The organism is Neisseria sp. P0019.S002, assembly GCF_051957155.1.
Lineage (GTDB): Bacteria > Pseudomonadota > Gammaproteobacteria > Burkholderiales > Neisseriaceae > Neisseria > Neisseria perflava.
This window is the reverse complement of record NZ_JBQCWS010000005.1, coordinates 56,624-112,833: the sequence shown is the minus strand read 5'-3', so window position 1 is coordinate 112,833 and position 56,210 is coordinate 56,624. Positions and strand designations below refer to the sequence as shown.

Sequence of the window (56,210 nt, the reverse complement as noted above, 5' to 3'; positions counted from 1 at the left end):
CGGCTTTGTTTGGGCAGTGGCAATAAAACTTGGGCTAATGGGGCTTTCATTGGGTGAAGGGATAAACGGATAAGGTCCATCCTGTCGGATAGGGATATAAAAGATAAAGGGAATAAAGATATGTACTCAAAGGTATTTGATGGAAAATGGGATAGGGCAACTGTGCAGAGGGGCTACTCCTTGATACAGCTGTTGGTGGTGATGCTGTTGGTTTCGATATTGGCGACGTAGGATATTAGGCCGTCTGAAAGATACTTAAGATCGGTTTTCAGACGGCCTTGTTGTTTGATATTGGCGTACTTTTTTAAATACAGATAAAATCCCTACTAATTATTTATAACGATATTTTTAGGATACACAGTGCTTGCTTTGGATTATTGTCATCAAAAGGCTGCAGAAAGCCATTCCAGTTTTTTATCCGGCTTTCGTTTTTTATCAGTAGAAAAACGGAATGCAATTACTGTTTTATATACTTTTTGTCGCGAACTAGACGATGTAGTTGATAGCTGTACCGATCCAAATGTAGCTCAGATAACGTTGAACTGGTGGCGCAGTGATTTGGAGAAAGTGTTTAATAATGAGATGCCTGAGCATCCCGTTCATCAGGCTTTAAAAGATATTCGGGAAAATTTTGACTTGCCGAAGAATGAATTTGAGGCCTTGATTGATGGCATGCAGATGGATTTGGAGCAGGCTCGTTATGGTAGTTTTGATGAATTAAAGCTGTATTGTCACCGTGTTGCCGGAGTTGTGGGGCGTCTTATTGCGCGGATTTTAGGTTTTTCCAATCCGAAAACTTTGGAATATGCGGACAAAATGGGCTTGGCTTTGCAGTTGACGAACATTATTCGCGATGTGGGCGAAGATGCGCGGCAGGGAAGAATTTATCTGCCGATAGAGGAAATGCAGAAGTTTGATGTGCCTGCCAACGTAATTATGCAGTGCAAACCGACAGATAATTTTGCAAAATTGATGCAGTTTCAAGTGAATAGGGCGCGTGAAACTTATCGTGAAGCGATGCTGCTTTTGCCGGCTGAGGATAAGAAATCGCAAAAAGTCGGCCTGATTATGGCGGCTATTTATTATGCGTTGTTGAATGAAATTGACCGTGATGGTGCGCAAAATGTGTTGACTTATAAAATTGCGATTCCTTCTCCCCGTAAAAAACGTATTGCTTTGAAAACTTGGCTGTTTGGATTTAAACCATGAATACTAAGCGTCCAAAAATTGCTGTGATTGGTGCCGGTTGGGCGGGTTTGTCTGCGGCGGTTTCTCTGATTCATCGAGCTGATATTTCTTTGTTTGAGGCCGGGAGACAGGCTGGCGGTAGGGCGCGTGCCTTCGCCGGGAAAGATGATGGATTCAGCTTTTTGGATAATGGGCAGCATATCTTGTTGGGCGCGTATCATGGTGTTCAAACTTTGATGCAACATATTGGCGTTCAACCTGAATCAGCCTTTTTACGCCAGCCTTTGCGATGGTACATCCATGAAGGATTACAATTTCAGACGGCCACTCTGCCTGCGCCTTGGCATTTGCTTGTCGCTATCCTGCGTGCTAAAAATCTTTCTTTTTCATTGAAAATCAAATTGCTGTCGGATATGGCGGCATTGCAACGGTGGGCAGCTCATCATAAAACCGATTTGACGGTTGCAAAGTGGTTGAGAATACGAAATGTTCCCCGCAGTCTGCTTGGCCAATTTTGGCAACCTTTGGTTTGGGGTGCTTTAAATACGCCGTTAGAACAGGCATCGTTGCGCATTTTATGCAATGTATTGAATGATGGTGTGTGGTCTGAAAAGGAAAACAGCGATTATCTTTTGCCTAAGCAGGATTTAGGGCGGATCGTAGCCGAACCGGCTTTGGCGTTCCTACTCACGCATGGTGCAAAGATACATCTTGAAACTCGTGTTTCACATTTAAACCATCATATCGATGGCCGAATTGAAATCAATGGCGAAGTATTTGATGCGGTTGTTTTGGCTGTTGCCCCATATCATGTTGACGCGCTTTTGCCTGAAGATACGCCTGACTATATTCAGACGGCCTATCAATCGTTGAGTTACCATGCGATTACCACGGTTTATTTGCGTTATGCCCAAGCAGTCAAACTGCCTGCACCTTTAACCGGGTTTTCTGATGGTACGGCGCAATGGGTGTTGCATCGGGGGGCGTTGGGTTTGCCGGATAATGAAGTCGCGGTTATCATCAGCGTTTCCGATTGTGCCGAGGCTTGGAAGGATAAAGATTTGGCCGAGAAAATTCATGCGGACATTAAGCGAGTTTGTCCGGATTTGGATAATCCTGAAGCCGTACGCATTATTACGGAAAAACGCGCGACTACGGCGGCAACGGTTGATTTTGTACAACCTGATTTCTCATGGTTGCACCATCGCCGTATTTATCCGGCTGGCGATTATCTCCATCCGCGCTATCCGGCAACATTGGAGGCTGCGGTTCAGTCGGGCTTTGCTGCGGCTGAAAAGCTTATGCTGGATTTGAAGGCTGAATAAACTGAGGCCGTCTGAATGTTCAGACGGCCTTTTTGACTTTACAAAACTTACCAAGCCGATACAATATCCGAAACCATAAAGTTCAAGGAAAAGTCATGACGACATTAGCGAACAAAACCATCTTGATTACCGGCGCATCCCAAGGCTTGGGCGAGCAGGTTGCCAAAGCCTATGCGGCTGCCGGAGCGACTGTCATTTTGGTGGCGCGTCATCAAAAGCGTTTGGAAAAAGTATATGATGCCATTGTGGCTGCGGGCAGCCCTGAGCCGTTTGCCATCTGCTTTGATTTGATGAGCGCGGAGGAGAAAGAGTTTAAGCAATTTGCGGAAACTATTGATGAAGCAACCGGCGGAAAATTGGATGGCGTGGTGCATTGTGCCAGCTATTTCTATGCCTTGTCGCCATTGGATTTTCAAACCGTATCGGAATGGGTCAACCAATACCGTATCAATACCGTTGCACCTATGGGCTTGACCCGTGTGCTGTTCCCATTGTTGAAGCAATCCGAAGACGCTTCTGTGATTTTTGTCGGCGAAAGCCACGGCGAAAAACCGCAAGCCTATTGGGGCGGTTTTGGTGCTTCCAAAGCTGCGCTCAATTATTTGTGTAAAGTGGCGGCAGACGAGTGGGAACGTTTTGACAACCTGCGTGCCAATGTTTTGGTGCCGGGTGCCATCAATTCGCCGCAACGTATCAAATCTCATCCGGGCGAATCGAAAAGCGAACGTAAAAACTACGAAGATGTCCTGCCGCAATTTATTTGGTGGGCAAGTCAAGAGAGCAGGGGGCGGACAGGCGAAATCGTCTATCTGTAAATCTACCTGCTCAGAGTGGTTTAAGAATGTAAGGCCGTCTGAAATCTATATATTCAGACGGCCTTTAACTTATTGAGTTTTATATCTAAATAATATGGAAGTTTAATGTTTGACGTGTTAACAGGCAAACATCAGGCTGGCACAAAATTAGATATAATAATCTAAGTTATAGTTATATTGGATAAATATGACGGAATTTGACTTTATCAGACAATATTTGCAGCGACAAAAATCGGAAGGTTTGATTTTTGGCATAGGAGACGATGCCGCTATTATTCGCCCAAGTAACGGATTTGATTTATGTTTTAGCGCTGATATGTTGGTCAAAGGCAGACATTTTTTTGAAGATGTTTTGCCCGAAGATTTGGCATGGAAAATGCTTGCAGTAAATTTATCCGATATGGCCGCCATGGGTGCCAAGCCGCGTTGGGTGTTGCTCAGTGCTGCGCTGCCTGAATTGAATCAAGACTGGCTCAAACGCTTTTGCGATAGCTTTTTTGCTTTGGCCACGCGTTTTGATACGGTGTTGATTGGTGGCGATACCACTAAAGGCGATTTGGTCTTTAATGTAACGATAGTAGGTGAAGTTCCGACAGGGCATGCCCTGCGGCGTGATGCGGCTGAAGTCGGCGACGATATTTGGGTATCGGGTCGGTTGGGTTTGGCTGCCGCTGCTTTGAACAAACATCTGGGGCATTATCAATTGCCGTCTGAAATCATGGCGGTTTGCGATGAGAAATTGCTCCGTCCGGAGCCGCGCGTTTCATTGGGTCAGGCATTGTTGCCGTTTGCCCATGCTGCGCAAGATGTTTCAGACGGCCTGGCTCAAGATGTGGGGCATATTTTAAAAGCCTCTGCTGTCGGTGCAGAAATATTTGCCGATTGTGTGCCGTCGTTGCCTGAATTGAAAAACGTTTTGTCGTGCGAGCAATGGTTGTCGGCAGTATTGGCCGGCGGCGATGATTACGAACTGATTTTTACTGCTGCTCCAGAAGACAGGGAACGCGTTTGTCAAGCAGCGGAACAAAGTGGCGTACCGGTCGCCCGAATTGGTAAAATTACTGACTCAGGCCGTCTGAATATTTTGGATGCCGAAGGCGGCGTATTGGAACTGACTTCTTTAGGATTTGATCATTTTGGCTGAACGTAAACCTACTTTTTCTTGGCTGTTGCACAAACCATTGTGTTTTTTAGGATTCGGTTTCGGCAGCGGCTTGTCGTCGGTTGCGCCGGGTACGGCCGGAACGCTGGCAGCATTACCTCTGGCTTTTGTATTGTGCTTGTTGGGCATAGACGGCTGGATATTGCTTTTATTGTGTATCGCCTTGTTTTTCTGGGGTATCCGCATTTGCGGTTATACCGAGAGGGAACTGGGCATTCAGGATTACGGCGGTATCGTTTGGGATGAAATTGTCGCGATGCTGCTGGTGCTGTCGCTGATTCCGTTTAAATGGAGCTGGTGGCTGGCCGCTTTTGTTATTTTCCGCTTTTTTGATGCGTTGAAACCATGGCCGATCAAATGGTTTGACCGGCGGATTCATGGAGGTTTAGGCATTATGCTTGATGATTTGATTGCGGCTGTGATGACCTTGATGGTCTTGGGCCTGTTTTATTGGATCGCGTGATGCGTTTTAAGTGTTTCGACCCTTTGCAAAAATAGGGCGGGCACGCCGGAATTATCCGGATTGAAATAAAATAAATACCATACGGGGTAAACAATTATGAATGAAATCGAGATTAACGTGGAGCCGCGTTATATGGCCGGTCAGAGCGACGTCTATCGCGACCGCTATGCCTTCAATTATCTGATTACCATCTGCAACCGCAGTGATGAAATCATTACTTTGCGTCAGCGTTTTTGGGAAATCACCGACGGACACGGTGAGACAGAGCAGGTCGGACATGCCGGCTTGATTGAAGAGCAACCTGTTTTGTACCCGGGCGAAGCCTATGAGTACAACAGCGGTTCGCAAATCAGCACGCCTTGGGGCAGTATCGAAGGCGCGTATGAGTTTGAAGACAGCATCGGCAAACGTTTCGTTATCGGGGTGCCGAAGCTTGAATTCAAAGCAGGCTTTACTTTGCAATAGGCCGTCTGAAAAATGAAAAACCGGAACATGGGAAATGTTCCGGTTTTTCATTTTTCAGACAGCCTTATCAGTCTTTGCAAGGCTGCACCAATACCCACGGCGCTACAACGACCGCCCACATTTCCTGCTTATCCGCTAAAAATGTGCGCGCCATATCATCGCTGACGGCACCGAATTTGCCTTGTTCCATCCATTGTTTCAATGGCGCGGCTTCATCTTCGGCAACATGGTGGGCGACGGCAATCAAATCCAAATCAGGTGCCACATAGACGGCGGCACCGCGTGCGAAGTGGGGTTGCAGCTCTTCCCATGAAATACGGGCGGTTTCGGTATTGAGTTTTTCGTTTAAGAGTGGAATAGACATAGGATAATCATCAAATAAAAAATGGATTGTAACCGATATTCGGCCTTTTACCCGATGCCGTCTGAAAACGAAAGAAATTTACAGGGTTAACGTTATACAGTATCATTTTAATGTTTTAATTTTCTTTCAGACGGCCTGTTGTCCGTATTTGGGCAAGGGCGGTTTTAGGCTTATGAATTCTGTATTGTTGACCGGATTGCTGCAAAGGCTGCTGATTGCGCTTGCCGCATTGGCAGCGTTGTGGGCTGTATATTTTTGGGCGGTATCGCCATGAGTATCGTGGTGGAAAATCTGACGGTCAGCTATCAGCGCAGGCCGGTGGTGCACCATGTGGATATGGTGTTTGAAGATGGCAAGATGTGGACGATTTTCGGGCCGAACGGCGCGGGCAAATCGACTTTGCTCAAAGCCATTATGGGCTTGCAGAAGACGGACACGGGCAGCGTGCGCTATGAAAATATGGCGCGCAAGGACATTGCCTATCTGCCGCAGCAGTCGGATATTGACCGCAGCCAGCCGATGACGGTGTTTGAACTGGCGGCGATGGGGCTGTGGTATGAAATCGGCTTTTTCGGGCGTGTGAACGCGGCGCAGAAAAAGCGTGTGATGGCGGCTTTGGAACGCGTGGAAATGCAGGATTTTGCCACGCGCCAAATTGCGCATTTGTCCAATGGCCAGTTCCAACGCGTATTGTTTGCGCGGATGCTGGTGCAGGATGCCAAATTTTTGCTGCTGGACGAACCGTTTAACGCAGTGGATGCGCGGACGACTTATGCGCTGTTGGAAGTTTTGCGCCAATGCCATCAGGACGGTCAGGCGGTGATTGCCGTGTTGCATGATTACGAGCAGGTGAGGGCATATTTTGCCAACACGTTGCTTTTGGCGCGTGAAAAAGTGACTGCCGGTGCGACTGAAAATGTGTTGACCGATGAATTTTTGGCACAGGCAAACCGAATGATGCAGAAACAGGAAGCGGCCGATTGGTGCGCGGTTTAATGGATAAGGCCGTCTGAAAGTTAGTATTTTTCAGACGGCCTAAGGCTTTCAGAGATTAATAAAAAAGCGATAAAACATGGATTTATATGATTTGGTCGTCGCGCCGTTCGCCGAATTTGACTTTATGCGCTATGCCCTGGCATCGATTTTCTGCCTGGCATTGAGCGCGGCGCCTGTCGGTGTGTTTTTGGTGATGCGCCGCATGAGTTTGGTGGGCGATGCCTTGAGCCATGCGGTTTTGCCCGGTGCGGCCATTGGCTATATGTTTGCCGGCTTGAGTTTGCCTGCAATGAGCGTCGGCGGTTTTGCAGCCGGTTTGCTGATGGCTTTGTTGGCCGGTTTGGTCAGCCGGTTTACTTCATTGAAAGAAGACGCAAACTTTGCCGCATTTTATTTGAGCAGCCTCGCCATCGGCGTGGTTTTGGTCAGCAAAAACGGCAGCAGCGTCGATTTGCTGCATTTGTTGTTTGGCTCGGTGTTGGCGGTGGATATTCCGGCTTTGCAGCTGATTGCCGTTTCTGCGAGTGTCACTATTTTGCTGATGGCGGTCATGTTCCGCCCGCTGGTGTTGGAAAGCATAGACCCTTTGTTCCTCAAGGCTGTCGGCGGTAAGGGCGGTTTTTGGCATGTGCTGTTTTTGGTGTTGGTCGTGATGAATCTGGTTGCCGGTTTTCAGGCATTGGGTACGCTGATGTCGGTAGGCTTGATGATGTTGCCGGCGATTACTGCCAGACTGTGGGCGAAAAGCATGGGTTGGCTGATGATTTTGTCTGTCGCATTGGCTTTGCTTTGCGGCTTGGCAGGACTGTTGTTTTCCTACCATATCGAAATCCCGTCCGGCCCTGCGATTATTTTATGCTGCGGCACGCTTTACCTGATTTCCGTCGTGTTTGGTTGGGAAGGTGGCATTTTGGCAAAATGGCTGCGCAGCAAGAAACACCGCACGGCATGATTTTTCAGACGGCCGCTTGAATAAACAGGCGGTCTGTTTTATGATGATGTTAATGTTACGTTATATCACTGGAGAGAATATGAAACATTGGAAACTCGGCATCGTTGCCGCATTATTGACCGGTGCCGCTTATGCCGCTCCGCTGCCTGTTGTCACCAGCTTCAGCATTTTGGGCGACGTGGCCAAACAGATTGGTGGCGACCGTGTGGCCGTTCAAAGCTTGGTGGGCGCAAACCAAGACAGCCATGCCTACCACATGACCAGTGGAGACATCAAGAAAATCCGCAGTGCCAAATTGGTATTGCTTAACGGTTTGGGCTTGGAAGCCGCCGATGTACAGCGTGCAGTCAAACAGAGTAAAGTTCCTTTCGCCGAAGCGACCAAAGGCATTCAGGCTTTGAAAGCAGAAGAGGGCGGCCATCATCATGACCACGATCACGAAGGCCATCATCACGATCACGGCGAGTTTGACCCGCACGTTTGGACCGACCCCGTCCTGATGGGTACTTATGCGCAAAACGTTGCCAATGCGCTGATTCAAGCTGACCCTGAGGGCAAAACCTACTATCAGCAACGTTTGGGCAACTATCAAATGCAGCTGAAAAAACTGCACAGCGATGCGCAGGCTGCCTTTAATGCCGTACCTGCCGCCAAGCGTAAAGTCTTGACCGGACACGATGCGTTCTCTTACATGGGCAAACGCTACAATATTGAATTTATCGCCCCTCAAGGCGTGAGCAGCGAAGCCGAGCCGTCTGCCAAACAAGTGGCTTCCATCATCCGCCAAATCAAACGCGAGGGTATTAAAGCCGTCTTTACTGAAAACATCAAAGACACGCGCATGATTGACCGTATTGCCAAAGAAACCGGCGTCAATGTCAGCGGACGTTTGTATTCCGATGCATTGGGTGGCGCACCGGCCAACAGCTACATCGGCATGTACCGCTACAATGTCAAAATTATGACCGATGCCATGAAAAAATAAAGCGGCTTAAGGATAAAGGCCGTCTGAAACCTTAAAAACAAGGTTTCAGACGGCCTTTTATATGCTTATTTTTAAAATAAACCGTCAAATTTAAAATATAAAAATAAAATTTGTGCTATTAGAAGTTTAATTATCAAAAATTCATGCTAATTTGCTTGGCAAGTACGCACCATCCGTGCGAATTGCTTATCGGCTGTCTGCCGGCCACTCACGGCTTGACTTCACCCTGTTACAATTCGGCATCTTCACGTTTCTTAATATTACATCATGAGCAACCATTCGTCTTGGTCATCCAAAATCGGCTTTGTGCTTGCTGCGGCAGGCTCGGCCATCGGTTTGGGTGCAATTTGGAAATTCCCTTATACAGCCGGTACCAACGGCGGCGCCGTATTCTTCCTTTTGTTTTTGATTTTCACCATTTTGGTGGCTTTGCCGGTTCAACTGGCCGAGTTTTACATCGGCCGTACGGGCGGTAAAAACGCCATTGATTCCTTTAAAGTATTACGTCCGGGTTCGCAGTGGCCGTGGGTTGGCCGCATGGGTGTGGCCGCGTGTTTTATTTTGCTGTCGTTTTACAGCGTGGTCGGCGGCTGGGTATTGAACTACGTTGTACACAGCTTTACTGGCGAAATTCATGTTGGCGCAGACTTTAAGGCTCTGTTTGAAAATACGATTTCTTCGCCGTTTGGCTCGCTGTTTTACCAAGGTTTGTTCATGCTGATTACCATTTGGGTGGTCAAAGGCGGCGTTTCAGACGGCATTGAAAAGGCAAACCGCGTGTTGATGCCGGGTTTGTTTATCCTCTTTATCGCGCTGGCTTTCCGTTCGCTGACCTTGCCCGGCGCAATGGAGGGCGTGGCATTCTTGTTAAAACCGGATTGGTCGTATTTGAAACCGGGTACGATGCTGACTGCTTTGGGGCAGGCGTTTTTTGCTTTGAGTATCGGCGTGTCCGCGATGATTACCTATGCCTCGTATTTGGGTAAGGATCAGGATATGTTCCGTTCCGGCCATATGATTATGTGGATGAACCTGTTTGTGTCGCTGCTGGCCGGATTGGTGATTTTCCCTGCGGTATTTGCTTTCGGTTTTGAACCCGGTCAGGGCCCAGGTTTGATTTTTGTCGTATTGCCTGCGGTATTCATGAAAATGCCGATGGGTACATATTTGTTTGCCGTGTTTATGCTGTTGGTTGTCTTTGCGACGCTGACTTCCGCGTTTTCCATGCTGGAAACCGTGATCGCGGCAACCATCCGTCAAGACGAGAAAAAGCGCAGCAGCCACGCTTGGGTAACCGGCATTGCGATTTTCATAGTCGGTATCCCTTCGGCGCTGTCATTTGGCGTTTGGGGCGAGTTTAAAATTTTCGGCAAAACCATTTTTGATTTGTGGGACTTCATTATTTCCGCCGTCATCATGCCGATTGGCGCATTGAGCGTTGCTGTGTTTACGTCATGGGTTCAGGACAAACAGTCTGTTTTACGTGATGCGGGCATGGGTAGCACCATTCCGAAACAGTTGCTTTACCTGTGGCTGGGTGCGCTTCGCTATCTTGCTCCGATTGCGATTATTGTCGTGTTCATCAACTCTTTGGGTTTGATTTAATCTGATAGTGAGCAAACAGTCTGGCGTTGCATTGCTTCGCCGGACTGTTTGTTTAAAAACATCCTTAAAAATATTAAGGCCGTCTGAAAATTTTTCAGACGGCCTTTTTATATACGCGCGAGGCTGATTAGAACTTCGCTTGTAGTCTCAACCATGCAGTACGGCCGGGTTCGTTCACGCGCATGGTTTGAGTACCGGCAGACGGGTCGCCACCACGGCTGACGAATTCAGCATAGGTTTTGTTGAACACGTTGTCCACGCCGCCTTGCAATGTGGCGTATTTGCTGAGTTTCCAACCGGCATTGAGCGAGAGTACGCCAAAGCCTGAAGAAGCGCCGATGTCTTGGCCGATGATATTGCCTTGGCCTTTGCTGTAACGGTTTTGTTTGGCTACAACGCGCCATAATGCTCCTGCGCTGAATTTGCCGTTGTCAAAGGCGAGGGTGTTGTTCCACTCGAGCGGTGGCGTTTGTGCCAAAGGTTTGCCGTCGGTACGGTTTTTGCCGTGGGTGTAGGCGAGGCTGGTGCCGACTTCCCAGTTAGGCGCAAATGTCCATTTGACTTCGGCTTCGCCGCCAAAGCGTGAAGCGTTGATGTTGCGTACGTTGAAATCCATGCCTTGGCGCTCCATCATGATGAAGTCTTTGATGTTGCTGCCGAATACAGATACAGATGCGTGGAGGTTAGGACGTTTCCAGATTACACCAGCATCGATTTGGCGATTTTGCTCTGCTCGGATGGCTTTGTTTTCGGAGCGCAGGCGTTCCCAATAGTCAGGTGCGCGTTCGGCAATACCGAAGCCGGCATAGTATTTTAGGCCGTTGTCCGTATTTCTTTCCCAGCGCAGGAAGCCTGAGTTCAAATTGAATTTTTGATGTTTCAAAACGGGGTCGGTCACGCGCGCGGTATCGTAATGCGCTTTGACTTGGTCATGGCGCAAACCTGCTACCCAGCGTTGATTGTCGGTTTGTTGCCAAGAGGCTTCGGTGAAAATACCCCATTGTTTGAAACTTTGGTTGGGCATATAAGGCTTGTGGCTGTAGCCGTCGCCGCCACGCTCATGACGCGCGACGTGGACGTCGTCCAGATAATCCAAACCGGTTTGCAGGTTGAGCTTGTCCCAGTCGAAAGTGGCTTTCAGACGGCCTGTATCAGTATTGCGTTTAGGGTTGTTAGCATTTTTAATCTGCTTGCCGGCAGGATTGTAGATGGTACGCAGGCTGTATGTGTCCATCACGTGGTCGATTTCGCTTTTACCGTAGCGCAGTTCCAACTCGCTGAACCATGGTGTGAGGTTGCGTTGGGTAAAACGGATATTCCACGCATCACGGTCGAATTTGCTGCCGTCCATCATGCGGTCGGCGTAGGCAACCTTGGCTCTGCTGCGTTCGTATGTGCCGGCAATGGTGGTGTTTTCTGTCGGGGTAACACCCAGTTGCAACATTTGGCTGTCGCGTTTGAAGTTGGAGTGAATGCGGTTGCCGTCGCCGTCTTTGTAATCGTCGGCTTCGTTATGGGAGATATTGGTACGGACGTAGCCGTATTTGCCGCCGAACTCGGCCTCCAGCGAGCCGTCAAGGCGGTCATTGCTGCCTGCTGTCAGGGTGGCGTTAATGTTGTAAGGTTTTTCAGTGAAATCAGGATCTTTACGGATAAATTGCACTGAGCCGCTGACCAAGCCCATGCCTTGGGTAACGGTTTGCGGGCCTTTGGTAACCACGACTTTGTCAAATGAATTTGGGTGAATATAGGCAGTCGGCGGATCCATGCGCATACCGCAACCGCCATAAATAAACTGGTCGTCGGCATTGACGGAGAGGCGCGAACCGCCCAAACCGCGAAATAACGGATCGCCCGAGCTGCCGCCTTTGCGGATGATGCTCATGTTGGGCACGGATTGTAAAAGGTCTGCCCCGTCTCCGGCAGGGAGGGGTTGCAAAGCAGCTTTGGGGTTGAAAGTAACGCGATTGGCTTTTTCTTGTTGTGTGCCGGTGACGGTGACAGGGGAAAGGGTAACCGTTTCTTCAGGTGTAGGATCGGTATCTGCCCATGCTTGGGATACGGCTAAGGCAATGGGTAAGATAAGTAATGGTGGGTATTTCATGTGGTTTCTCTCTGTTATTAGGAATTATGTTTATTAATACCTAAGTATTATACATAAAGTCTAGTTAAATAGAAGCAGTGGGATTTTAATCTAAATCAATATTTTCAGATTTTGGGCGCATAGGTTGTTTATTAAGATTGGTCATACCAAAATATTGATTTGAAGGCATTGGTGAGGTTACTTGATAAAAATGAATGTGTTTGAATTAAACTGCTTGCAATGGGGAGAATGGCATTTCTTGACGAAAAAATAGGGGATTGATTAGAATGGGCGGCCAATTGGTCAATCCAATTTATGGCCGTTTGAATACAACTGTCCTTCAATCATCAGGAATACAACATGACGAAATTGGTTCGTCCGCAAAAAATCAGCGATCAGGTTTTAGCCGTTTTGGAAGAACGTATCGCTACCGGCATCTATGAAGAAGGCAGTAAATTGCCTCCCGAACGTACGCTTGCGGAAGAATTTGGCGTATCGCGTCCGTCGGTCAGGGTGGCATTGAATATCTTGATTGCCAAGCAGGTTTTGGAAGCGCGGCAGGGTGATGGTTATTATGTTTCCGTCAAGCCGCAGCAGGATTTTTTGCAAAGCTGGCAGGAGTTGCTCGGCAAACATACCAATTGGGAAACAGACGTTTTCGATTTCAGCTGCCACGTTGAGGGCTGTATGGCGGCACTGGCCGCCGAAAGACGGACTGACGCCGATTTGAAACGCATTGACTTCTGGCGGCAGAAGTTTGAGACGGCCTGTGAAAGCGGAAATTTGGAGCATCAAGCCGAAGCAGACGTCAGCTTCCATCAAACCATTGCCGATGCCGCACACAATATCCTGTTCAGCCACCTTTCCAGCAGCCTGCTCAAAATGCTTTATCAGCAAACACGCAGCGGCATTATCTATATCCATCAAACCGAAGACCCGCGCCCGACCCTGATTGCCCAGCACCGCGCTATTTTTGAAGCCATTGCCCAGGCCAAACCGGCCGAGGCGGCGGAAGCAGCCAAGTTGCACTTGAATTATGTCGCCCGCCGCATTTTGCAGGACAGGGAATATCAAAGTCGCAGCGAGCATGCGGATGTATTGGCACAAAACGATTTGAAACGAGTAGATTGGTAGCGTTTAAAAATAATCAGGCCGTCTGAATTTTTCAGACGGCCTGATTTTGCAAATAAGACCTTTTAGTGCCACAATCTTCCTCATTCTGTCTGAGAACAAAGGAAGCACCATGTACCGTCATGTCGAGTATTATCCCGGCGACCCGATTTTGAGTTTGGTTGAAACCTTCAAACGCGACGAGCGTCCTGAAAAAGTCAATTTGAGCATCGGCATTTATTTTGATGACGAAGGCAAAATGCCGGTTTTGGAATCTGTCCGCCGGGCAGAAGCAGAGCGTGCGGCCGTACCGCGTCCCTCTCCTTATCTGCCGATGGAAGGTTTGGACACTTACCGAAGCGCGGTTCAGCGTTTGTTGTTTGGCAAGGATAATCCGGCATTGGCAGAAGGGCGTGTTGCGACCGTACAGACTTTAGGCGGCTCAGGGGCGTTGAAAGTCGGTGCCGACTTTCTGCACCGTTGGTTCCCCGATGCAAAAGCCTATGTCAGCGATCCGACTTGGGACAACCATAAAGGCATTTTTGAAGGGGCAGGTTTTGAAGTGGGGACGTATCCTTATTACAACCCTGAAACCGTCGGCGTGAAATTTGAAGAAATGACTGCGTTTTTCAAAACATTGCCGGAAAACAGCGTCTTGATTTTGCATCCATGCTGTCAAAACCCGACCGGCGTAGATATGTCGAAAGCGCAATGGGATGAAGTGTTGGATATTATCAAAACGCACAAGCTGATTCCGTTTATGGATATTGCCTATCAAGGTTTCGGCGAGGATTTGGACAACGATGCCTATGCAATCCGTAAAGCCGTCGAAATGGGCCTGCCTTTGTTTGTCAGCAACTCTTTCTCGAAAAACCTGTCGCTGTACGGCGAGCGCGTCGGCGGTTTGAGCGTAGTGTGTCCTAATAAGGAAGAAGCAGAGCTGGTGTTCGGACAGTTGAAATTTACTGTCCGCCGCATTTATTCCAGCCCTGCCGCGCATGGTGCATACATCGCTTCTGATGTGATGAACAGCGAGGAGCTGCGCGCTTTGTGGGAAAACGAGGTTTACGCCATGCGCAACCGCATCCGTGCCATGCGTCAGAAACTTTATGATGTTTTGACGGCCAAAATCCCTAATCGTGATTTCAGCTATTTCATCAAACAGCGCGGCATGTTCAGCTATACAGGCCTGACCGTAGAGCAGGTACACCGCCTGCGTGATGAGTTTGCCGTTTACCTGCTGGATTCGGGCAGGATGTGTGTGGCAGGATTGAATGCATCGAATATCGATTATGTGGCCGAAGCATTTGCCAAAGTGTTGCAATAGCCGTTCAATCTGAAATTGAATGTAGTTTTATTTGAAGTAAATCAAAAGGCCGTCTGAAAAATTTTCATCTTTCAGACGGCCTATTTATAATTGGCGCACCCAACAGGGATCGAACCTGTGACCTCCAGCTTCGGAAACTGACACTCTTCCAACTGAGCTATGGGTGCGAAAGCCGTAAGGTTAACGCATATTGGCTTTATTGGCAAAGTTTATCTTGAAAGTGTCTGAAAGTGGCATTGGCGGTCACTTTTTTGCATAGCTGGAATAATCAATTAACTACAAAGGCTTAGCAGAATTTAGATGGCCTTTTGAGGATTTTTGCGTATCTTTTTCTCAAGATGGATTGGAAAGCTTTTGCGAATTCAGTATAATCCAGCAAAATATTGTTAACTGCGTTTAACACATAAACTATAACTTACAGCACAACCTAACCTAACGGCGAGGCCTACCAAATGAAACAACTCCGCGACCACAAAGCCCAAGGCTCTGCATTGTTCACCCTTGTGAGCGGTATCGTTATTGTCATTGCAGTGATTTACTTCCTGATCAAACTGGCGGGAAGCGGTTCATTCGGCGATGTTGCCGAAACAACCGAAGCTGCGACTCAAACCCGTATCCAGCCAGTCGGCCAACTGAAATTGGGCGATGGTATTCCAGTCGGCGAGCGTCAAGGCGATCAGATTTTCAACAAAATCTGTATTCAATGTCACGCGGCAGACAGCATCGTTCCTAACGCGCCTAAATTTGAAAACAAAGGCGATTGGGCGCCTCGCATTGCACAAGGTTTCGATACCTTGTTCCAACACGCTCTGAATGGTTTCAACGCAATGCCTGCCAAAGGCGGTGCGGCTGATTTGACCGATCAAGAATTGAAACGCGCCATTACTTATATGGCCAACAAAGCCGGCGGTACTTTCCCTGATCCTGATGCCGCAGCTCCTGCCGATGCAGCCGCTTCCGGTGAAGCCGCTTCAGCTCCGGCAGCTGAAGGTGCAGCTCCTGCAGAAGCCCCTAAAGCAGATGCGGCCAAAGCAGATGACAAAGGTGCGGCAGCTCCAGCAGCCGGCGGTGCAGACGGCAAAAAAGTTTACGAAGCCAACTGCCAAGCATGTCACGGCGGCGCAGTTCCAGGTGTTCCTCATGTAGGTAAAAAAGAAGACTGGGCTCCTCGTATCAAACAAGGTAAAGACACCCTGCACAAACACGCACTCGAAGGCTTTAACGCAATGCCTGCCAAAGGCGGTAACGGTAGCCTGAGCGATGATGAAGTGAAAGCTGCAGTTGATTACATGGCTAATCAGTCTGGTGCTAAATTCTAAGATTTGATTTTGAATCTCGAATAGAAGGCGCATTCTGCAAAAGGATGCGCTTTTTTCGTGCAGGAAATCCGGATCTTGCTATAATACTGAAGTAGTAAATTATTCTCATGATCAAGGGTCGTCTGAAAGATTCAGACGGCCTTCGAATACAATCAAGATTCTTTTAAAGAAGTTCAACCATATTCACATACGACAAAACAATCACGGAGTTATCTCATGGCAAAAAAATATTTCGGTACTGACGGTGTGCGCGGTGAAGTCGGTCAATTCCCTATCAATCCTGATTTTGTTTTGAAATTGGGTTATGCGGCAGGTCAGGTTTTGGTACAGCATGAAGGCGAAATTAAACCGACCGTATTAATCGGTAAAGACACGCGTATTTCAGGTTATATGCTGGAAGCTGCGCTGATTGCCGGTTTTACCGCCGCCGGTGTCAATGTTATTCAAACCGGCCCTCTGCCGACTCCGGGTGTAGCGTATTTGACCCGTGCTTTGCGTTTGTCTGCCGGTGTGATGATTTCTGCTTCCCATAACGTTTATTCTGACAACGGCATTAAATTCTTTGCTGAAGGCGGTGTGAAGTTGAGCGATGAAATCGAGTTGGAAATCGAAGCTAAAATCGATGAGGAAATGAAAACCCAGCCGTCCAGCCGTCTTGGCCGCGCGCGCCGGATTAATGGTGCGGATGACCGCTATATCGAGTTCTGTAAATCCACTTTCCCAAGTCATTTGGATTTGCGCGGTCTGAAATTGGTGGTCGATACCGCCAATGGTGCAGGCTATGCAGTTGCGCCTAAAGTATTCCACGAATTGGGTGCGCAAGTGGTTAGTATCGGTGATGAGCCAAACGGCTACAACATCAATGAGAAATGCGGTGCGACCCATCCGAAAGCTTTGCAAGCGGCTGTGTTGCAAAATGAAGCCGATTACGGCATTGCCTTGGATGGCGATGGCGACCGTTTGATGATGGTTGACCGCAATGGCAAAGTGTATGACGGCGACAGTCTGATTTATGTGATTGCCAAAGCACGCGCACACGAAGGCGTGGAAATCGGCGGCGTGGTGGGTACAGTGATGACCAATATGGCGATGGAAGTTGCTTTAAAAGAGCAGGGTGTTGATTTCTGCCGCGCCAAAGTGGGCGACCGCTATGTGTTGGAACAGCTTCATCAACGCGGTTGGCTGATTGGCGGCGAAGCCAGCGGCCATATTTTGTGTATGGACAAACACAATACCGGCGACGGCATCATTTCCGCGCTGCAAGTTTTGGCGGCACTGCAAACCTTGAATCAAGACCTTGCCACCGTTTGCGCCGATTGGCAGCCGTATCCGCAAACCATGATTAACGTCCGTATCAAAAAAGGCCAAAACTGGCAGGATGCTTCCAAAGAGGCTTTGGCTGAAGTGGAAAAAGAACTCGAAGGTAAAGGCCGCGTGGTCTTGCGTGCATCCGGTACCGAGCCTGTCGTGCGCGTGATGGTGGAAGCCAAGCAGGCGGACTGGGCGAAAAAAGGCGCAGAAAAAATTGCCGCGGCCATTCAAGGTCAAAAGTAACAGTGTGTTTGATTTTGAATTGAACTAAATAAAAGGCCGTCTGTTGTTCAGACGGCCTTTGTGTTTCAGTTGAAAGCTTAGTTGCTCAAGACATCAACGCCTTTAGGAGGAGTGAACTTGAACATACCGCTGGAAAGGTTAGGCTTGGTGTTCAAACCACTGAAGCTGATGCTGGTTTGGTTGCCGAAGCTGTCTTTCAGCTGCATGGCGGCGAGGTTGTCGCCTTTGAAGCCGATGCGGATGTATTGGTAGCCGGCGTTGTTTTTCTTAGGCGTAGCCAAAACGTAGTCGATACCGTTGGCAGAACCGTCTTCTTTCAGCGTGTAGCTGCTGTCCAATGCCGTTTTGTTGGAGAGGATGGCGGCAGGGCTGTCGCCGATGGTTTGGTCTTGTGAGGACTTGGTTACTTGCGCCAAATCTACGTCATAGAGCCAAATGGTTTTGCCGTCGCCGACGATGGTTTGTTTGTAGGGTTTGGTGTATTCCCATTTGAACAAGCCCGGGCGCAGGATTTTGAATGTACCGTGTGTAGTTTGTGTTTTCTTTTTGCTGTGAACGGTTTGGCTGAAGTTGCCGCTGATACCGTCGGCGTCATTATTGAATTTTTTCAGGGCGTCCACTGCGCCGGCTTGTGCAAAGCCGATGGCTGAAGAAAGCAGAGCGGCAGCGGTCAGGGTGAACAGTCGGGTAGTTTTCATGTTTTGGTTCCTTGTTCGGAGAGATGGGTTCAGTATAGACGTTATGGTGTAACAGGCAAGGGGTTGAATGGGGGGTTTAATTTGTGTAAATATGAAAAATCCAAGCAAGTATCTGAAATAATTTCATTTCTTTAGACGGCCTGTATTTGGTTTTGACGTTTTTTTAATGAAACGCATAAGGGCTTGGTGTGGTATTTAATGTCATTTTACGGAAAGCTTGAAATTATAGTCTTTCTGTTTGCTTTTTAAAACGGTTATAATATTTGTCTTTTTAAAACAATGGTTTTGTATGTATCTGAATCCTTATCCTTTATTGGAACAGGCTTTGCTGTCGGACAATCTGGATGAAAAGGGAAAGTTGACGCAGGCCTTGTTTGCGCAGTTGGGCGAGGCGGAAGGTTTGACGGCTGAAGAGTCGAAACCTGTGGATTGCCGTTTTGCCGGACATCCGTCCCGTCCGCGTTTGGTTGCGCCTTCGGAGGTCACGCCGCGCAAGATGAATACGGTCGAAGGCTATGCGGCCATGTTGCATGCGATTGCGCACATTGAATTTAATGCGATTAATCTGGCTTTGGATGCGGCGTATCGTTTCCGCAATATGCCGTTTCAGTTTGTGCGCGATTGGGTAAGGGTGGCGAAAGAAGAAGTGTTTCACTTCGGCTTGATGCGTGGCCGTCTGAACAGCTTGGGCTACGATTACGGCGATTTTGAAGCGCACGGGCATTTGTGGGACATGGCGTATAAAACCGCTTACGATCCCTTGTTGCGCATGGCTTTGGTGCCGCGGGTGTTGGAAGCGCGCGGTTTGGATGTCACGCCGGGTATTCGTGCAAAAGTGGCACAGCGTAGCGATGTGGAAACCTGCGATGTGTTGGATATTATTTATCGCGATGAAGTGGGGCATGTCGCCATCGGCAATCATTGGTATCAGCATCTTTGCCGTGAGCGCGGTTTAGAACCGGTTGCCCTGTTCCGCAGCCTGATTGCGCGTTACGATATGTTTATCTTCCGCGGCTACGTCAATATCGAAGCACGGGAACGTGCAGGATTCAGCCGTTTCGAGCTGGATATGTTGGAAGATTTTGAGAAAAGTTTGAAACAGGATAAAAAGGCCGTCTGAAACGGTAAAACCATCATGGCACATCATCACGATCATTCGCACGCGCATACGCATACCGCCAATAAGCAAGTATTGCGCATTTCATTTTTCGTCATTGCCGGATTTATGCTGGTTGAAGCGGTCGGCGGCTGGCTGACCAACTCTTTGGCCCTGCTTTCCGATGCGGGGCATATGTTCAGCGATGCGTTTTCGTTGGGCGTGGCATTGTGGGCATTCAAACTTGGCGAGAAACAGACCACGCTGCAAAAGACATTCGGTTACAAGCGTTTTGAAATTTTGACGGCGATGTTTAACGGATTGTCGTTGGTGTTGATTGCGGCGATGATTTTTTATGAAGCAGTCAAACGATTGTTCTATCCGCCGGAAATTTTGACGGGCGGCATGTTGGTGGTCAGTATCATCGGTTTGCTGGTCAACATCGGTGTCGCCGTTTATATGTTGAAAAATGGCGATACCGAAGAAAACGTTAATATGCGCGGTGCGTATCTGCATGTAATCAGCGATTTGTTCGGCTCGATAGGGGCGATTGTCGCAGCGGTACTGATGATGGCGTATGGCTGGCAATGGGCGGATACGGTTGCCAGCGTATTGGTGGCGGCGTTGGTAGGGCGCAGTGGCTGGATGTTGTTTAAACAGACTTTGCACATTTTGATGGAAGGTGCGCCGGAAAACATCCATACCGATGAGTTGCTCAGCGTTATCCGCAATATGGAAGGCGTAAAATCCGTTCACGACTTGCATGTTTGGACGATTACCAGCAATATCCACGTTTTGTCCTGCCATATTGTTGTAGATGGCAGCATGACGGTTGCAGAGTCCGAACAAATCGCCTACCGTATCGAACATGAATTGGCACATCACAACATCGGGCATTGTACGATTCAGATTGAAAGCGAACAGCATCCGCATAAAGATGAAGTTTTGTGTTCGCAGGAAATGCACGAACATCATCACCATTAACCATATTCAGGCCGTCTGAAACTTGTTGGATTGTTCAGACGGCCTTCTAAAATCATCAAAGGAACACTTATGACCCAAGCCGTATTATTCGACCTTGACGGCACGCTTGCCGATACCGCACTTGATTTGGGTGGCGCGCTCAACACGGTATTGCGCCGACACGGTTTGCCTGAAAAAAGCATGGATGAAATCCGTCCGCAGGCCAGCCACGGTGCGAGTGGTTTGCTTAAACTCGGTGCAGGCATTACGCCCGAGCATCCGGACTATATGCAATGGCGCAAAGAATTTTTGGACGAATACAGCCGCTGCTATGCTGACCAAACCATCTTGTTCGACGGCGTAAACGAAATGCTGGAAGCCTTAGTTCGACGCGGTATCCAATGGGGCATTATCACCAACAAGCCTATGCGTTTTACTGATATCCTCGTTCCTAAGCTCGGGTTTACCGTGCATCCTGCCGTGATTGTCAGCGGCGATACTTGCGATGAACCCAAGCCCAGCGTGAAGCCTATGTTTTATGCGTGTGAACAGATTGGTGTTGAGGCGCAGCGATGCTTTTATGTCGGCGATGCCGAGCGCGATATGCAGGCAGGCAAAAATGCAGACATGACAACCGTGCTTGCCGATTGGGGCTATATTTCTACCGAAGACCAAACCGAAAACTGGTTCGCCGATTTCCGTATTGCCACACCTTTGGATTTGTTGGCAATCTTGCGTTAAAACCCTGTAATAATCCGTTTTCAGACGGCCTGAAACGGCGTAAAATTACACAAATTTGTATTTTTTCAACCGTTTTACTACTTGTAAAGAGAAAAATCATGTTCTTCAAGCATATCGAAGCAGCTCCTGCTGATCCGATTTTAGGTTTGGGCGAAGCGTTTAAAGCCGAAACCCGTCCCGAAAAAGTCAATCTCGGTATCGGCGTGTACAAAGACGCATCCGGCGCAACGCCTATTGTCAAAGCCGTCAAAGAGGCTGAAAAACGCCTGTTGGAAAGCGAGACAACTAAAAATTACCTGACCATCGACGGCGTTGCCGATTACAACGAGCAAACCCAAATCCTGTTATTTGGTAAAGACCACGAAATCATTGCCAGCCGTCGCGCCAAAACAGCGCAAAGCCTTGGCGGTACAGGTGCATTGCGCATTGCGGCCGAATTTGTCAAACGCCAGTTGAACGCGCAAACCATCTGGATTTCCAATCCGACTTGGCCTAACCACAACGCCATCGCCAAAGCGGTCGGTATCCAAGACAAACCGTATCGTTACTATGATGCCGCCAAACACGGTTTGGATTGGGATGGCATGATTGAAGACTTGAGCCAAGCGCAAAAAGGCGACATCGTCCTGCTGCACGGCTGCTGCCACAACCCTACCGGCATCGACCCTACGCCCGAACAATGGGAAACTTTGGCAAAACTTTCTGCCGAAAAAGGCTGGTTGCCACTGTTTGACTTTGCCTACCAAGGCTTCGGCAATGGCTTGGAAGAAGATGCCTACGGCTTGCGCGTGTTCTTGAAACACAATACAGAATTGCTGATTGCCAGTTCTTATTCCAAAAACTTCGGTATGTACAACGAGCGCGTCGGCGCGTTCACTTTGGTGGCCGAAGATGAAGAAACTGCAGCCCGCGCCCACAGCCAAGTCAAAACCATCATCCGTACCTTGTATTCCAACCCAGCTTCACACGGTGCGAACACCATTGCGCTGGTGTTGAAAAATGATGATTTGAAAGCACAATGGATTGCCGAACTTGATGAAATGCGCGGCCGCATCAAAGCCATGCGCCAAAAATTTGTTGAGTTGCTCAAGGCCAAAGGTGCAACCCAAGACTTTGATTTCATTATCGAACAAAACGGTATGTTCTCTTTCAGCGGCTTGACTCCCGAACAAGTTGACCGTTTGAAAAACGAGTTTGCCATTTATGCCGTCCGTTCCGGCCGCATTAATGTTGCAGGCATTACCGATGACAATATCGACTACCTGTGCGAAAGTATTGTGAAAGTCTTGTAATTGTCGAATTAAAGGCAAAGGCCGTCTGAATCATTCAGACGGCCTTTATTTTTGACTGTGGAAACTTATCCGGCAACTATGTTCATTCCCCAATAAATCATGGCATAGCGCAGCAGTTTGCCTGCAATCAGAATGATGGCGCAATGCAAAGCATTAAGCCTGAGCCAGCCTGTGGCAAGGGGGAGGGCATCGCCGATAATCGGCAACCATGCAAATAATAGCGGCCAAATTCCCCATCTTTGTATACGCGCCAATACTTTTTCAGACGGCCTTTTCTTGGCAGGAAACATTCTGCCCATGTAATACGAAACCATACTGCCCAAGCCATTCGCCAAACCGGCACACAAACATGCGCCGAGGGCATGTTGCGGATATTGGTACACAAATGCGGCGTATGCCGCCTCGGATGTACCCGGAAGTAGTGTGGCTGAAGTGAAGGCAGAAGCAATCAGGGCAAGGTAAGCGTAAAGAGGTGGCATGTTTTGAGTTACATCAAGTGATATTGTAAAAAAGAAATAATAGGCTTAGTAAGAGGATTATGCCTTTATTTTTTAATCTAATAAAAGATAAATCCAATATTATTGAAATTTTTAAAATTAAACGTCTGAAGGATAATGTAGTCGGCTGTTAGAAAATAGTTTTCAAAGTGACGGATTATCAGTATGATACGGGCGGCTGTTAATGGGTGTTAAGTTTAATGAACTGATTTAAGCTCATTTTTCCAGCAAATCTTAACAAAACGAAAGGCAAATCATGTCTGCGCATTCACAACAAAATCATACTCCTGCGCTGGTTGTCCTAACCACACTCTTTTTCATGATGGGTTTCATTACCTGCATGAATGATATTTTGATTCCGCATTTGAAAGATATTTTCGACCTAACTTATGTTCAGGCGATGCTGATTCAATTCTGTTTCTTTACCGCTTATGCGATTATGTCGATCCCGATGGGCTATTTGGTCGGCAAAATCGGCTATAAAAACGGCGTGATTAGCGGCTTCGTATTGACTGCCATCGGCTGTCTACTCTTTTATCCTGCTGCTGGCAGTCATTCTTATGCAACTTTTTTGGGTGCATTGTTTATTTTGGCTTCAGGTGTAACACTGTTGCAAGTGGCGGGTAACCCTTATGTGACTTTGCTGTCCAAACCGGGTAAAGAATCTGCAACACTGACTTTGGTTCAGGCATTTAACTCTTTGGGTACGACCATTGCTCCGCAAATCGGCGCATTCCTGATTTTGGCTGATGCGACACAAACTGTCAGCAAAGCCGAGCAAATTTCTTCTGTTCAAATTCCATATTTAGGTTTGGCCGGTCTGCTGATTATTTTGGCTGTATTCGTCAAAATGATTCGTCTGCCTGACGCAAACAAAATTGCTGAAGAAGAGAGCGAACACAACCATGATGGCAAACACAGCGTATGGCAATACCGTCATTTGGTTTTTGGTGCGGCCGGTATTTTCTGTTATGTCGGTGCGGAAGTATCCATCGGTTCTTTATTGGTCAGCGTGTTGGGCTATCTGAAAGGTTTGGACCACGCATCTGCCGCGAAATATTTGTCGTTCTACTGGGGCGGCGCGATGGTCGGCCGTTTCTTAGGCTCTGCCATCATGGCGAAAATTGCGCCTAACCGCTATTTGGCATTTAACGCTACTGCTGCTGTTGCCTTGTTGGGCGTTGCTATGTTGGCAGGTAAAGCCAGTGCGGATATTGCGATGTGGGCATTGTTGGCTATCGGCTTCTTCAACTCCATCATGTTCCCAACCATTTTCTCTTTGGCAACCAAAGGTCTGGGTCGATTTACCAGCAGCGCTTCCGGCGTATTGTGTACTGCGATTGTCGGCGGTGCGGTTGTGCCTGTGGTACAAGGTTGGGCTGCAGATACTACGGCCTGATGATTTCTTTCGTTGTATCGGCGATTTGTTATGTATACATCGTCTTCTTTGCTATAAAAGGCTATAAAGCTGACGAATAATCCATCATGATAAAAGGCCGTCTGAAACCTTATGGGATTTCAGACGGCCTTTTTACTTTGTGGCATAATGATTTAAATGACAGGAGGAAAAAATGGCCAAAATCATTTTGCTGCATGGCTTGCATATGCATTCGTGGGTCATGAGACCGCTGGCGTATTTGCTGGAACAAGAAGGTTTTGAAGTTGCTCTGTTCGATTATTACAGTGTTTTGCATTCGATGAACCGACATGTTGAAGATTTAGCGCGATGGATTGATGAGAACCATGCTGATGAAACGCTGCACTTTGTCGGCCATAGTTTGGGCGGGTTGGTCTTACGCAATTTTGCAGCGGCATATCCGGATAAAGTCAGCGGCCGTATCGTTACCATGGGTACGCCGCATCAAGGCAGCCGTGCCGCGCAACGTGTGTTCAATATGGGTTTGCAAAAGCCGGTATTGGGCGGCTCGTATAAAGGCGCATTGGACGGCGGTATGCCTGAATTGCCAGAATGCGTTGAGTTGGGCAGTATTGCCGGCAATAAACCGTATGGGCTGGGCCGTGTTTTAGGTTTGCATGGCGAACATGATGGTACGGTTTTGGTCAGCGAAACGCATTGTCCGAATATGCGCGATCATGTCGTTTTACCTGTCAGCCATAGCGGTATGCTGTTCAACCGTAAAACGGTCGAACAAGTAGTGGCATTTTTACATGATGGACGTTTTAAAAAGCAATAAAATTTCATTTATTTTAATTAAAAAATATTTTATTTTAAATAATTCGTTTATTTTAAAGAAAATGGCAAGGATTTGTGAGCGTTGTTTTCGTAAAATAATCAACAGGCCGTCTGAAACCGGTTTTTCAGACGGCCTGTTATGCTAAAATCTGTTAAATACTTATTAAAAAGGCAAAGAACAATGTTTGCTTTCAAATCCTTACTTAATATGCCGCGCTTTGAGGCCATCGCTGTGGCCTTGGCTTTGGTGGCGGCAATGGGTTATACGATTATTTCGCTTGAATGGCTGCCGCATATGTCGATTGTGACGGCGATCGTGGTCTTGCTTTTGTACGGTTTGATGCGTGGCTTGAAATATCAAGACATGCAAAACGGTATGATCGGCGCGGTCGGGCAGGGCATGGGCGCGATTTATCTGTTTTTCTTTATCGGCCTGATGGTCAGCGCGCTGATGATGAGTGGTGCGATTCCGACGCTGATGTATTACGGTTTCGGATTGATTTCGCCGACTTATTTTTATTTCTCGGCGTTTGCGCTTTGCTCGATCATCGGTATTTCCATCGGCAGTAGTTTGACGACTTGTGCGACTGTCGGCGTGGCATTTATGGGTATGGCTGCTGCGTTTCATGCCGATATGGCGATGACGGCAGGTGCGATTGTGTCGGGTGCGTTCTTTGGCGATAAAATGTCGCCACTTTCCGATACGACCGGTATTTCCGCTTCGATTGTCGGCATTGATTTGTTCGAACACATCAAAAATATGATGTACACCACTGTGCCTGCGTGGTTGATCAGTGCGGCATTGATGTTGTGGCTCTTGCCCAATGTTGCCGCGCATGACATGAATAGCGTCGAGGCTTTCCGCGCGCAATTGGAAGCAACCGGTTTGGTGCATGCCTACTCGCTGATTCCGTTTGCTTTATTGGTTGTCCTCGCCCTGATGCGCGTCAATGCCATTGTGGCCATGTTGTTTACCGTTGTGGTGGCGCTGATTGTGACTTACTTCCACAGTACGCCTGATTTGAAACAGCTGGGCGCGTGGTTTTACAGCGGATACAAACTCGAAGGCGAAGCATTTAAAGACATTGCCCGTTTGATTTCTCGCGGCGGCTTGGAAAGCATGTTCTTTACGCAAACTATTGTGATACTCGGCATGAGCTTGGGCGGCCTGTTGTTTAGCATCGGTGTGATTCCGTCTTTGTTGGAGGCCATTCGTGCGTTCCTGACCAATGCCGGACGCGCTACTTTCAGCGTGGCCATGACATCGGTTGGTGTTAACTTCCTGATTGGCGAGCAATATTTGAGTATTCTGCTTTCCGGCGAAACCTTTAAGCCGGTTTATGACAAGCTTGGTCTGCATTCGCGCAACCTTGCCCGTACGCTTGAAGATGCGGGTACTGTCATCAACCCGTTGGTGCCTTGGAGCGTCTGCGGCGTATTTATCAGCCATGCCTTGGGTGTGCCCGTTTGGGAATATCTGCCTTACGCCTTCTTCTGCTACTTGAGCTTGGCTCTGACGCTGGTGTTTGGCTGGACAGGACTGACTTTGAGTAAGAAGTAAACAGCATTTAAAATAGCAATGCTTTTATAAAACAAGGCCGTCTGAAAACAACTTCAGACGGCCTTGTTTACTTAAAGTAGCCGTATCAACATGATTTCACTATAATTGCTGCGCCAATAAAAAAATAATCCAAACAATGAACAAACAAATCCGCCAAGAAATTTTCGAGCGTTTCCGCGCTGCCAATCCGCATCCGACTACCGAGTTGAATTTCAGCTCGCCGTTTGAGCTGCTTATTGCTGTTTTATTGTCTGCACAAGCGACTGATGTCGGTGTGAACAAAGCGACTGCCAAGCTCTTTCCCGTTGCCAATACACCGCAAGCCATATTGGATTTGGGGCTGGACGGCGTGATGGAATACACCAAAACCATAGGCCTCTACAAAACCAAATCCAAACACATCATGCAGACTTGCCGTATTTTGCTGGAAAAATACAATGGCGAAGTGCCTGCCGACCGCGAGGCTTTGGAATCTTTGCCCGGTGTTGGCCGGAAAACCGCCAATGTGGTGTTGAATACTGCATTCGGGCAACCTGTTATGGCGGTCGATACCCATATTTTCCGTGTGGCCAACCGCACCAAAATCGCGCCGGGCAAGGATGTGCGTGAGGTTGAAGACAAGCTGATGCGCTTTATTCCCAAAGAATTTTTGATGGATGCCCATCATTGGTTGATTTTGCACGGCCGCTATACATGTAAGGCTTTGAAACCGCAATGCAGCAAATGTTTGATTAACGATTTGTGCGAATATCCGGCAAAAATGTAAATAAAAAAACATAAAAAAGGCCGTCTGAATTTCAGACGGCCTTTGATTTGGCTACGATTAGTCGGCAACTGCCATCAGGCTGGCGTTACCACCGGCAGCGGTAGTATTGATACTGCAAGAGATTTCTTCAAATACTTGCAGGATATCCAGACCTTGTTCAGAAGGCAGGATGCGGATGAGCGCACCGTCGCGGCCGGCCAACTCTTGTTTGCGCTCGCTGCTCAAAGGCTCGATAGCGGCAACATGGCTGATGCCTGCGTTTTCGGGTTTGCTGTTGACTTGCAACAAACCGTCCAAATCGGCTGAGTAGGAAGCCAGTGGGCTGTTTGGCTCAACAACGGTTTGGATGCCTGCGGCTGCCAGCTCGGTCAGGGCAGAGAAGGCTTGCAGCAGATTGCCGCCATGTACCCAAACACGTTCTGGAGAGCGCCAGCTCAATGAGTTGCGTTCGCCGGTCGGGCCGACCAATACGGTTTCGGCTTTGCGCAGGGTACGGACGCGTGCGTGACCCAAAGCTGCGGCTGCGGCTTTTTTCTCTTCTGCGTTAAACGGCAGTTTGTGAACCAGGGTTTCCAAACGTTTGAGCGCGTCTTCGTCTGCTTGGCCGATTCGGCTGAGGGTTGGGGCAACCCATTCAGGAGTACGAACCAGGCGTTGCAGATAGAATGAACCGCCTGCTTTTGGACCGGTACCGGACAAGCCGTGACCGCCGAAAGGTTGTACGCCGACAACAGCACCAACGATGTTGCGGTTAACGTAGATGTTACCAGCTTCGATGCGGTCGCGGATATGGTCAACAGTGCCTTCGATACGGCTGTGTACACCGCTGGTCAGAGCATAGCCTTTGGCGTTGATTTGGTCGATGAGTTGATCCAATTCGCTGGCGCGGTAGCGGACAACGTGCAGTACAGGACCGAACACTTCGCGTTGCAACTCGTTCAGGTTATTCAATTCAAACAGGATTGGACGAACGAAGGTAGAGTTGTTGTCATCAACGTCGGCGGCAGTTTTGATTTCGTGGTAAGCCTTTGCTACGCCTTTCATTTTGTTGATGTGGGCCAACAGGTTTTGTTGGGCTTCAGCATCGATGACAGGGCCAATGTCTGTGGTCAGTTGGGTCGGTTTGCCGACAACCAATTCGTCCATTGCACCTTTGATGATGTTGACCATTTTATCGGCAACATCTTCTTGAACACACAAGATACGCAGGGCGGAACAACGTTGGCCCGCGCTGTCGAAGGCAGAATTCAATACGTCGAGGCAGACTTGTTCCGGCAGGGCGGTAGAGTCCACGATCATCGCGTTTTGACCACCGGTCTCGGCAATCAGGACAGGGCTGTCGTCGCGTTTGGACAGGGCTTTGTTGATCAGGCGCGCTACTTCGGTAGAACCGGTAAAGATCACGCCGCCGATGCGGGCATCGCCGGTCAGGGCAGAGCCGACATCGCCTGCGCCGAGTACGAGTTGCAGTGCAGAAGTCGGAATACCGGCTTGATGCATCAGGGAAACGGCGTAAGTAGCAATCAGGCTGGTTTGTTCGGCAGGTTTGGCGATAACGGTGTTACCGGCTGCCAATGCAGAAACCACTTCGCCGGTAAAGATGGCCAATGGGAAGTTCCATGGGCTGATGGCAACGATTGCGCCGACAGCTTTGGCATCTTTAGGCAGGGTGTTCTCAGCTTCGTTGGCATAGTAGCGGCAGAAGTCAACGGCTTCGCGTACTTCGGCAACGGCGTTGTTCAAGGTTTTACCGGCTTCACGGACGGCCAGCATCATCAATGCAGGCGTGTGTTGTTCCAACAAATCGGCAAAACGGCGCAGGCAGTCGGCGCGTTCTGAAGCAGGTTTGGCGCTCCACTCCGGCAGGGCGGCAACGGCTGCACCAATAGCTTCTTGAGCCAATGCCGCATCGGCAAAGCTGACAGTGCCGACAACATCGTTGTGGTCTGCAGGATTGCGGACAGGTTGAGCTTCGCCTACATTACGCGCTTCGCCATTGACGATGGAAGCAGCGTGGAAGTCTTCGGAAGAAGCTTGGTTGAGTTTTTCTTGCAGGTTTTGCAATACGTTTTCGTTGCTGAAATCGACGCCTTGGGAGTTCAGACGGCCTTTGCCATACAAATCGCGCGGCAAAGGCAATGCCGGATGCAGGTGGATGCCTTGTTCGGCGATGGTGTCGAACGGGCTCTTAATCAGGCGGTCGATGCTGATGTTTTCGTCAACGATTTGGTTCACGAAAGAAGAGTTCGCACCGTTTTCCAACAGACGGCGTACCAAGTAGGCAAGCAGGGTTTCGTGTGTGCCGACCGGGGCATACACGCGTACGCGGCGACCTAAGTTTTGCGGGCCGACCACTTGGTCGTACAGGGTCTCGCCCATGCCGTGCAGACATTGGTGTTCGAAGTCTTTGCCTTTACCCATCTGGTAGATTGCGCCCAAAGTGTAGGCGTTGTGGGTGGCAAATTGTGGGAACACGGCATCTTGCGCATCCAAGAGTTTGCGTGCGCAGGCAAGGTAGGAGATGTCGGTGTGGACTTTACGGGTGTAAGTCGGGTAGCCGTCCATGCCGTCTACTTGGGCCCATTTCACTTCGCTGTCCCAGTATGCGCCTTTAACCAAACGGATCATCAGTTTTTGGTTGTTGCGGCGGGCCAGGTCGATCAGGTAGTCGATAACGAACGGGCAACGTTTTTGGTAGGCTTGAACAACGAAACCGATACCTTTGTAGCCGGCCAAGTCAGGGTCGGAAACCAAAGCCTCCATCAAGTCCAAAGACAATTCGAGACGGTTGGCTTCTTCGGCGTCGATGTTGATACCGATATCGTATTTTTTACCCAAAAGGAACAATTCTTTCAGGCGAGGCAGCAGTTCGCTCATAACGCGTTCGTGTTGGGCGCGTGAGTAGCGAGGGTGGATGGCGGAAAGTTTAACGGAGATACCGTTGCCTTCATAAACGCCTTGGCCTGCGGCATCTTTACCGATGGCGTGAATGGCTTGAACGTAGTCGTTGTAGTAGCGGTTGGCATCTTCTTCGGTGTATGCGGCTTCACCCAACATATCGAAAGAGAAGCGGTAACCCATTTTCTCGCGCTCTTTACCGTTTTGCAGCGCTTCTTCAATGGTTTGGCCGGTTACGAACTGTTTGCCCAACAGGCGCATTGCGTAGTTTACACCTTGACGGATCAGAGGCGCGCCACCTTTGCTGATCATGCGGCTCAGTGCGGAACCCATGTTTTTTTCAGAAGTGTTGGTGGTCAGTTTGCCAGTAATCAACAGACCCCATGCAGCCGCGTTAACGAAGAGGGAAGGGCTGTTGTTCAAGTGGCTTTTCCAGTTGCCTTCGGAGATTTTGTCGGCAATCAGGCGGTCACGGGTGGCATTGTCCGGAATACGCAGCAGAGCCTCGGCCAGACACATCAGTGCAACACCTTCTTCACTGGAGAGAGAGAACTCGTGCATCAAAGCATCTACACCGCTTGCTTTGGTGCGGCTGGAGCGGACTTGGGTAACCAAACGACGGGCAAGCTCAGAGGCGGCATTGCGCTCTTCGTCGGTCATCTGTGCACGTTGCAACATATCCTGAACGGCCTCGATTTCATCGCGGCGGTAGGCATCAGTTACAGCTTGACGCAGAGGAGTTTGTGTTGGAAAAGCGAAGTTAAACATTATTTATGTTCTCCAAAGGTTTTTTCATGGTTTCAGACGGCCTGAATTAAGACTGCCAAAACAAGCATTCTGAAGGATAGTAATATCGTAATAAAATTATGATGCGGATACAAGATGCATCCGCATAAATTGCTGTTTTTTCTGATAAGGCTCAGATTATTTTGAAACAGTTTATTTCGTAAAGACGGCCTGCACAGAATCATGCAGGCCGTCTGAAAACGTCTTATTTAGAGGCGCGGTATTCTGCGTCTGCTTTTTCAAAGCGTTCTTGCAATTCGCGTGAAGGTTTTTTGTCGATCAGGGACACCAAAACAATCACGAGTGTGCAAATGATAAAGCCAGGAACGATTTCATAGACAGTAGCGAAACCTGTTTCTTGTGCGGCCAAAGCAGGTTTTTTGATCCACTCGGCCCAAACTACTACAGTCAGTGCACCTGCAATCATGCCGGAGAGTGCGCCGTAGGCAGTAATGCGTTTCCACAGTACAGACAGGATAACAACCGGACCGAATGCGGCACCAAAACCTGCCCATGCGTAAGCCACCAAGCCCAATACTTTGCTGTTAGGATCAGAAGCAATCAGGATGGAAATCACGGCAATCGCCAAAACCATCAGACGGCCAATCCATACCAACTCGGCTTGTTGTGCTTTTTTACGCAGGAAGCCTTTGTAGAAGTCTTCGGTAATCGCACTGGAGCAAACCAACAATTGGCAAGACAGGGTGGACATTACGGCGGCGAGAATCGCGCTCAAGATGATACCGGCAATCCAAGGGTTGAAGAGCAGGGTAGCCAAAGCGATGAAGATACGTTCGTGGTTGCCGTTCATTTCATCAACGTGGGCAGGGTTGGCACCGAAGTAAGCGATACCGAAGTAGCCGACAGCCACGGCACCGGCCATACACAGAATCATCCAAGTCATACCGATGCGGCGTGCAGAAACCAGGGATTTAGCGCTTTCGGCAGCCATGAAGCGGGCCAAGATGTGTGGTTGGCCGAAATAGCCCAAGCCCCAAGCGGCGGTAGAGATAATGCCGATGAAAGTAGTACCGGCAAACAGGCTGCCGTATTCTTTACCGGTAGAAGCGGCAACTTGTTGGATGGCAGCATTCATTTGATCAGCACCGCCCAAACCCAAGTACACCATGACAGGAGTCAGTACCAATGCAAAAATCATCAAAGAAGCTTGCAGGGTATCGGTCCAGCTTACTGCCAAGAAACCGCCCAAGAAAGTGTAGGCGATGGTCGCGCCGGCACCCAGCCACATGGCTTGAGTGTAAGACATACCGTGGAACAGGCTTTGGAACAGGGTAGCACCGGCTACGATGCCTGAAGCACAGTAAATAGTGAAGAAGAACAAGATAATCAGTGCAGAAACCACTTTCATCAAGTGACCGCCAGCACCGAAGCGGTGGAAGAAGTAATCAGGAAGCGTCAGTGCGTTGTTGGCGTATTCGGTATGCACGCGCAAACGGCCTGCAACCAAGAGCCAGTTGAGGTATGCACCCACAATCAGACCAATGGCAATCCAAGCTTCATTCAAACCGCTCAGATAAATGGCACCTGGCAAGCCCATCAAAAGCCAGCCTGACATATCGGAAGCACCGGCAGACATCGCGGTCACGAACGGACCTAAGCTGCGGCCGCCGAGAATGTAGTCGTCGAAGTTTCGTGTTGAAAAATAGGCGGCGAGGCCGATCAGTAATACGGCGACCAAATAGATCGCGAAAGTGATATACATGGGATTCATGTACTTATTCCTCATCTAACTTTTAAAACGGGTTTGAAATTGCAAGCAATTCATACCCAAACTTTTTTCTAATAAAAATACAGCTTAAAAATCCTGTTTTTTGCGAGAGAGACAGGATAAATTATTTTCAAATACAATAAAATACGAAATCTTAATGCATTAAATTGTAAATAATTTAAACCAGCATACCGCAAAAAGTCGTTTTTGCAAAGCGAAGAACTCAGCCTTTATTCGAAATTGATGTCGCCTTTTGGCTAAGTCATTTAAAAACATAAAAATATATAAATTTTTACCGATGATGACGAAGGAAAGTGTGTGAAACTATCTTTCCTGATGTTTTTTGGGGATTAAAGAGAAAAAGTAATTAAACGACTTGGACTTTCAGACGGCCCTGTGCAGAAACCCCGTATCTGTGTCGGGCAGATACGGGGTTTTTAGAAAAAAGACTACATCAAATAGAAAAATCGTCTTTTAATAAGTGTTTGTAAGCAAAGAGATAAGAGGCTGCGACAAAGGATGATCCGCCCAGGACGTTGCCTAAGAAAACGGGAATCATGTTGTAGAAAAATTGACCCCAGCTGACGTTTGCGCCCGCCCAAATGCCGGCCGGAATGATGAACATATTGGCAACAAAGTGTTGAAAGCCGATTAATACGAAAATCATAACAGGGAACCACATGGCTAAGATTCGTCCTGAAGTATGGCGTGCGCCGAAGTAAAACCAGATGCCCATACACACCATCCAGTTACATGCGATGGCAGAAACGAATGCGCGGCCGAAGTCCATATTGACTTTAGCTTCGGCAATGGCAATGGTTTTCGCTGCAGCCGGCCCTTCGGCAAGGCCGACATAGTGGCCGAGGAAATAGGCCATGGCAACGGCGCCTGCCAGATTGCCCAAGCTGACAATGAGCCAGTTGCGTACCAGTTTGTGGGTGCTGACGCGGCCGGTCAATCTGCCCAAAGCCATAATCATCATATTGCCTGTTGCCAACTCGCCGCCGCCGATTAAGATACAAATCAGTGCGATAGGGAACACGGATGCGCCCAAAAGGGCGGCCAGGCCGTTCCATTCGGCTGGAATGCCGCTGATGACGCGCAGGCAGGCAAGATAGCCGAAGCCGACATAACCGCCGCCCAAGAAACTCAAAATCACCAACATCTTGATGCTGAATTCAGATTTGGCGCAACTTTTGCCGATGGCGTCCTGCAAAATTTCATGAGGGAACAGGTCTCGTGTGTCCATGAAGTTTCCTTAAGGTTAATATAAGAATAAAAATATCTTTCTTTATCATGCAGATGGCGAGTTTGCCTGAGAATATGGCGGACAGGAAATAACGGCTGATTGTAAGGATAGAAGCGTAGGTTATATATTGGCAGCCGATGTGTGAAAGGCCGTCTGAAAGCAATACTTTCAGACGGCCTTTAGATGGGGGAATGGGAATTATAAGCGCGTTACGCTTAAAACGCCTTTGATGTCGCCCAAGCTGGCTAATACGCGCGGCAGGTCGTTGACTTGGCGGACTTCAAGGGTAAAGCGCATACTGGCTTCCAAATCGCGCGATTGAGTTTGCACCGCGGTAACGTTGAGTTTATGACGCGCCAGCGCATCCGAAACGTCGCGCAGCAAACCGGAGCGGTCTTGAGCGCGGATTTCGACATCGACGGCAAATACTTGTCCTTCTTGCAAGGCTGCCCAGCTTGCATTCAACACTTTTTCCGGAGCCTGCTCGGCAAGGTGGCGGAAAGAAGGGCAGGTATTGCGGTGGACGGAAATACCGCGGTCGCGGGTAACAAAGCCCACAATATCGTCAGGAGGTGCCGGTTTGCAGCATTTGGCAAGCGTGGTCATCAGGCCGTCTTCGCCGTCAATCAAAATGCCGTTTTTGCCGCCTTTTTTGATTTTGGACTGCTTAACGATATTGGTTTCATCAATCGGCACAGGAGGCGGCTCATTCAGTGCGCCGCAGGCTTTGTGGATGGCGCGGTTGGAAACTTCGCCCTGACCGATGGCCGTATAGAGTTCGTCAGTTTTTTTGAAGCCGAGTTTTTCCGCCAATGCTTGCAGATTAGGTTTGGGGAAGATTTTTGACAACTGTTTGTCCAACTGGGCGCGGCCTTCTTCGCGCACGGTATCCGCATTTTGCTGGCGGATGTAGGCACGGATTTTGCTGATGGCGCGGTTGGATTTGACCCAGCCTTCGTAGAGCCAGTTGACGGAAGGATTTCCCTCTTTGGCGGTAATGATTTCAACGCGTTGACCATTTTCCAACGGCGTAGACAGCGGCACGATTTGTCCTTCGACTTTTGCGCCGCGGCAACGGTCGCCCACGCTGCTGTGCAGGGCATAGGCAAAGTCGATGGGGGTGGCGCCCGTAGGCAGGGAGAGGACTTTGCCGTGCGGAGTCAAAACGTAAATCGTATCGTTGAAGAGTTCGGTTTTAAAGGCGGCGGCAAGGTCTTCTTTGCCGCTTTCGGCCATGTTTTCGCGCCAGTCTAGGAGTTGGCGCAACCAAGCGATTTTCTGTTCATAGGCGGAATCACCCTTGCCGCCTTCTTTATAACGCCAGTGGGCGGCGACACCAAATTCGTTGAATTGGTGCATATCGAAGGTGCGGATTTGGACTTCCACGCCTTTGTCTTCCGGGCCGACGATGACGGTGTGCAAACTTTTATAGCCGTTGCCTTTCGGGTTGGCGATATAGTCGTCAAACTCGCCCGGAATAGGCTGCCAGAGGCTGTGGACAATACCCAAGGTGGTGTAACACTCAGGAATGGTGTCCACCAAAATCCGTACGGCGCGGATGTCGAACAAGCCGTCGAAAGTGAGCTTTTTCTTCACCATTTTTTTGTAAATGGAGTAGATATGCTTCGGTCTTCCGGCAACTTCAAAATGAATATTGTATTTTTTCAGTTCCGTACGCAGGATATTGAGGAAGTTTTCGATGTATTCGAGGCGCTCGGTGCGCTTTTCGTCCAAAAGCAGGGCGATTTCGCGGTATTTTTCCGGCTCTTGATGGCGGAAGCCCAAATCTTCGAGCTGCCATTTGAGTTGCCACACGCCCAAGCGGTTGGCGAGCGGGGCAAAAATGTCGAGGGTTTCTTTGGCAACGGCGCGCTTTTCAGGATTGTCGGGAACGTTGCTTAAGAATTGGAGGGTGCGCGTACGCATGGCCAGTTTGATCAGGACGACGCGGATATCGGTAACCATCGCCAACAGCATTTTGCGCATGGTTTCGGCTTGTTGGGCGCGTTCTTCCGGCGTGGCAAGGCTGTCCACGCGGGCGAATTGGGTCAGTTTCTGCACTTCGTCCACACCTTTGACCAGCTCGCAAACGGTGCTGTTGCAGCGTTCGGTAACCAATTCTTGCCAAGTGGGAACGTATTTGCCGATGTCGGACAAAATCGTAGCTGCCACGGCATCGGGCAATAAGTCGAGTTCACTGACGATTTGCATCGAGCCGAGAAAATGTTCCATTAAAGGCTCGCCGTAAGTCGTTAGTGCATCGGCGGGGTAATGTTCTTTAGCTAAGTCAAAGGCCGTCTGAATCAGGTTTTTATCGGAATCGGGCAGCGCGGCAACATAGCCGTCGAACCAAGCGAGGAGGCCTTCCAGCGTTGCACTCGATGTTTGGGGCGTTTGGCGAATAGTGGTCATGGCGTGCGTTTTTTCTTTTTGATAAAAACGTTGCCATTGTAACAGTTTATTGTCGACAGCCCTAGATTTGTATGCGAATGCCGCACTATGTTTCAGGAAGCCTTGTTTCAGACGGCCTTGGGTGTTATGGTTAACCGTTTTGAAATTTTAAGGAGCATTTCGATGAAACTATATATTTACGACCATTGCCCGTTTTGCGTCCGTGCGCGGATGATTTTCGGCTTGCGCGATGTGGCGGTGGAAGAGGTTGTCTTGGCGAATGATGACGAAGCTACGCCGATTGGCATGATTGGCTCAAAACAAGTGCCGATTTTGCAAAAAGAAGATGGTTCGTTTATGGGTGAGAGTTTGGATATTGTCCGTTACATCGATCAAGGCCGTCTGAAAGAAAAAGTTCGTTCAGAAGTACAGGCTTGGTTGGATAAAGTGGGCGAATACAATAACAAATTGGTACAGCCGCGCATGGTTAAAATCGGCCTGCCTGAATTTGAGACCGATGAAGCGAAAAAATACTTTATCGACAAAAAAGAGAAAAGTATCGGCAATTTCGAGACTAATCTGAACAAAACGGCGCAGTATCTGGAGCGTCTGCATCAAGACTTGGCAGAGCTGGAAGCGCTGGTGTGCGAAGGCGAGGGCTTGGGCGGTGAAATCAGTTTGGAAGATATCCTGACTTTCCCTATTTTGCGCAACCTGACTGTTGTGCGCGGTATTCAATGGCCGCAAAAATTGATGGATTATTTGTTGGCGATGAGCGAGCGATCCGGCGTGGCTTTGTATTTTGACCGCGCATTGTGATGAATGTTTGAAACATGAAAAAGGCCGTCTGAAAATTTTCAGATGGCCTTTTGGTTTAATAGGCAATCGTATCGGCAACCTGTGACAAACCGTTTTCCAACGATTCGAGCATGGCGGTATAGCCGTCGCCTTGTTGCAGCGTGATGGCGTTAAACGGTTTGCTGCGTCCGTCCGGCCATTGTGCATAACCGCTGATGGTGGTCTGCCCCTGATAGCTGCCTTGGAAGGCTTCGATATAGACTTTCAGGGTTTGGCTGCTTTGGCTGCGTGAAGCAGGCACAAAGGTGCGATGCGGATTGAGGCGGTTGAGCTTGTTGCTGAGGTTTGCTGCCAACGCGCCATCGAGAGGTGCCGCCCAAAGGTGATTTTTCGCCAGATTTACATGATAGGCATCGGTTTGGTAAACGAGGCCGCCGTTGGCAAGTGGTTCGGCAAGGTTGACTTTGACCGCAATTTCATTGCCATGCGCAGCCGGACGGATGTACTGGCTGTCAGGTAGGACGAAATATTGTGTGCTTTGCGCAGTGCCGCAGGCGGCAAGCGTCAGGGTGGCGGCAATCGGGAAGAGGCGCATTATCGGCTTCCTTTCGGGATAGGGTCTTTGCTGCTGCTGTTAAAAATCAGCGCGTTGGGTTTTTCTTTCAAAGTATTAATCACGGGTTGAACGTCTTTTAAGGTTTTGTCCAAACTTTGCAGCGTATTTTGTACGTCGCCGTAGATAGGCGATTGAGGCGATACGCCTTGCAGGGTTTGACGCAATTCTTTCAGGGTTTGGTTCAGCTCGTTCGGAATGTTTTGTGTCTGCGGTTTGCCGACCAGTTTGTCGATAGAGCTTAGGGCGGCATTGGCAGATTTGAGTGTGGACTTGAGTTCGGCAAGCGAACCGTTCAAGCCGGCAACGGTTTTATCCAATGGCAGATTGTTGAATTTGTCTAGTAAATCAGCCACTTTTGCCTGCAAATCGTCCAAACCGCCGCCTTGGGTTGCGATAACGGTATCGCCTGCATAAACGGTATGCGGTCGCAGCTTAGGCGAGGCGGAAGGCTGATCGTTCAACTCAATCATTTTGCTTCCGGTCAACAGGTTGTTGCTGGAGATGGTGGCGGTCAGGCCTTTGTTTAGGGCCGTCTGAAATTGTTGTTTCCAATGTTCTTTGCTTTGCTCGTCGGCATTGATTTCCAAACGGGAAGGCTCGATGCGGATGCGTACGGGAATCCAACCGTTTTCAAACAAATGCAGGCTGTCGTTGCGGTCGAAATAAGGGACATCGGAAACCACGCCGACATTCAGGCCTTTGTATTCGACAGGCGAACCGGCAGTCAGGCCGCGTACGGATTGTTTGAAGAATGCAGTGTAATACAGCGAGCGGTCGTCAGGCAGATTGGCCACTTCGCTGCGGCTGTCATAAAGCGTGAAGCTGTCTTCGCTCTTGACGTTTTTGCTGTCGCTTGTTTTAGGAGAGTCAAAGGAAATCGCGCCGGACAGCAGGGCAGGCAGAGGGGCAGAATTGAGTTTGACGCCGCTGCCTGTGGTTTCGATATTAATGCCGCTTTCCAGCCAAAAACGGCTGGCGGAATTAATCAGTTTGTCGTTGGGGCTTTGGATGAAAATGGTGTAATGCACACTTTGGTCGGACGGGTCGAAATGCGCGCTTTCTACTTGACCGACCATAAAGTTTTCATACAAAACAGGGCTGCTGACGTTGAGGATGCGGTCGTTTTTGCCGATCAAATTCAGGCGCAGGCCGCTTTGACCGATGGCGGCAATCGGCGGAATGTCTTGGACGACAAATACATCTTTGGTTTCTTGGCTTTTGCCCGGTGTAAATGCAATATATGAGCCGGAAAGCAAGGTTCCCAAGCCGGTAACGCCGCTTTGGTCGATACGTGGTTTGACCACCCAAAATTGGGTATCGCTGCGGATAAGGTCTTTGGCGTCGGCACTGAGTTGGGCAGTAACTTCCACGCCTTTTTGGTCGTCGCGCAATTTGATGCGGGTAACGCGTCCGACATCGACGTTCAATACCTTAATAACGGTGTTGTTGACTTCGATGCCTTCAGCGCTGTCCATCAACAGCGTAACGACAGGGCCGCGGTTGCGGATGTCTTTAATCAAAAGCCAGCCGCCGGCAATCAGCGCAATCAGCGGAATCAGCCAAACGATAGATGTGAAGACATTGGTTTTCTTGACACGCGCCGGAGCGTGATAATTGGGTGAAGAATCGTGTTTTTTCATTGTGTTAAGGTCTGGTCAGAATCAAGGCCGTCTGAAAGCTGCTGTTGCTTGTCCCAAATCAGACGGGGATCGAAATAATAGGCCGAAAGCATGGTCAAAATAACGACCAGGCAGAAGTAAATCGCCGCGCCACCCGGCACGACGCGCGCCATATTGGTGTGGAACGAACTCATCAAAATAATAATCACAAAAATATCAATCATCGACCAGCGGCCGATGGATTCGGTAATCCGATACAAAACCGACATCTTGTCCGCGCTTATCACGGGTTTGAAGTATGCGGAATAAATCAAAACTGCCATCGCAATAATCTTCAATACCGGCACCATAATACTGGCGCTGAAAATAATTACCGCAATCAACCTGTCGCCGTCGTTCCACATATACACAATACCGTTGAAAATCGTATTGATCTCCAAAGCCGTCGGATTGGACGAAATCATAATCGGCAGGATGTTGGCGGGGAAATACAGGATAAACGCCGCCATTAAAAACGCCAGCGAAATGCTCAGGCTTTTCGGGCGGCGGCGGTATAAGTCTGCGCCGCATACGCCGCAAGGTTGCTCGTCTTTATTGCGGAAATACAGGCAACGGCTGCAACAAATTTTGTCTTCAGTGGCCGTCTGAACCGCATGGCCGCCGGTTAAACGGTGAATCTTATAATAAACCCAATGCTGCGGAATCGATACCGAAGTTCGAATCAGCATGACCGACAACGGAAACATCAGATAAAACGCTGAGCCGAATTCCACTGTAGCAACGGACGAGAGCTTGATATATGCCACCAAAGTGGAAATGAAAAACACATCCACCATAATCCAATGACGCAGCCGAACCAATACACGCGTCGCAAAGCGCAGCGCAGGGTAGGCCTTTTCGCGTATCAAAGCCGTATAAACATAAAGGCAGAGCAGTAAAAACAGTAAAGGCGCACCAAAGGTGAGGATAAACATCACTTCCGCCAGAAAACCGTAATCCAGCGAAATTAAAAGGCGCATCATTTGCGGCAGCGACAAAATCGATGTCACGCCGAACAAATCCACACGGATATACACCATATTGTACGCGAACGCCATCAGAATCAAGGTTGTCAGCGCATAGGCAATCGGCGCGATATACGGATTGTTTTCCACTTCCACAATTTCATGGTTGCACACCGGACAATGCGCTTCCTGTCCCTGACGCAGGCGCGGAATATCCATACGGCAGCCGCAATCCGGGCATTCCACCGTATGTGCAGGCAGCGTCGCATCAGGAAGATAAGACTTGTAGCGCCACCAGCGATGGTAGGCAGGAATCCGTTTCATGGTTCGGCAGGGGATAAAGAAGGTGCAAAGAGTGTCGCATTATAAAGGAAAACAGAAGGATAGCCCAAATTTAGGTCGATATTTGATTGAATGGCAGCTGCTTAATAAGGTTTGGGCCGTCTGAAAAGTTTGAAAAGGGTTTAGAAGGTTATTGCTATGAGCCGTTAAATTTTATTAATAGGTCTTAGTTTGGTTTATTGTCATTAGTATAAAAATAATATATATTCTCATTCATTAAAAACACGATGAGCCTTGTAGATCTGTGGAAGGTATGCGGTCAACGAATCTGAAGCAGGCTAAAAATTATCTTCTTTGTTTTTAAAACGATTCTTTTCAAATTAGACGGGTTTTTAACTATAAAGGCCGTCTGAAACCATCTGAAACTATTAGTCTCTTAATTCAAAGGAAACATCATGAGTGAAACCCAAGAGCTGACTTTCGCCAAACGCTTGAAAGAGCAAACCACGACAACGCACGACAGCGTTGATAACTTGGTTATGTCCGTTCAGCCTTTTTCCAGCAAAGAAAACTACATCAAATTCTTGAAACTTCAATCTGTTTTCCATAAGGCCGTCGATCATATCTATAAAGATGCCGAATTGAACAAAGCCATTCCAGAGCTTGAATACATGGCGCGTTACGATGCCGTGACTCAAGACTTGAAAGACTTGGGCGAAGAGCCTTACAAATTTGACAAAGAATTGCCACACGAAACCGGCAATAAAGCCATCGGCTGGCTGTATTGCGCCGAAGGTTCTAATTTGGGGGCGGCATTCTTGTTCAAACACGCTCAAAAACTCGAATACACCGGCGAATTTGGCGCACACCACCTGGCTCCTCATCCGAACGGCCGCGGCAAACACTGGCGCGCTTTTGTCGAGCATCTGAATGCTTTGAACTTGACTCCGGAAGCTGAGGCGGAAGCCATTCAAGGCGCACGCGAAGCTTTTGAATTCTATAAAGTGATTTTGCGTGAAACCTTCGGTCTGCCGGAAGGTGCGGAAGCGCCTGAAGGTATGACGCCGCACAGACTCTAAAAAATAATTAAATCAAACAGACAAGGTCTCGGCGTAGATGTTTGCAGGGACCTTTAATTACACAACAAAGTTTTGTTTGAACGGGTTGCTGTCTTATTAATCATTAATGATTATCAGAAATTTTTTATGCATTAACTGATGGATGAACAATCCATTACATCTTGAGTTGATAATATGAAACCATTACAAATGCTCCCTATTGCCGCGCTAGTTGGCAGTATTTTTGGCAATCCAGTATTAGCAGCGGATGAAGCTGCAACTGAAACCACACCCGTTAAAGCAGAGATAAAAGAAGTCCGCGTTAAAGGTCAGCGCAATGCGCCTGCAGCCGTGGAACGTGTCAACCTTGGCCGTATCCAACAAGAAATGGTACGTGACAACAAAGACTTGGTGCGTTATTCCACCGATGTCGGCTTGAGCGACAGCGGCCGCCATCAAAAAGGCTTTGCCGTGCGCGGCGTGGAAGGCAACCGTGTCGGCGTCAGCATTGACGGCGTAAACCTGCCTGATTCTGAAGAAAACTCACTGTATGCCCGTTATGGCAACTTCAACAGCTCGCGTCTGTCTATCGACCCCGAACTCGTGCGCAACATTGAAATCGTGAAGGGCGCAGACTCTTTCAATACCGGTAGCGGTGCATTGGGTGGCGGCGTGAATTACCAAACCTTGCAAGGTCATGATTTGCTGTTGCCTGAGCGTCAGTTCGGCGTGATGATGAAAAACGGTTACAGCAGCCGCAACCGCGAATGGACAAATACACTTGGGTTCGGTTTGAACAACGACCGCGTGGATGCCGCTTTGCTGTATTCGCAACGTCGCGGCCATGAGACTGAAAGCGCGGGCGAGCGTGGTTATCCGGTAGAGGGCGCCGGCAGCGGAGCGAATATCCGTGGTTCTGCGCGCGGTATTCCTGACCCGTCCAAACATAAATACCACAGCTTCTTGGGTAAGATTGCTTACCAAATCAACGACAACCATCGTATCGGCGCATCTCTCAACGGTCAGCAGGGCCACAATTACACGATCGAAGAGTCTTATAACCTGACCGCTTCTTCTTGGCGCGAAGCCGATGACGTAAACAGACGGCGCAATGCCAACCTGTTTTACGAGTGGACGCCCGATTCGAATTGGTTGTCGTTGTTGAAAGCGGACTTCGATTATCAGAAAACCAAAGTAGCGGCGGTTAACAACAAAGGCTCGTTCCCGATGGATTATTCTACCTGGACGCGCAACTACAATCAGAAGGATTTGGACGAAATCTACAACCGCAGCATGGATACAACCTTCAAACGCATTACATTGCGTATGGACAGCCAACCATTGCAAATGGGCGGCCAACATCGCTTGTCGTTTAAAACTTTCGCCAGCCAGCGTGAGTTTGAAAACTTAAACCGCGACGACTACTACTTCAGCGGCCGTATTTTACGCACGTCCAGCACGATTCAGCATCCAGTGAAAACCAACAACTACGGTTTCTCGCTGTCTGACCAAATCCAATGGAACGATGTGTTTAGCAGCCGCGCAGGTATCCGTTACGACTACACCAAAATGACGCCGCAGCAACTGAATGCCGAGTGTCATGCTTGTGACAAAACACCACCTGCGGCCAACACTTATAAAGGCTGGAGCGGTTTTGTCGGCTTGGCTGCACAGCTGAGTCAGACATGGCGTTTGGGTTACGATGTAACTTCCGGTTTCCGCGTGCCGAATGCGTCTGAAGTGTATTTCACTTACAACCACGGCTCAGGTAACTGGTTGCCTAATCCGAACCTGAAAGCCGAGCGCAGCACCACCCATACCCTTTCTCTGCAAGGCCGCAGCGAAAAAGGTACTTTGGATGCCAACCTGTATCAAAGCAATTACCGCAACTTCTTGTCTGAAGAGCGGAAGCTGACCACCAGCGGCGATGTCGGCTGTACTCAGATGAATTACTACTATGGTATTTGTAGCAATCCTTATTCCGAAAAACTGGATTGGCAGATGCAAAACATCGACAAGGCCCGAATCCGTGGTCTTGAGCTGACAGGCCGTCTGAATTTGGGACAAGTGGTTTCTTTCGTACCTGAAGGCTGGAAACTGTTTGGTTCTGTCGGCTACGCGAAGAGCAAACTGTCTGGCAACAACAGCCTGTTGTCCACTCAGCCTCTGAAAGTGATTGCCGGTGTCGATTACGAGAGCCCGAGCGAAAAATGGGGTGTATTCTCCCGCCTGACTTATTTGGGTGCGAAAAAAGCCAAAGATGCGCAGTACACCGTGTTTGAAAACAACGGTTGGGGTACGCCTTTGCAAGAAAAAGTAGTAGATTATCCATGGCTGAACAAATCGGCTTATGTGTTTGATATGTACGGCTTCTACAAACCGGCTAAAAACCTGACTTTGCGTGCCGGTGTGTACAATATGTTCAACCGCAAATACACCACTTGGGACTCCCTGCGCGGCCTGTACAGCTACAGCACCACCAACGGGGTTGACCGCGATGGCAAAGGCTTAGACCGCTACCGCGCCCCAGGCCGCAATTACGCTGTATCGCTGGAATGGAAATTCTAAGCAGTTAACGGATAGCTAAAGGCCGTCTGAAAGTTTTGATGACTTTCAGACGGCCTTTTTTATTTAAAACGAAAATTTTAAATGGACAACAACGGATGCTGCCGAACAATCGCGCGGATGATGGCGCGGTTGGGGTGTAGTGCGGTTCTCAGCCTTTGCGATAGCGGATGGGGCAAGCCAAGTATTTCGGCTGCAATGGCTGCGGCGCAGATGGGGGCTGTCGCCAATCCGCGCGTGCCATGTGCCGTATTGATGTAGGCATTGGGCAGGTAAGGGCAGGGGATACTGTCGAGTCGGTAGTTTTTGTCCAATGCCAGTTTGGCGTAGGCGGATTGCATTGCGGCGATGTCACCGAGCGCGCCGACAACGGGCAAGTGGTCGAGGCTGTCGCAACGTAGGGCGGCATGGCCTTGTGTGTCTTGAAGGCCATCTGAACACGAATTTTGCTCAAACAGGGATTGTGCCAATGGCGGATTGAGTTGGTGCAGGGCGGCGCGGTTGTCGGCTTCTTCGTGTGGATACCAAGTTTCATCGTTGCTGTTGAGGACAAATGTCGCGCCGTAGCAGTGGCGGCCTTGCCAGCTCGGGCTGATGTAGCTTTCTCCGGAAATGGCGCAACGCAGCTTTTGTGAAAACGGGCTGGCGGACACAACGCCGGTTTGGCCGCGGATTTGGCGGAAAGGCAGGACGGAGACGTTGGTGTCGGCGGCATTCGGGCTATGCGCACCCATACAGTAAACGATATGGCTGGCGTTGAAATGCGCGTTTGGCGTGTGTGCCGTCCATTGTGCGCCGTCATGCGATACGGCGGTCAGCGGCGAGTGTTCGTGCAACTCAATCAGCGGATGGTTCAATAAGGCATGCACGACGGCGGGCGGATTCAGCCATACGCCTTGCGGCCAGTAAAGGCCGTCTGAAAATACGTCTATGCCTGCAATGTGCGCAGCCTCTTCGGCGGATACGCTGCGGTAGAGGTGTTTATGCTGGTGTTGCAAACCTAAGGCCTGATTGCGTTTGCGTTCGCTGTCGTCAAAGTTTAAATGCAATACGCCGTCTCCACCCCATGCGTTGGAGTCGGGCAGCAAGTCTTCCAGCAATCGGCGCGTGTAGCCGTAGCCTGTCAGCAGCAGCTCGGTTTGTTTGGTATCGTGTGGCGAGATTTTGGCGTAGAGCAAGCCTTGGCGGTTGCCGCTGCCTGCCTGCGCTGCTTTTCCGGCCTCTAAAACGGTAACACGTACGCCGTGTTCCGCCAGTTTGCGTGCGGTCGCTGCGCCGGCAATGCCTGCGCCGATAATCAGGACGTGTTCGGGCGCGGCTTGATGTTCAGGCTGTCTGAACCAAGGTTTTAGGGGAGTTGGGGCGGATTGGGGTATGGCTTCGGTTTGCCATTCGATATGATGGAAATGTTCGTGCAAGCGGTCGGCGCGGTGTGGCGGAACCAGCCAAAGGTGCACGTCAGGCAAGAGGTTTTCCAAAACATTGACGCTGTTGAACTGAAGGCATTTCATGGCTTGAACGAGGCGGTTGTTCAGACGGCCTTCAAGCTCGGAGGGATGATTTGACAGCGGAAAATCGGGAATATGGTTTTCAGGCAGGCAGACAATCAAATAAAGCGGCGCGGTATGTTGTTCGATGGCGCGGCAAAGGTCGGCAAGGGCGGGTGTGGTGTTCCAAGCAAGGCAGGTCATGATGAAAGGCCGTCTGAAAAAAGAGGCTTTATTGTAACGCGGTTTGCGCGGATAGAATATCCGGACGGGTTTTGATAAAATCTTTCGATATTTGTTTTCCCATTGATTTTCATACAGGAATTTTATGCGCCGTCTTTTATTGTGCCTTCTCGCTTCCGGCTTGCCCGTTGCCTGTTTATCCGCGCCGCCGGATAACGGCGGCCAAGCCTTTCAGCCCGAACGGTGGGCAACACCCATTAAACACGATGCCAACCTTTCCATGGCAATTTAAAAATTTCCCTGCTGTAATCAATGCACCCACTTCCGCCGCTGTAAACATTACCGGCGGAAGTAGGAAGCCCTCTACAAGAAAATATCCTTTTCCGGCCTCAGATCCAATTGGTATTCCGGCTTCTTCAAGTGTCCGGATATCTCTGTAAACTGTCCTTAAGCTTATATTAAATCGCTGTGCAATTTCTTTGGCAGGAATTATTTTTTTTGATTGCAGCTGAATAAGAATAGAGGTTACTCTGTTAATCCTGTTCAAATTTTATTCCTCCTCTGTGACTTCCATAAAAAGTATATCCTATGCGTTCTTAAGCTAGCTGCTGTTAGTGCTTCTCATTGCACCCTGGTTATAAAAGCCATACTCACAAACCTCTTCACCAAAACTCTTTACATCTCTAATATAGAACTCTATCTAGCGAACTTTTAGAAAAGATATAAAACATCAGAGTATGGACAGTTGCGGATGTACTTCAGAAAAGATTAGATGTCTAAAAAGCTTGTAGTTAAAGCTTTTTAGACATCTAAATCTAGGTACTAAAACAATTCATCCAGTAAAATATAATATTTTATTTTCTCCCAATCAGGCTTGATCCCCAGTAAGTCAAAAAATAGCTCGACATACTGTTCTTCCCCGATATCCTCCCTGATCGACCGGACGCAGAAGGCAATGTCATACCACTTGTCCGCCCTGCCGCTTCTCCCAAGATCAATAAAGCCACTTACTTTGCCATCTTTCACAAAGATGTTGCTGTCTCCCAGGTCGCCGTGGGAAAAGACAAGTTCCTCTTCGGGCTTTTCCGTCTTTAAAAAATCATACAGCTCGCGCGGATCTTTAAATGGAGTGTCTTCTTCCCAGTTTTCGCAATCCACATCGGCCAGATCGTTATTCAGTAAGTAATCCAATTCGGCTAAGCGGCTGTCTAAGCTATTCGTATAGGGACAATCCGATATGTCGATGGAGTGAAAGAGCCTGATGCACTCCGCATACAGCTCGATAATCTTTTCAGGGCTTTGTTCATCTTCATACTCTTCCGAGCAAAGGACGCCATCGGCCTCACTCATGAGCAGATTGCTCCAGCCATCATGCCGTTCAAAGTGCAGGACCTTTGGAACAGGCAGCTTTCCTTCCAGCCATAGCATCATGTCCTTTTCCCGTTCCACATCATAGGTGGTCCCTTTATACCGGCTGTCCGTCATTTTTAAATATAGGTTTTCATTTTCTCCCACCAGCTTATATACCTTAGCAGGAGACATTCCTTCCGTATCTTTTACGCAGCGGTATTTTTCGATCAGTTTTTTCAATTCCGGTGATATTCTCATTTTAGCCATTTATTATTTCCTTCCTCTTTTCTACAGTATTTAAAGATACCCCAAGAAGCTAATTATAACAAGACGAACTCCAATTCACTGTTCCTTGCATTCTAAAACCTTAAATACCAGAAAACAGCTTTTTCAAAGTTGTTTTCAAAGTTGGCGTATAACATAGTATCGACGGAGCCGATTTTGAAACCACAATTATGATAGAATTTACAAGCTATAAGGTTATTGTCCTGGGTTTCAAGCATTAGTCCATGCAAGTTTTTATGCTTTGCCCATTCTATAGATATATTGATAAGCGCGCTGCCTATGCCTTGCCCCCTGAAATCCTTACATACGGCGATATCTTCTATATAAGCGTACCGGTTCCAATTTTTTCGCAGTTTAACTTTTCCGACGCATTTATCGTCTTGGTAGTAAAGATATATTATCTTATCAGTATTGTCAATATATTCAAGGCAATCTGCCTCCTCATCCTCTTCATCCTCTTCGTCTTGGTAGCTTTTTAAATATGGCGCTTCATAGAGTAATTCTGTAAAGGTCCAATTCTCGTTTTCATACCTCGGTATAATCTTACCTATCACCTCAAATGGTTCGCTGGGTTTATCGATATCTTTCAGGTGCCCTGCTTTTATCGCATCGATGACAAGCTTTACCGCAGCGAGCAGCCTGTTGCCGAAGATGGCGAAGCCATTGTCAAGCTGGGCATTCAAAGCGTGATCAACCTGCGCTTTTTCGACCGCAACGATGACGACCATTTAAAGGCGTATGGTTTGACCTTGCTAAACCGTCCGTTACTGTCATGGAGCATTAAGCCGAAAGAGATTGCGGAAATCCTATACCTGATTGAAAAACAACAGCAAAACGGCGCAGTGCTTATCCATTGTTATCACGGCGCGGACCGTACCGGTTTGATTGCCGGAATGTACCGCATCATTTATCAAGGCTGGCCGGTGGAAGAGGCAAAAGCCGAAATGCAACACGGGCCTTACGGTTATCACAGCATTTGGAAAAACATTGCCAAGCTGTTTACCGAAGAGAAAGTCAAGCAGGTTAAAACGCATTTGGAAGCCTTGCGCAAACGCGGTTGACGCCAAGATTCAAAACATAAAAAGGCCGTCTGAAAGATTTGTTTTTTCAGACGGCCTTTTTAATGGCAGACGGTTTAAATCACAAAATCCGTAGATGATAATTGAATGCTTTGATCCATATCGGCAGACGGGGTTTTGGAAGAGCGGCCGACCGGTTTGGCGGGTACGCCGACGACGGTAATCGAAGACGGTACGTCGGCAACCACCACGCTGCCTGCGCCGATTTTGGCATTTTTGCCGATGCGGATGTTGCCCAAAATCGAAGCGTTCGCACCAATCATCACGCCATCGCCGATTTTCGGGTGGCGGTCGCCGCTTTCTTTGCCCGAGCCTCCCAGCGTTACGCCGTGGAGGATGGAAATATTGTTGCCCAAGACGGCGGTTTCACCGGCCACAAAACCGGTGGCATGGTCGAGCATCAAACCATGACCGAAACGGGCGGCCGGGTGGATATCGACGCCGAACACTTCCGACATGCGGTTTTGCAGGAAATACGCCAGCGTTTTGCGGCCGTTTTGATAGAGCCAGTGGTTGATGCGGTGCGCCTGTACGGCGTGGAAGCCTTTGAAATACAACAGCGGCAGCGAATATTCATCACAAGCCGGGTCGCGCTCGTAAATGGCTTTCAAGTCGGCCTCGACACATTTGCTGATGCGGGTGTCCGCACTTAAAGCCTGCTGATAAATTTCAAACAGCGCGCGCACGTCCATAATCGGACTGCCGAGCTTGCTGGAAAGATGGTAGGCCAATACCGAATCGAGAGACTGGTGGCGCAATACGGTTTGATGCAGGAAGCTCGCCAGCATCGGTTCGGCCGCAGCGGCGGCTTCGGTTTCTTCGCGGATGGTGTGCCACAGATTAAAATCAGTTGAATTCAAATGGTCTTTTTTCATGTTTGAGGCCGTCTGAAGAATACAATCAGATGGCTATCTTACCGTTTTCCAACGTCTTTTAACAAGGCATTTGATAATCGACGTTCAACTGCTTGAAGTTTTTTCAGACGGCCTTATATATGAAACATCGAATATCAACACGCTAAAAGGATGTCAGAAATGACGGAGCATAACGAACAACATCAACACGAAGCAGAAGAAGCGGCAGCCGTAGAAACTGCCGAAACCGTTGAAACCGAACAAGCAGAACCGACTTACGAAGAGCTTCAGGCGCGTGTCGCCGAGCTGGAAGGCCAGCTCAAAGACAGCGAGTTGCGCGGTTTGGCAAACGAGCAAAACCTGCGCCGCCGCCATCAGCAGGAAATCGCCGACACGCATAAATTCGCCGGACAAAAATTTGCAGCAGAAATGTTGCCGGTTAAAGATTATCTCGAAATGGCGCTGCTGGACCAAAGCGGCAATTTCGATGCGCTGAAAATGGGTGTGCAAATGACTTTGAACGAGCTGCAAAAAGCATTTGATGCTACACATATTAAAGAAATCAATCCGCAGCCGGGCGACAAACTCGATCCGCACCAACATCAAGCGATGCAGGCAGTCGTCAGCGAGCAAGAGCCGAATACCATCGTCAGCGTAATGAAAAAAGGCTACACATTATCCGACCGCGTGCTGCGTCCTGCGATGGTTGTCGTGGCGAAAAAAGAAGGTTGAAGGCACCGCTTGATAAAGTTTATCAAGCATAAAATCTTCAGACGGCCTTATCCGGTTTCAAAACCCGATGTTCCGCTATTGGAAAATCATTCCGATAAACCGGAATCGGAAAATTAAAACCGGCCGTCTGAAAAAAGAATAAACAGCTTGTGGATAAATAAATCAAGTACTTGAATTTAATTTCAAAAAAAAATCAAATTAAGCCTTGAAAAAAAATGAAGCAACCTTATTTACAAGCCATCGGAACGAAATGTTCCACAGGAATATTAATTTAGAAAAGTTTATTTATTAGGAGCAACATAATATGGCAAAAGTAATCGGTATTGACTTAGGTACAACCAACTCTTGTTTGGCCATTTCTGAAAACGGTCAAACCAAAGTAATCGAAAACGCAGAAGGCGCACGCACCACTCCTTCCGTTATCGCTTATTTGGACGGCGGCGAAATCCTCGTCGGCGCACCTGCAAAACGCCAAGCGGTAACCAACGCTAAAAACACTATTTACGCGGCCAAACGTTTGATCGGCCACAAATTTGAAGACAAAGAAGTACAACGCGACATCGAATCCATGCCTTTTGAAATCATCAAAGCCAACAATGGCGACGCATGGGTGAAAGCGCAAGGTAAAGAGCTGTCTCCTCCTCAAATTTCCGCAGAAGTTTTGCGTAAAATGAAAGAAGCCGCTGAAGCTTACTTAGGCGAGAAAGTCACCGAAGCCGTGATTACCGTTCCGGCCTACTTCAACGACAGCCAACGTCAAGCGACTAAAGACGCAGGCCGTATCGCAGGTTTGGAAGTAAAACGTATCATCAACGAACCAACCGCAGCCGCTTTGGCATTCGGTATGGACAAAGGCGACAACAAAGACCGCAAAGTAGCCGTATATGACTTGGGTGGCGGTACTTTCGATATTTCCATCATCGAAATTGCCAACCTCGACGGTGACAAACAATTCGAAGTATTGGCTACCAACGGCGATACCTTCTTGGGTGGTGAAGACTTCGACCAACGCTTGATCGACTACATCATTGACGAGTTCAAAAAAGAACAAGGCATTGATTTGAAACAAGACGTAATGGCTCTGCAACGTCTGAAAGAAGCTGCTGAGAAAGCTAAAATCGAATTGTCCAGCAGTCAGCAAACTGAAATCAACCTGCCATACATCACTATGGACGCAACCGGTCCTAAACACTTGGCCATGAAAATTACCCGTGCCAAATTTGAAAGCCTGGTTGAAGACTTGATCCAACGTTCTATCGAGCCTTGCAAAATCGCATTGAAAGATGCCGGCTTGAGCACCAGCGATATCGACGACGTGATTTTGGTCGGCGGTCAAAGCCGTATGCCGAAAGTACAAGAAGCCGTTAAAGCCTTCTTCGGTAAAGAGCCTCGTAAAGACGTAAACCCTGACGAAGCTGTTGCCGTAGGTGCAGCGATTCAAGGCGAAGTATTGAGCGGCGGCCGTAGCGACGTATTGCTGTTGGACGTAACTCCTCTGTCTTTGGGTATCGAAACCATGGGCGGCGTGATGACCAAGCTGATTCAAAAGAACACTACTATTCCGACTAAAGCGTCTCAAGTGTTCTCTACTGCCGAAGACAACCAAAGCGCAGTAACCATCCATGTACTGCAAGGCGAACGCGAACGCGCTTCTGCCAACAAATCTTTGGGTCAGTTCAACTTGACCGACATCGCACCTGCACCACGCGGTATGCCGCAAATTGAAGTTACTTTCGACATCGACGCCAACGGTATCTTGCACGTTTCTGCCAAAGACAAAGGCACCGGCAAAGCCGCCAACATCACCATCCAAGGTTCTTCTGGTTTGAGCGAAGAAGAAATCGAACGCATGGTGAAAGATGCCGAAGCCAACGCTGAAGAAGATAAAAAACTGACTGAATTGGTCGCTTCACGCAACCAAGCCGAAGCTCTGATTCACTCCGTGAAAAAATCTCTGGCTGACTACGGCGACAAACTCGACGCTGCCGAGAAAGAAAAAATTGAAGCTGCGTTGAAAGAAGCTGAAGAAGTAGTTAAAGGCGACGACAAAGCCGCTATCGATGCCAAAGCCGAAGCTTTGGGTGCAGCCAGCCAAAAATTGGGCGAAATGGTTTACGCTCAAGCGCAAGCTGAAGCACAAGCAGGCGAGAGCGCACAAGCCGAGTCTTCCGCTAAGAAAGACGACGACGTTGTAGATGCCGACTTTGAAGAAGTAAAAGACGACAAAAAATAATTGATGCCGTCTGAAAAAGCGCGAATCGAAAGGTTCGCGCTTTTTGTCGTTTGGGAAATGCGTAAAGACACTTTGTCAAAATTGACGGTAAACTTTCAAAACTTGCTACATCATCGTGTTGCCATACTTCTATTGCCGAATTTTGAACAGATTTCGCCTAATGCTGACAGCAGCTGACAGTTAAAGCCATTAATATTTGTCCATCGCTTGAGTGCAAATAAATGCTTATTTTTACCTCAAATCAACCTCTTGAAAGAAGATAAATATGAAAAAACTGATTCAAATGACCTCTTTGATGGTTGCTGCTGCCGGTTTGGTATTGGCGCCTGTCGCTTCTGCACACGGCAAACACGACATGCATCCGAAACAAGAGCGTATGCACGAAAAAGCCAAACCGCACAAAATGAAAAAACCTGCACCTAAAGCCAAACACCACGCACCGAAGCCCAAACATCATCAAGAGCATCGCCACGAACCTCATTAAGATGAATCCTTAACAATACATAAGGCCGTCTGAAACCCAAACATCAGGTTTCAGACGGCCTTTGGTTTATCTGTCAAATAGCACTTTGCCGTTTTTCTTGTGCCAAACGGGTCGGCTCCAGCCAGGCAATGTTTCTCTCTGCCAGCGCATCGCGCCAATAATCCAGTTTGGTATCCAAATCTTCAGAGAAACTGTCTTGATTCAAAAGCTGAATGATAACGCCGCCGTCCGTAGCCTCGGCCAAGCGGCTGATTTGACGCAAAATGCCGCGATCGGGAACAGTTTGCGTGCGTACGCCGATGAGAAGTTGCGCCGGAGTTTGTTTCAATTCGGCTTCCAATTGTTCCAAATCTTTTCTGCCGACGGCCACGCCTTTGTCTATCCATTCTTGCGCCAAAATGCCGGAAAACCAAAGCGGATCAGGCCATTCCGTTTCCAGTGTAACAGCCCATTTGGGCGCATTATTCAGCGTAATTTTAGATGAAACGGGAACGATGTTTTCCTGAAAATCATCGGCATCAACAATCTTCGTTTGCCATGCGCGAAGGATGTTTTGATAGTAGGGCTGATTCAAATCCAAACGTTCGCGAAGGGTTTTTAAAGTAATCTTGCAAGCCAGCCAAGCAAGCAAGCGCGGCAGAATGCCGTAGCAGATGATGCTGCCGATGAGTAAACCCGCCCAAGCGCGTGCATCTTCGATATGATTGTTCAGACGGCCTGCAATCACAGCCTGACTGTCGGGAACAGGAAAGCCCAAACGTTCCGGCAGCCATGACAAAGCCTCAACCGTTTTCACCAATGCCGTATTGCTTAAAAGCGTACTTTCCCAATTGAACGTATATTGACGCACCAAAAGCAGCAGCAAAACAGAAACCAACATTCCCGACAGCGTGCATAGCCACAGGCCGTGTGAAGTTGCACCAATCAGCCAACGCGTTTGCGGTTTGCGCCATTCATCCACATAAAGCCGCAAAATTGCCTGATTGACCGGGTCTTTACCTCGGAACCAAGTTGCCGGACTGCTGATAAAGTGCACATTTTTTAAACGCAGGAATAAAGTCGCCAGCCACACCAGCAGCATGATTGTATTCATGCCTAAAATCCCGGCCAATACCAGAAAAAAGTTCAGCCCCTGATTGTCCATCAAAAGATAAGTGCTGGAAAAACCGACTGTAAACAACAATGTTGCCGCAACAATCCAAAGCCAAAACGAGCCTGTCTCCACCTGTTGCAACACATATTTCAAATGCTGGTCGCGGTCAATAATTTGAGCACGGCGTATCAGTTTTTCCTCGTTGCCGCCATCAATATGTCGCAACGCTTCCGTCGCCTGCACAGGATCTCCCGGAAAAATATAGGCACGTTCTTCAAGGATACGGACCAATTCGACAAGTTTTTGCGATGGATTCAACATAAATGATAGGCCGTCTGAAAGATAAAATGGAAACGTCTGTTATACCCCCAAATAAACCCTTTTTTTGCAAAGGTCAAAAAATTAAAAGCAGTTTTGATTTTGAATAGGGTATATAGTGGAATAGATGTAAAAAAAGCAGCCCGAAAGCTGCTTATTTTGAGTGTGGTGCGGACGGAGAGACTCGAACTCTCACACCTTGCGGCGCCAGAACCTAAATCTGGTGCGTCTACCAATTTCGCCACGTCCGCACTAATTTGAATCGTGGATTATACACAAGATTAATGGGGGCGCAAAGTCTTGTTTGCTTGAATTTTTCGGTTTATCCCTTATATAATGATTTATTCCGGCCGTCTGAAAGCAGGGTTTGTTTTCAGACGGCCTCAACTTTACTATTGGTGAGGAAGGGCAGATGCCTGCTTTATTGATTAAAGATTTTTTGCAGACGCAAGGTTTGAAGTTGCCTGCGGATGATATACATGTTGCTTATTTGACTACCCAGGCTGTGATTAAAATGGGTAATGCTTCGGTTGAGCGTTCGATTTTGTGGCCGTCTGAAGACGGTTGGCAGTTGGCGGATTATGTTGATGCCGAACATGAATTGTTGCTGAAACAGATTTTTATGGCTTTGGATTCGGTTGCCGAGCGCACCGAGCATTTGAAAAGCGCAGCGGTTTATACAGCCTTCCCGAAAGATGGCGCGTTGTCGCTGGTTCGACTGAGCCGTTGGGGCGTGCCGTTGGAAAATGTGATTCCAATCGACGATCAGGCCGGACAGGCTTTTTTGGCTGTGCGTACGGCGCAAAGCGGTTGGATGAATGTTTGTCAGAATGTGGTGTATTGGCAGGAAATTGGTGAATTGTCAGCCGAACGCAATCATCCCGGTTTGAGTCAGATTTCAGTTCCTGTCTGTATGCCCAGCGGTGCGGTTTTGGGTGTGGTACATGCCGAGTTTGATGTCAAAGACGGCGCGCCCGATGAAGTATTGGTGGCTTGGATTGCCCTTGCTTTGGCTCTGTCGGATTCTTTGAAAAATCTGTTGGGCGTGGCTGAAAACGAGGAAGCGGAAAATGAGTAACGCCTTGAAGTTTGTCGCGTCATGCCGTTTGCCTACGGAATGGGGCGAATTTACCATGCACGGCTTTGAAGAAGAGGGCGGTCAGGAACATGTCGCATTGACGATGGGCAATGTTTCAGACGGCCTGCCTGTGTTGTCGCGTATTCATTCCGAGTGCCTGACCGGTGATGCTTTATTTTCAGTGAAATGTGATTGCGGCCCTCAGCTTCAAGCAGCGATGCAGGCCGTTCAGAAAGAAGGGCGTGGCGTTATCGTATATTTGCGCCAAGAAGGCAGGGGCATTGGTTTGATAAACAAAATTCGTGCTTATCGTCTGCAAGATCAGGGCTTGGATACGGTTGAGGCCAATGTTGCACTCGGCCTTCCTGTTGATGCACGCGACTTTACTTTGGCCAAGCAGATTTATGATTATCTGCATATTCGTGAGGTCAGATTGTTGACCAATAATCCTGAAAAAATTCAAACGTTGAAAGATTCTGGCATTAATGTGGTCGAACGGATTGCATTACATGTCGGCG

At 48.6% G+C, this 56,210-nt stretch carries 48 protein-coding genes, 2 tRNA genes and 1 pseudogene (1 of these 51 cut by a window edge); 32 read left to right on the top strand and 19 right to left on the bottom strand.

What is annotated here, in order from left to right:
- Positions 1-120: 120 nt before the first annotated feature.
- The 7 genes from ACTHTY_RS09285 (at position 121) to apaG (ending at position 5,418) form a co-directional block, all read left to right on the top strand.
- On the top strand, positions 121-231 hold the full coding sequence (locus ACTHTY_RS09285) for a prepilin-type N-terminal cleavage/methylation domain-containing protein (RefSeq protein WP_440367338.1): 111 nt from the start codon (positions 121-123) through the stop codon (positions 229-231).
- 129 nt (positions 232-360) lie between these two features.
- Positions 361-1,209, top strand: coding sequence for a presqualene diphosphate synthase HpnD (gene hpnD, locus ACTHTY_RS09280; protein ID WP_440367336.1), 849 nt, complete (start codon positions 361-363; stop codon positions 1,207-1,209).
- Positions 1,206-2,513 carry a hydroxysqualene dehydroxylase HpnE gene (gene hpnE, locus ACTHTY_RS09275; protein ID WP_440367335.1) on the top strand — a complete coding sequence of 436 codons (1,308 nt, stop codon included), beginning with the start codon at positions 1,206-1,208 and terminating at the stop codon, positions 2,511-2,513. Before hpnD ends, hpnE begins: the two co-directional genes overlap by 4 nt.
- Before the next feature lie 95 nt (positions 2,514-2,608).
- On the top strand, positions 2,609-3,328 hold the full coding sequence (locus tag ACTHTY_RS09270) for an SDR family oxidoreductase (protein ID WP_308905018.1): 720 nt from the start codon (positions 2,609-2,611) through the stop codon (positions 3,326-3,328).
- 187 nt (positions 3,329-3,515) lie between these two features.
- A complete protein-coding gene (gene thiL / locus ACTHTY_RS09265; RefSeq protein ID WP_440367334.1) occupies positions 3,516-4,472 on the top strand; it encodes a thiamine-phosphate kinase in 957 nt (318 codons plus the stop codon).
- Positions 4,465-4,953 carry a phosphatidylglycerophosphatase A family protein gene (locus tag ACTHTY_RS09260; protein ID WP_440367332.1) on the top strand — a complete coding sequence of 163 codons (489 nt, stop codon included), beginning with the start codon at positions 4,465-4,467 and terminating at the stop codon, positions 4,951-4,953. Before thiL ends, ACTHTY_RS09260 begins: the two co-directional genes overlap by 8 nt.
- A 96-nt stretch (positions 4,954-5,049) precedes the next feature.
- Positions 5,050-5,418, top strand: a complete 369-nt coding sequence (gene apaG, locus ACTHTY_RS09255) for a Co2+/Mg2+ efflux protein ApaG (protein ID WP_003682575.1) — start codon at positions 5,050-5,052, stop codon at positions 5,416-5,418.
- A gap of 67 nt (positions 5,419-5,485) precedes the next feature.
- On the opposite strand, the gene ACTHTY_RS09250 is transcribed toward apaG, so the two are convergent.
- Positions 5,486-5,782, bottom strand: a complete 297-nt coding sequence (locus ACTHTY_RS09250) for a DUF2288 domain-containing protein (protein WP_377073250.1) — start codon at positions 5,780-5,782, stop codon at positions 5,486-5,488.
- 270 nt (positions 5,783-6,052) lie between these two features.
- Here ACTHTY_RS09250 and ACTHTY_RS09245 point away from each other — a divergent pair, with 270 nt between their 5' ends.
- The 4 genes from ACTHTY_RS09245 (at position 6,053) to ACTHTY_RS09230 (ending at position 10,320) form a co-directional block, all read left to right on the top strand.
- Positions 6,053-6,778, top strand: coding sequence for a metal ABC transporter ATP-binding protein (locus tag ACTHTY_RS09245; protein WP_070607635.1), 726 nt, complete (start codon positions 6,053-6,055; stop codon positions 6,776-6,778).
- Between the two features lie 76 nt (positions 6,779-6,854).
- Entirely contained in the window at positions 6,855-7,730 is an 876-nt protein-coding gene (locus tag ACTHTY_RS09240) for a metal ABC transporter permease (RefSeq protein ID WP_440367330.1), read from the top strand.
- Positions 7,731-7,809: 79 nt separating this feature from the next.
- Entirely contained in the window at positions 7,810-8,715 is a 906-nt protein-coding gene (locus ACTHTY_RS09235; protein ID WP_440367328.1) for a metal ABC transporter solute-binding protein, Zn/Mn family, read from the top strand.
- Between the two features lie 267 nt (positions 8,716-8,982).
- Entirely contained in the window at positions 8,983-10,320 is a 1,338-nt protein-coding gene (locus tag ACTHTY_RS09230) for a sodium-dependent transporter (protein WP_440367326.1), read from the top strand.
- A gap of 127 nt (positions 10,321-10,447) precedes the next feature.
- Here the strand turns inward: ACTHTY_RS09230 and ACTHTY_RS09225 are convergent, their stop codons facing one another.
- A complete protein-coding gene (locus ACTHTY_RS09225; protein WP_440367324.1) occupies positions 10,448-12,424 on the bottom strand; it encodes a TonB-dependent copper receptor in 1,977 nt (658 codons plus the stop codon).
- A 339-nt stretch (positions 12,425-12,763) separates the two neighbouring features.
- On the opposite strand from ACTHTY_RS09225, the gene ACTHTY_RS09220 reads away from it, so the two are divergent.
- Together ACTHTY_RS09220 and ACTHTY_RS09215 are read left to right on the top strand one after the other, a co-directional pair.
- Positions 12,764-13,537 (top strand): FadR/GntR family transcriptional regulator, encoded by a 774-nt coding sequence (locus tag ACTHTY_RS09220; RefSeq protein ID WP_049331101.1) that lies wholly within the window; start codon positions 12,764-12,766, stop codon positions 13,535-13,537.
- A gap of 109 nt (positions 13,538-13,646) precedes the next feature.
- Positions 13,647-14,840 carry an amino acid aminotransferase gene (locus tag ACTHTY_RS09215; protein ID WP_440367322.1) on the top strand — a complete coding sequence of 398 codons (1,194 nt, stop codon included), beginning with the start codon at positions 13,647-13,649 and terminating at the stop codon, positions 14,838-14,840.
- A 91-nt stretch (positions 14,841-14,931) separates the two neighbouring features.
- On the opposite strand, the gene ACTHTY_RS09210 is transcribed toward ACTHTY_RS09215, so the two are convergent.
- Positions 14,932-15,007 (bottom strand) — tRNA-Arg (locus ACTHTY_RS09210).
- A gap of 285 nt (positions 15,008-15,292) precedes the next feature.
- Here ACTHTY_RS09210 and ACTHTY_RS09205 point away from each other — a divergent pair.
- The gene (locus ACTHTY_RS09205; protein ID WP_440367321.1) at positions 15,293-16,159 is read left to right on the top strand and encodes a c-type cytochrome; all 867 of its coding nucleotides are present in this window, start codon (positions 15,293-15,295) and stop codon (positions 16,157-16,159) included.
- Positions 16,160-16,375: 216 nt separating this feature from the next.
- Entirely contained in the window at positions 16,376-17,713 is a 1,338-nt protein-coding gene (gene glmM, locus ACTHTY_RS09200) for a phosphoglucosamine mutase (RefSeq protein WP_004520640.1), read from the top strand.
- A 77-nt stretch (positions 17,714-17,790) separates the two neighbouring features.
- Here glmM and lolA read toward each other — a convergent pair whose 3' ends face one another.
- Entirely contained in the window at positions 17,791-18,411 is a 621-nt protein-coding gene (lolA, locus tag ACTHTY_RS09195; protein WP_003682545.1) for an outer membrane lipoprotein chaperone LolA, read from the bottom strand.
- 289 nt (positions 18,412-18,700) lie between these two features.
- Between lolA and ACTHTY_RS09190 the strand changes: the two genes are divergently transcribed.
- The 4 genes from ACTHTY_RS09190 (at position 18,701) to ACTHTY_RS09175 (ending at position 22,503) form a co-directional block, all read left to right on the top strand.
- Positions 18,701-19,531, top strand: a complete 831-nt coding sequence (locus ACTHTY_RS09190) for a ferritin-like domain-containing protein (RefSeq protein WP_440367319.1) — start codon at positions 18,701-18,703, stop codon at positions 19,529-19,531.
- Positions 19,532-19,546: 15 nt separating this feature from the next.
- Positions 19,547-20,491 carry a cation diffusion facilitator family transporter gene (locus tag ACTHTY_RS09185; RefSeq protein ID WP_440367318.1) on the top strand — a complete coding sequence of 315 codons (945 nt, stop codon included), beginning with the start codon at positions 19,547-19,549 and terminating at the stop codon, positions 20,489-20,491.
- A 69-nt stretch (positions 20,492-20,560) separates the two neighbouring features.
- Positions 20,561-21,211 (top strand): HAD family hydrolase, encoded by a 651-nt coding sequence (locus ACTHTY_RS09180; protein WP_440367316.1) that lies wholly within the window; start codon positions 20,561-20,563, stop codon positions 21,209-21,211.
- A gap of 98 nt (positions 21,212-21,309) precedes the next feature.
- A complete protein-coding gene (locus ACTHTY_RS09175) occupies positions 21,310-22,503 on the top strand; it encodes an amino acid aminotransferase (protein WP_004520646.1) in 1,194 nt (397 codons plus the stop codon).
- 65 nt (positions 22,504-22,568) lie between these two features.
- On the opposite strand, the gene ACTHTY_RS09170 is transcribed toward ACTHTY_RS09175, so the two are convergent.
- Entirely contained in the window at positions 22,569-22,982 is a 414-nt protein-coding gene (locus ACTHTY_RS09170) for a YqaA family protein (RefSeq protein WP_004520647.1), read from the bottom strand.
- A 274-nt stretch (positions 22,983-23,256) separates the two neighbouring features.
- Here ACTHTY_RS09170 and ACTHTY_RS09165 point away from each other — a divergent pair.
- From ACTHTY_RS09165 to nth, 4 genes and pseudogenes are all read left to right on the top strand, one after another.
- Positions 23,257-24,479 (top strand): annotated as a pseudogene (locus ACTHTY_RS09165) (sugar MFS transporter).
- A 92-nt stretch (positions 24,480-24,571) separates the two neighbouring features.
- Positions 24,572-25,195 (top strand): alpha/beta fold hydrolase, encoded by a 624-nt coding sequence (locus ACTHTY_RS09160; RefSeq protein ID WP_049336270.1) that lies wholly within the window; start codon positions 24,572-24,574, stop codon positions 25,193-25,195.
- A 180-nt stretch (positions 25,196-25,375) separates the two neighbouring features.
- A complete protein-coding gene (nhaC, locus tag ACTHTY_RS09155; RefSeq protein ID WP_049344642.1) occupies positions 25,376-26,755 on the top strand; it encodes a Na+/H+ antiporter NhaC in 1,380 nt (459 codons plus the stop codon).
- Between the two features lie 136 nt (positions 26,756-26,891).
- Complete coding sequence (gene nth / locus ACTHTY_RS09150; RefSeq protein WP_049336266.1) at positions 26,892-27,521, top strand: endonuclease III; 630 nt, start codon at positions 26,892-26,894, stop codon at positions 27,519-27,521.
- Between the two features lie 57 nt (positions 27,522-27,578).
- Here the strand turns inward: nth and putA are convergent, their stop codons facing one another.
- From putA to ACTHTY_RS09130, 4 genes are all read right to left on the bottom strand, one after another.
- Positions 27,579-31,187, bottom strand: a complete 3,609-nt coding sequence (putA, locus tag ACTHTY_RS09145) for a bifunctional proline dehydrogenase/L-glutamate gamma-semialdehyde dehydrogenase PutA (protein ID WP_440367315.1) — start codon at positions 31,185-31,187, stop codon at positions 27,579-27,581.
- A 223-nt stretch (positions 31,188-31,410) separates the two neighbouring features.
- A complete protein-coding gene (gene putP, locus ACTHTY_RS09140) occupies positions 31,411-32,937 on the bottom strand; it encodes a sodium/proline symporter PutP (RefSeq protein WP_107722960.1) in 1,527 nt (508 codons plus the stop codon).
- Positions 32,938-33,388: 451 nt separating this feature from the next.
- On the bottom strand, positions 33,389-34,183 hold the full coding sequence (locus ACTHTY_RS09135) for a formate/nitrite transporter family protein (RefSeq protein ID WP_070825559.1): 795 nt from the start codon (positions 34,181-34,183) through the stop codon (positions 33,389-33,391).
- A gap of 198 nt (positions 34,184-34,381) precedes the next feature.
- Positions 34,382-36,595, bottom strand: a complete 2,214-nt coding sequence (locus ACTHTY_RS09130) for a RelA/SpoT family protein (RefSeq protein WP_440367314.1) — start codon at positions 36,593-36,595, stop codon at positions 34,382-34,384.
- Positions 36,596-36,682: 87 nt separating this feature from the next.
- On the opposite strand from ACTHTY_RS09130, the gene ACTHTY_RS09125 reads away from it, so the two are divergent.
- On the top strand, positions 36,683-37,393 hold the full coding sequence (locus ACTHTY_RS09125; RefSeq protein WP_440367313.1) for a GrxB family glutaredoxin: 711 nt from the start codon (positions 36,683-36,685) through the stop codon (positions 37,391-37,393).
- Positions 37,394-37,448: 55 nt separating this feature from the next.
- On the opposite strand, the gene ACTHTY_RS09120 is transcribed toward ACTHTY_RS09125, so the two are convergent.
- From ACTHTY_RS09120 to ACTHTY_RS09110, 3 genes are read right to left on the bottom strand one after another with little or no spacing between them, the layout of a single operon-like run.
- Positions 37,449-37,967: a PqiC family protein gene (locus ACTHTY_RS09120; protein WP_440367311.1), complete on the bottom strand. Its 519-nt coding sequence runs from the start codon at positions 37,965-37,967 to the stop codon at positions 37,449-37,451.
- Positions 37,967-39,628 (bottom strand): intermembrane transport protein PqiB, encoded by a 1,662-nt coding sequence (pqiB, locus tag ACTHTY_RS09115; protein WP_150538053.1) that lies wholly within the window; start codon positions 39,626-39,628, stop codon positions 37,967-37,969. The genes ACTHTY_RS09120 and pqiB overlap by 1 nt, the downstream gene beginning before the upstream one ends.
- Complete coding sequence (locus ACTHTY_RS09110; RefSeq protein ID WP_440367309.1) at positions 39,625-40,935, bottom strand: PqiA/YebS family transporter subunit; 1,311 nt, start codon at positions 40,933-40,935, stop codon at positions 39,625-39,627. The genes pqiB and ACTHTY_RS09110 overlap by 4 nt, the downstream gene beginning before the upstream one ends.
- A 413-nt stretch (positions 40,936-41,348) precedes the next feature.
- Here ACTHTY_RS09110 and ACTHTY_RS09105 point away from each other — a divergent pair, with 413 nt between their 5' ends.
- On the top strand, positions 41,349-41,972 hold the full coding sequence (locus ACTHTY_RS09105) for a biliverdin-producing heme oxygenase (protein WP_440367307.1): 624 nt from the start codon (positions 41,349-41,351) through the stop codon (positions 41,970-41,972).
- 174 nt (positions 41,973-42,146) lie between these two features.
- Complete coding sequence (locus tag ACTHTY_RS09100) at positions 42,147-44,519, top strand: TonB-dependent hemoglobin/transferrin/lactoferrin family receptor (RefSeq protein ID WP_440367305.1); 2,373 nt, start codon at positions 42,147-42,149, stop codon at positions 44,517-44,519.
- A 77-nt stretch (positions 44,520-44,596) separates the two neighbouring features.
- Here ACTHTY_RS09100 and mnmC read toward each other — a convergent pair whose 3' ends face one another.
- The 4 genes from mnmC to sat4 all read right to left on the bottom strand — a co-directional run bounded on the left by mnmC (position 44,597) and on the right by sat4 (position 48,549).
- Entirely contained in the window at positions 44,597-46,207 is a 1,611-nt protein-coding gene (mnmC, locus tag ACTHTY_RS09095; RefSeq protein WP_440367303.1) for an FAD-dependent 5-carboxymethylaminomethyl-2-thiouridine(34) oxidoreductase MnmC, read from the bottom strand.
- A gap of 175 nt (positions 46,208-46,382) precedes the next feature.
- Entirely contained in the window at positions 46,383-46,733 is a 351-nt protein-coding gene (locus tag ACTHTY_RS09090) for a helix-turn-helix transcriptional regulator (protein ID WP_440367302.1), read from the bottom strand.
- Positions 46,734-47,008: 275 nt separating this feature from the next.
- On the bottom strand, positions 47,009-47,803 hold the full coding sequence (gene aph(3')-IIIa / locus ACTHTY_RS09085) for an aminoglycoside O-phosphotransferase APH(3')-IIIa (protein WP_001096887.1): 795 nt from the start codon (positions 47,801-47,803) through the stop codon (positions 47,009-47,011).
- Positions 47,804-47,895: 92 nt separating this feature from the next.
- Complete coding sequence (gene sat4 / locus ACTHTY_RS09080; protein WP_440367300.1) at positions 47,896-48,549, bottom strand: streptothricin N-acetyltransferase Sat4; 654 nt, start codon at positions 48,547-48,549, stop codon at positions 47,896-47,898.
- Between sat4 and ACTHTY_RS09075 the strand changes: the two genes are divergently transcribed.
- A complete protein-coding gene (locus ACTHTY_RS09075; RefSeq protein WP_440367340.1) occupies positions 48,430-48,882 on the top strand; it encodes a tyrosine-protein phosphatase in 453 nt (150 codons plus the stop codon). The two genes, sat4 and ACTHTY_RS09075, sit on opposite strands and share 120 nt — an antisense overlap.
- 74 nt (positions 48,883-48,956) lie before the next feature.
- Here the strand turns inward: ACTHTY_RS09075 and cysE are convergent, their stop codons facing one another.
- The gene (cysE, locus tag ACTHTY_RS09070) at positions 48,957-49,775 is read right to left on the bottom strand and encodes a serine O-acetyltransferase (protein ID WP_003747509.1); all 819 of its coding nucleotides are present in this window, start codon (positions 49,773-49,775) and stop codon (positions 48,957-48,959) included.
- 150 nt (positions 49,776-49,925) lie between these two features.
- Between cysE and grpE the strand changes: the two genes are divergently transcribed.
- The 3 genes from grpE to ACTHTY_RS09055 all read left to right on the top strand — a co-directional run bounded on the left by grpE (position 49,926) and on the right by ACTHTY_RS09055 (position 53,203).
- On the top strand, positions 49,926-50,486 hold the full coding sequence (grpE, locus tag ACTHTY_RS09065; RefSeq protein ID WP_440367298.1) for a nucleotide exchange factor GrpE: 561 nt from the start codon (positions 49,926-49,928) through the stop codon (positions 50,484-50,486).
- A 304-nt stretch (positions 50,487-50,790) separates the two neighbouring features.
- Positions 50,791-52,719 (top strand): molecular chaperone DnaK, encoded by a 1,929-nt coding sequence (gene dnaK / locus ACTHTY_RS09060; protein WP_440367297.1) that lies wholly within the window; start codon positions 50,791-50,793, stop codon positions 52,717-52,719.
- A 265-nt stretch (positions 52,720-52,984) separates the two neighbouring features.
- On the top strand, positions 52,985-53,203 hold the full coding sequence (locus tag ACTHTY_RS09055) for a hypothetical protein (RefSeq protein WP_315094533.1): 219 nt from the start codon (positions 52,985-52,987) through the stop codon (positions 53,201-53,203).
- Between the two features lie 73 nt (positions 53,204-53,276).
- Here ACTHTY_RS09055 and ACTHTY_RS09050 read toward each other — a convergent pair whose 3' ends face one another.
- The gene (locus tag ACTHTY_RS09050; RefSeq protein WP_440367294.1) at positions 53,277-54,617 is read right to left on the bottom strand and encodes a DUF2868 domain-containing protein; all 1,341 of its coding nucleotides are present in this window, start codon (positions 54,615-54,617) and stop codon (positions 53,277-53,279) included.
- Between the two features lie 163 nt (positions 54,618-54,780).
- Positions 54,781-54,865 (bottom strand) — tRNA-Leu (locus ACTHTY_RS09045).
- Between the two features lie 161 nt (positions 54,866-55,026).
- On the opposite strand from ACTHTY_RS09045, the gene ACTHTY_RS09040 reads away from it, so the two are divergent.
- Both ACTHTY_RS09040 and ribA read left to right on the top strand, forming a co-directional pair.
- Entirely contained in the window at positions 55,027-55,692 is a 666-nt protein-coding gene (locus ACTHTY_RS09040) for a hypothetical protein (RefSeq protein WP_440367292.1), read from the top strand.
- On the top strand, positions 55,685-56,210 hold the 5' portion of the coding sequence (gene ribA, locus ACTHTY_RS09035; protein WP_440367291.1) for a GTP cyclohydrolase II. 68 nt of this gene lie beyond the right edge of the window; 526 of the gene's 594 nt are visible here — the first part of the coding sequence; its start codon is at positions 55,685-55,687; its stop codon lies off the right edge, out of view. Before ACTHTY_RS09040 ends, ribA begins: the two co-directional genes overlap by 8 nt.

Coding starts and splice junctions, on each gene's coding strand:
- ACTHTY_RS09285 (WP_440367338.1), top strand. CDS start 121: ATGTACTCAAAGGTATTTGATGGAAAATGGGATAGGGCAACTGTGCAG.
- hpnE (WP_440367335.1), top strand. CDS start 1,206: ATGAATACTAAGCGTCCAAAAATTGCTGTGATTGGTGCCGGTTGGGCG.
- ACTHTY_RS09270 (WP_308905018.1), top strand. CDS start 2,609: ATGACGACATTAGCGAACAAAACCATCTTGATTACCGGCGCATCCCAA.
- thiL (WP_440367334.1), top strand. CDS start 3,516: ATGACGGAATTTGACTTTATCAGACAATATTTGCAGCGACAAAAATCG.
- apaG (WP_003682575.1), top strand. CDS start 5,050: ATGAATGAAATCGAGATTAACGTGGAGCCGCGTTATATGGCCGGTCAG.
- ACTHTY_RS09250 (WP_377073250.1), bottom strand. CDS start 5,782: ATGTCTATTCCACTCTTAAACGAAAAACTCAATACCGAAACCGCCCGT.
- ACTHTY_RS09245 (WP_070607635.1), top strand. CDS start 6,053: ATGAGTATCGTGGTGGAAAATCTGACGGTCAGCTATCAGCGCAGGCCG.
- ACTHTY_RS09240 (WP_440367330.1), top strand. CDS start 6,855: ATGGATTTATATGATTTGGTCGTCGCGCCGTTCGCCGAATTTGACTTT.
- ACTHTY_RS09235 (WP_440367328.1), top strand. CDS start 7,810: ATGAAACATTGGAAACTCGGCATCGTTGCCGCATTATTGACCGGTGCC.
- ACTHTY_RS09230 (WP_440367326.1), top strand. CDS start 8,983: ATGAGCAACCATTCGTCTTGGTCATCCAAAATCGGCTTTGTGCTTGCT.
- ACTHTY_RS09225 (WP_440367324.1), bottom strand. CDS start 12,424: ATGAAATACCCACCATTACTTATCTTACCCATTGCCTTAGCCGTATCC.
- ACTHTY_RS09220 (WP_049331101.1), top strand. CDS start 12,764: ATGACGAAATTGGTTCGTCCGCAAAAAATCAGCGATCAGGTTTTAGCC.
- ACTHTY_RS09215 (WP_440367322.1), top strand. CDS start 13,647: ATGTACCGTCATGTCGAGTATTATCCCGGCGACCCGATTTTGAGTTTG.
- ACTHTY_RS09205 (WP_440367321.1), top strand. CDS start 15,293: ATGAAACAACTCCGCGACCACAAAGCCCAAGGCTCTGCATTGTTCACC.
- glmM (WP_004520640.1), top strand. CDS start 16,376: ATGGCAAAAAAATATTTCGGTACTGACGGTGTGCGCGGTGAAGTCGGT.
- lolA (WP_003682545.1), bottom strand. CDS start 18,411: ATGAAAACTACCCGACTGTTCACCCTGACCGCTGCCGCTCTGCTTTCT.
- ACTHTY_RS09190 (WP_440367319.1), top strand. CDS start 18,701: ATGTATCTGAATCCTTATCCTTTATTGGAACAGGCTTTGCTGTCGGAC.
- ACTHTY_RS09185 (WP_440367318.1), top strand. CDS start 19,547: ATGGCACATCATCACGATCATTCGCACGCGCATACGCATACCGCCAAT.
- ACTHTY_RS09180 (WP_440367316.1), top strand. CDS start 20,561: ATGACCCAAGCCGTATTATTCGACCTTGACGGCACGCTTGCCGATACC.
- ACTHTY_RS09175 (WP_004520646.1), top strand. CDS start 21,310: ATGTTCTTCAAGCATATCGAAGCAGCTCCTGCTGATCCGATTTTAGGT.
- ACTHTY_RS09170 (WP_004520647.1), bottom strand. CDS start 22,982: ATGCCACCTCTTTACGCTTACCTTGCCCTGATTGCTTCTGCCTTCACT.
- ACTHTY_RS09160 (WP_049336270.1), top strand. CDS start 24,572: ATGGCCAAAATCATTTTGCTGCATGGCTTGCATATGCATTCGTGGGTC.
- nhaC (WP_049344642.1), top strand. CDS start 25,376: ATGTTTGCTTTCAAATCCTTACTTAATATGCCGCGCTTTGAGGCCATC.
- nth (WP_049336266.1), top strand. CDS start 26,892: ATGAACAAACAAATCCGCCAAGAAATTTTCGAGCGTTTCCGCGCTGCC.
- putA (WP_440367315.1), bottom strand. CDS start 31,187: ATGTTTAACTTCGCTTTTCCAACACAAACTCCTCTGCGTCAAGCTGTA.
- putP (WP_107722960.1), bottom strand. CDS start 32,937: ATGAATCCCATGTATATCACTTTCGCGATCTATTTGGTCGCCGTATTA.
- ACTHTY_RS09135 (WP_070825559.1), bottom strand. CDS start 34,183: ATGGACACACGAGACCTGTTCCCTCATGAAATTTTGCAGGACGCCATC.
- ACTHTY_RS09130 (WP_440367314.1), bottom strand. CDS start 36,595: ATGACCACTATTCGCCAAACGCCCCAAACATCGAGTGCAACGCTGGAA.
- ACTHTY_RS09125 (WP_440367313.1), top strand. CDS start 36,683: ATGTTTCAGGAAGCCTTGTTTCAGACGGCCTTGGGTGTTATGGTTAAC.
- ACTHTY_RS09120 (WP_440367311.1), bottom strand. CDS start 37,967: ATGCGCCTCTTCCCGATTGCCGCCACCCTGACGCTTGCCGCCTGCGGC.
- pqiB (WP_150538053.1), bottom strand. CDS start 39,628: ATGAAAAAACACGATTCTTCACCCAATTATCACGCTCCGGCGCGTGTC.
- ACTHTY_RS09110 (WP_440367309.1), bottom strand. CDS start 40,935: ATGAAACGGATTCCTGCCTACCATCGCTGGTGGCGCTACAAGTCTTAT.
- ACTHTY_RS09105 (WP_440367307.1), top strand. CDS start 41,349: ATGAGTGAAACCCAAGAGCTGACTTTCGCCAAACGCTTGAAAGAGCAA.
- ACTHTY_RS09100 (WP_440367305.1), top strand. CDS start 42,147: ATGAAACCATTACAAATGCTCCCTATTGCCGCGCTAGTTGGCAGTATT.
- mnmC (WP_440367303.1), bottom strand. CDS start 46,207: ATGACCTGCCTTGCTTGGAACACCACACCCGCCCTTGCCGACCTTTGC.
- sat4 (WP_440367300.1), bottom strand. CDS start 48,549: ATGGTCGTCATCGTTGCGGTCGAAAAAGCGCAGGTTGATCACGCTTTG.
- cysE (WP_003747509.1), bottom strand. CDS start 49,775: ATGAAAAAAGACCATTTGAATTCAACTGATTTTAATCTGTGGCACACC.
- grpE (WP_440367298.1), top strand. CDS start 49,926: ATGTCAGAAATGACGGAGCATAACGAACAACATCAACACGAAGCAGAA.
- dnaK (WP_440367297.1), top strand. CDS start 50,791: ATGGCAAAAGTAATCGGTATTGACTTAGGTACAACCAACTCTTGTTTG.
- ACTHTY_RS09055 (WP_315094533.1), top strand. CDS start 52,985: ATGAAAAAACTGATTCAAATGACCTCTTTGATGGTTGCTGCTGCCGGT.
- ACTHTY_RS09050 (WP_440367294.1), bottom strand. CDS start 54,617: ATGTTGAATCCATCGCAAAAACTTGTCGAATTGGTCCGTATCCTTGAA.
- ACTHTY_RS09040 (WP_440367292.1), top strand. CDS start 55,027: ATGCCTGCTTTATTGATTAAAGATTTTTTGCAGACGCAAGGTTTGAAG.